Raw genomic sequence first — 54,740 nt, forward strand, 5'->3', positions numbered from 1 at the left:
GCCACGAAGTACAGGCTGTCGCCCGGCGCCGGGTTGGTGGCGGCACGCAGCGCGTCGCGGCCGGGCATGGCGATCGGGGTCGGGGTCAGGCCGGTGCGGGTGTAGGTGTTGTACGGCGTATCGGTCTCCAGGTCGCGCTTGCGGATGTTGCCGTCGTAGGCGCTGCCGATGCCGTAGATCACGCTCGGGTCGGTCTGCAGTTTCATGCCCAGTTGCAGGCGGCGCACGAACACGCCGGCGATCTGCGGGCGTTCGGCGGCCAGGCCGGTTTCCTTCTCCACGATCGAGGCCAGGATCAGCGCCTGCTCCGGCGACTGCAGCGACAGGTCCTTGGCGCGCGCGTCCCAGGCCTCGGCCAGCGCCTTGTCCATCGCCGCATGCGCGCGGCGCAGTACCTGCAGGTCGGTGTCGCCGCGCTGGTAGAGGTAGGTCTCGGGCAGGAAGCGGCCTTCCGGGTGCTGGCCAGGCTGGCCGAGCTTGGCCATCAGTTCGCTGTCGCTGAGGTCGGTGGTGGTGTGCACCAGCGGCGTGGCCGCGTTCAAGGCGCTGCGCAGTTGGCGCACGTTCCAGCCTTCGACGATGGTGAAGCGGTACTGGATCACCTGGCCCTTGCGCATGCGCAGCAGCAGCTCGCGCGGGCTCAGTGCCGGCTGCAACGCGTATTCGCCGAACTTGAGCTTGCCGGCCACGCCCAGTTCGCGCGCCAGCACCTGCCATTGCAGGTCGCTGCCCTGGTTCACGCCGGCGGCGCGCAGCTTGCGCAGCACGCCGTTGAGCGAGGCGCCGCGCGCCACTTCCACGCTGGGCTGGGTCGCCTGCAGCGGTTGCTCGGCGAAGGCGCGATAGCCGTGCCACCACCAGGCGCCGGCCGCGGCCACCAGCAGCGCCAGCACCAGCAATGTCCCCAGCAGGGTCAGACACCCGCGTTTAGCCCAAGCCACGACCACCTCGGAGCGAATTCAATGACGTGCAGGATACCGCGCGGCCGGCATGGCCCGGTATCGCGCGGCCCCGCTCATGGTTCCAGCGCGCGCAGCAGGCCGCGTGCCTTTGCGCGGGTCTCGTCGAGCTCGCGCTCCGGGTCGGAGTCGAACACGATGCCGGCGCCGGTGCGGAACTGCACCTGCGCGCCGTCCACCTCGGCGGTGCGGATGAGGATGTTCAGGTCCATGTCGCCGTCGCGGTTGAGCCAGCCGAACGCGCCGGTGTAGGCGCCGCGCGGGGTCTGCTCCAGTTCGGCGATGATCTGCATGCAGCGCACCTTGGGGCAGCCGGTGATGGTGCCGCCCGGGAAGGTGGCGCGGATCGTCTCGCCCGGCGTGGTGCCCGCACGCAGCCGGCCGCGCACGTTGCTGACGATGTGGTGCACGTGGGCGTAGCTCTCCACGGTCATCAGTTCGTCGACCTCGACGCTGCCCGGCGCGCAGATCCGCCCCAGGTCGTTGCGCTCCAGGTCGATCAGCATCACGTGCTCGGCGCGCTCCTTGGGATGCCCGACCAGTTCGCGGATGCGCGCGGCCTCGTCGTCGCCCGGCGCGCGTGCGCGGGTGCCGGCGATCGGCCGGGTCTCGACCACGTCGCCGCGCACCGACACCAGCCGTTCCGGCGAGGAACTGACCACGGCGCGGCCGTGGCCGACGAACAGGCCGGCGAACGGTGCCGGGTTGGCGCGACGCAGTTGCGCGTACAGCGCCGCCGGCGCCAGCGGCGCGGCGAAGCGCGCCGACCAGCGCCGCGACAGATTGACCTGGAACACGTCGCCGGCGCGCAGGTAATCGAGGATGCGGCGCACGCCGTCGACAAAGCGCTGCGGCGGGTCTTCCTCGATCGCCAGCGGCGTCTGCCACGCAGGCGCCGGTGCGGCCGCGGTCAGCGCCTGCAGATCGGCGAGCACGCTGTCCAGCACTGCCGCATGCGCGGGCTCGGCCAACGCCACGCAGTCGCCGGTGACGTGATCGCGCAGCAGCGCGGCGGGACAGCGCAGGGCCAGCGCCGCGGGCGTGGTCGCAGCGGAAGGCGGCAGTTGCAGCACCGGCTCCACCTGCGCAGCGAGTTCGTAGTCCAGCAGCAACGCCCAGCCGCCACGAAACGGCCAGCGCGGCTCGTCGCGTTCGCAGCGTTCGGCCTGCCAGTGCGCGTCCAGTGCGCTCAGGAAATCCCCGGCCACCGCGGCGCCATCGAGCGTGCGGGTGCCCCCATCGCGATCCAGCCGCAGGCCCTGCCCGTCGGCGACCAGCAATAGATCCCAGCGCCCCTGCGCCGTGCCCGACGCCGCCGATTCCAGCAACACCGGATACCGCTGCGGCGCCAGGCGATGCAGCGCCAGCAGATCGACCTCGGCCGGCAAGGGAACGGTACGCAGCATCGAAGATCCGCTGGAAGAATGAAAGAAACGTCAGGAAACGGAAGGCATCGCCAGACAAGCGCTAAGCGACACCGCAGCAACGCACGCGGACCTCACGCGCGCCGCTCGATGGATAGACGAGCGCGACGGGAGTGAGGCGCCGGCTGTGACGATTCCCGATTCCCTATTCCCGAATCCCGGCTCCTAGACCCGCTTGAACACCAACGTCCCGTTGGTCCCGCCGAAGCCGAACCCATTGGACATCGCCACGTCGATCTGCTTCTCGCGCGCCACGTTCGGCACGTAGTCCAGATCGCAGCCTTCTCCCGGCTCGTGCAGGTTGATGGTCGGCGGGATGATGCCGGCATGGATCGCCATCACCGAGAAGATCGCTTCGGCACCGCCGGCGGCGCCGAGCAGGTGGCCGGTCATCGACTTGGTGGAGCTGACCATGGTCTTGTAGGCGTGATCGCCCAGCGCACGCTTCATCGCCAGGGTCTCGGCCAGGTCGCCCAGCGGCGTGGAGGTGCCGTGCGCGTTGAGGTAGTGGATCTGGTCCGGATTGAGCTTGGCGTCCTTCATCGCCGCCACCATGCTGCGCGCGGCGCCTTCGCCGTCCTCGCTCGGGGCGGTCATGTGGAAGGCGTCGGAGCTGGCGCCGAAACCGACCAGCTCGGCGTAGATGCGCGCGCCGCGCGCCTTGGCGTGTTCGTACTCTTCCAGCACCAGCACGCCGGCGCCGTCGCCGAGCACGAAGCCGTCGCGCTCCTTGTCCCACGGCCGCGAGGCCGCGGCAGGATCGTCGTTGCGGGTGGACATCGCCTTCATCGAGCAGAAGCCGCCCACCGAGGTCGGCGAGGAGCCGCGCTCGGCGCCGCCGGCCAGCATCACGTCGGCGTCGCCGTGCTGGATCATGCGCATCGCGGTGCCGATGGAATGGTTGGAGGTGGCGCAGGCCGAGACCGCGGAGAAGGTCGGCCCCTTCAATCCTTTGATCAGGCTCACCTGGCCCGGCAGCATGTTGATGATGGTGCTGGGCACATAGAACGGCGAGATCTTGCGGGCGCCGCCCTCGTGGAATTTGACGGTCTGTTCCTCGATGCCGAGCAGGCCACCGATGCCGGAGCCGAGGATCGCGCCAATGCGCTCGGCATTGGCCTCGGTGATCTCCAGGCCGGAATCGTCCAGCGCCATGAACGAGGCGCCGACGCCGTAATGGATGAACGAGTCCATCTTGCGCGCGTCCTTGGACGAGATGAACTTGGTCGGATCGAAATCCTTGATCTCGCCGGCGATCTTGGTGGTGAACTGAGATGCATCGATCTGGGTGATCGGGCCGATGCCGGAGCGTCCGTTGACGATCCCTTCCCAACTGCTGGCCAGGTCATTGCCCAACGGCGACACCAGGCCCATGCCGGTTACGACGACACGACGGCTCATTGCGAAATCTCCTCACCGCGATACGCGCGGCCTTGACGCTGTAAAAACACAGGGCCGCATGCGCGGCCCCATGGGATTGTCACGCGCATCGGGCCCACGCAGGCGCCGATGGCGATCGCGAACGCAGCCTCAGCTCTTGACGTGCGCCTTGACGTAGTCGATGGCCTGCTGCACCGAGGTGATCTTCTCGGCTTCTTCGTCCGGGATCTCGCACTCGAACTCTTCTTCCAGGGCCATCACCAGCTCGACGGTGTCCAGCGAGTCGGCACCCAGGTCATCGACGAACGATGCGTTGTTGGTGACTTCTTCTTCCTTGACGCCGAGCTGTTCGACGACGATTTTCTTGACGCGTTCTTCGATGGTGCTCATTGGGATATCGCTCCAGATGGAGTAGTGGTGGTTCGAGTTTTAGGATCCCCGCACACGGATGTGCGGTGCTCCTGTGAGGGACTCACAAAACGCCATCGGGCTGCGATGGCCGCGTTGGGTAGTGTAGTGGAAACCGACTGGCCCTTGCAGCACTGCACAAATGCCGGCCGATCAGCCACTTAGGCGCGTCCGCTGCGCCGCAGGCTCACGGCATGTACATCCCGCCGTTCACGTGCAGGGTTTCGCCGGTGATGTAGCCGGCGCCGGGACCGGCCAGGAACGCCACCGCATTGGCGATGTCGGATGGCTGGCCGAGCTGGCCGAGCGCGATCTGCTCCAGCAGCGCGGTGCGCTGCGCTTCCGGCAGCGCCTTGGTCATGTCGGTGTCGATGAAGCCCGGCGCGACCACGTTGACGGTGATGCCGCGCGAGCCGATTTCCTTGGCCATCGACTTGGAGAAGGCGATGATGCCGGCCTTGGCCGCGGCGTAGTTGGCCTGGCCCGGATTGCCGGTCACGCCGACCACCGAAGCGATGTTGACGATGCGGCCCTTGCGCGCCTTCATCATGCCGCGCAGCACCGCCTTGGAGGTGCGGAACACGCTGGTCAGGTTGGTGTCGAGGATCGCCTGCCAGTCGTCGTCCTTCATCCGCATCAGCAGGTTGTCGCGGGTGATGCCGGCGTTGTTGACCAGGATCGAGACCGGGCCGAATTCCTTGGCGATCGCCTCGATCAGCGCATCGACCGCGGCGCCGTCGGTGACGTCCAGCGCGCGGCCATGACCGCCATGGGCGGCCAGGCGCGCGCCGATCGCTTGCGCGCCGGCGTCGGAGGTGGCGGTGCCGATGACGGTGGCGCCCTGCGCGGCCAGTTCGTCGGCGATGGCGGCACCGATGCCGCGGCTGGCGCCGGTGACCAGCGCGATCTCGCCCTGCAATGGCTTGCTCATCTGCGTTTCCTTGGAGACGGACGGCGCATCGCGCCGGGGGAAAGGAGGGAAACCAGCGCGGGCGAACGGCGCACCGCGCGGCGACCGGCGATCAGGAGGCCCAGGCCTCGCGCGCGCCGGCGAACTCGGCGGGCGTGCCCAGGGCGCGGCCGTCGAGCGACTTGTCGATGCGCTTGACCAACCCGGTCAGCACCTTGCCCGGGCCGCACTCGGCCAGGCGGGTGGCGCCGCCGGCGGCCAGCGCCTGCACGCAGCCGGTCCAGCGCACCGGCAGATACAACTGCTCGACCAGCGCCTGGCGGATCGCCTCGACGCCCTCGTGCACCTGCGCATCGGCGTTCTGCACCACCGGCAGCTGCGGCGCCTGCCAGGCCAGCCCGCGCATCGCTTCGGCCAGGCGGTTGGCCGCCTCGCGCATCAGCGGGGTGTGCGAGGGCACGCTGACCGCCAGCTTCACTGCCTTGCGCACGCCGCGCTCGGCCAGCAGCGCCAGGGCGCGGTCGATCGCCGCGGCATCGCCGCCGATCACCACCTGCCCCGGCGAGTTGTAGTTGGCCGGCACCACCACCTGGCTGCCGGCGGCCTGCGCGCAGACCTCTTCGACCAGCGCGTCCTCGGCGCCGAGCACGGCGGCCATGGCGCCCACGCCGGCCGGCGCAGCGTCCTGCATCAGTTGCCCGCGCAGCCGCACCAGGTGCGCGCCGTCGTGCAACGACAGGGCGCCGGCGGCGACCAGCGCGCTGTATTCGCCCAGGCTGTGCCCGGCCAACTGCGCCGGACGCGCCCCACCCTCGGCCAGCCACAGCCGCCACAGCGCCACACTGGCGGCCAGCAGCGCCGGCTGGGTGTACTCGGTGCGGTTGAGCATCTCTTCCGGGCCGCCCTGGCTCAGCGCCCACAGGTCCACGCCGGCGCCCTCGGAGGCTTCGGCGAAGCTGTCGCGCAGTTGCGGATGCAATTCGGCCAGTTCGGCCAGCATGCCCAGCGATTGCGAACCCTGGCCGGGGAAGACGAAGGCGAGTGTGGAATCGGTCACGCGGTCGGCCCTGCGAAAATCGAGCGGCGATGATACGGGCGAAACCGGCCGGGCGTCTGTACCCGGGCGTATGTGAAATGGCGGCAGGCCCATCGCGTCCCGCCGGTCGCGCCTCGCTCGGCGGCGCCCGGTGTCAGGCCGACAGCACACGTGAAGCGCGGGACGCACGCCAGCGCAAGGCGTTGCGATCGTGCGCGCAGGCCAGGGTGCTGGCAGCGCGTCACCGCGGAGAGGCGGAACGCGGGGCATGTCCGATGGGCGCGGCTGGACGCCCAGGCGACAACGCAAAAAGCGCGCACCCACAGGCGCCCACGCTGGGCGAATCGCGCTTTTCGCGCGCGGCGTGATGTCGCGAAAGGAAGGCAGGCGCGGACGCATCGCGGCACAGGCCGCGCGCGACCACGCACCGCGATGCACGCGCCGGACGCGCTGACGTCATGAGAATTGGGTTCGGCCAGCGCATCACCGCGCGTCGTGGCGACGACGCACGGCGCCCGGCATCGGATCGCGATCGCGCGCCGCGACGCCGCCAACGGCGCCGGGCGCGGAAACAGGCTCAGTAGCGCAGCAGCGCCGAGCCCCAGGTGAAGCCGCCGCCGAAGGCTTCCAGCAGCAGCAACTGGCCGCGCTGCACGCGGCCCGAACGCACCGCCACGTCCAGCGCCATCGGCACCGAGGCGGAGGAGGTGTTGCCGTGGATGTCCACCGTCACCACCACCTGCTCCATCGGCAGCTCCAGGCGCTTGGCGGTGGCTTCGATGATGCGCAGGTTGGCCTGGTGCGGGATCAGCCAGTCCAGGTCATGCTTGTCCAGGCCGTTGGCCTCGAGGGTCTCGTCGACCACGGCGTCCAGCGCCTTGACCGCGTACTTGAACACCTCGCTGCCCTTCATCTGGATGCCGCCGGCGGCGGGGTCGCCGGTGCCGTCGCCCAGGCCGGTGGCGATGCCGACCGGATTCCACAGCAGTTCCTTCTTGCTGCCGTCGGCATGCAGATGGGTGCTGAGGATGCCGGTGTCTTCGTCGGCGCGCAGGACCACCGCGCCGGCGCCGTCGCCGAACAGCACGCAGGTGGTGCGCTCGGTCCAGTCGACGATGCGGCTGAGGGTTTCGGTGCCGATGACCAGCACGGTCTTGGCGTCGCCACTGCGGATGAACTTGTCGGCCACGCTGAGCGCGTAGACGAAGCCGGAACAGGCGGCGTTGACGTCCAGCGCCGGGCAGCCGACCACGCCGAGGCGGGCCTGGATCAGGCAGGCGGTGGACGGGAATATCAGGTCCGGCGTGGTGGTGCCGACCACGATCATGTCGAGTTCGGCGGCATCGATGCCGGCGGCTTCGATCGCCTTCAGCGCGGCCTCGTAGCCCAGGTCGCCGGCGGTCTGGCCGGGGGCGGCGATGTGCCGCTCGCGGATGCCGGTACGGCTGCGGATCCATTCGTCGCTGGTGTCGACCATGTGCGACAGATCGTCGTTGGTCAACACTTTTTCAGGCAAATAGCTGCCGGTGCCCGCGATCCTGGAATAGATCCGCTTGCTCATGCTGGTTCCTGTTGCCTGTTACGCAGGCCGCCCCGGTGCGGCGCGGCCTGTGAAGATGGGTGACTCCGTCCGCCGCAGCGCGGTGGACGGGCACGGATCAATCTTCTTCGACCTGCGCGGTCTTGGTGGCGATCACCTTCTTGCCACGGTAGTAACCGTCGGCGGTGACGTGGTGGCGCAGGTGGATCTCGCCGCTGGTCGGATCGGTCGACAGCTGCTTGGCGCTGAGGGCGTCGTGCGAACGGCGCTGGCCGCGGCGGGACGGGGTGACACGGGATTTCTGCACAGCCATGGGATTGCTCCAAACTCGGTTCGTTTACATCTGTCGTCATTACGTCGCGCAGGACGCGCGCGTCCGGCAACAACCTCAGGCAGCGGCAGGCGGACCGACCGCTACTGTTTCTTCAGCGCCGCCAACGCCGCGAACGGGTTGACCTTGCTCGTTTCTTCCTCGGTCGCCGGCCAGTCGCGATCGACCGCCTCGCTTCCGGGCGCCACCGGCACCAACGGTACCGCCAGCACCAACTCGTCCTCGACCAGATCGGCCGGCCGCAGCATGCCGTCTTCCGGCACCAGCAAGGCCTCGTGATCCGGCGGCAGCGCGGCTTCTTCTTCCTCGCTGCGGATCAGCCCCAGCCGCTGCACGCTCGACACCGGCAGCAGGAAGCGCTGCAGGCTGCGCTGACAGATCAGCGGCAGCTCGGTTTCGATCTTCAGTTCGACATAGGACACTTGCAGTACAGCGTCGCGGCCGAATTCCAGCGTGTAGCGGCATTCGCCTTCGGTGTCGGCCAGGCTGCCTTGCAGACGGGTCATCGCCGAGAGCGGCAGGCGGTCTTCGAAGACCCTGCGCGCTGCGACCATCCGCCAGGCATCCAACAGTTCGGGCACGTTCGCGGACATAAGCCGCAGAATGTTAAGGACTGCCGGGGCCGCTGTCAAACCGCCCCCTGGGCCGCTGCCAGCCCGGCACCGAACCGCCTTGCCGGTCCGCGCCGGCCGCCGCAGACTGCCGACCCCGGCCCGCCGCCCTGCCCACCGCCGATGCCACCGCCGATGCCGCCGCTGATCCTGGCTTCCACTTCCGCCTACCGCCGCGAACTGCTGCAGCGGCTGCGCCTGCCCTTCGAGTGCGCGCGCCCGCAGGTCGACGAGACCCCGCTGCCCGGCGAAGCGCCGCTGGCGCTGGCGCAGCGACTGGCGGCAGCCAAGGCGGCGGCGGTCGCGGCCACTGCCGGGGAGGCCTGGGTGATCGGCTCGGACCAGGTCGCCGAACTGGACGGCCAGCCGCTGGGCAAGCCCGGCGAGGTGGCCGCGGCGCACGCGCAACTGGCGGCCATGTCCGGGCGCAGCGTGCGCTTCCACACGGCGGTGTGCCTGCAGCGCGGCGCGCGCACCCTGCACGCCTGCGATCTCACCGAAGTACAGTTCCGCGACCTGCAGGCCGACGCCATCGCCCGCTACGTCGCTGCCGAACAGCCGCTGGACTGCGCCGGCAGCTTCAAGTGCGAAGGCCTGGGGATCAGCCTGTTCCGCGCGATCCGGACCCAGGACCCCACCGCGCTGATCGGCCTGCCGTTGATCGCGCTGTCCGAGTTGCTGCGCGAGGCGGGCTTCGTGCTGCCCTAACTCACTGCAGCCGGCACCACTGGTACGGGAAGCGCGCCTGCCCGACCCAGGATTGGTAGATCCGACAGGACCCCGGCTGCAGCGCCAGGCTGTAGCGCGCCAGTTGCTGCGCCGCCAGCGCCTGGGTCTGGCGATCCGCGGCGGCGACATCCACGGCGCGCTCCGGCAGCAGCACCCAGCGGCAGCGACCGGCATCCACCTCCACGCCCGCGCGCACCGGGCGATGCGCCAGCCGCCGCATCAACGCGCAGTCGGGGCCGCGGTCCAGACCCAGGCGCGCAGCCACGGCATTGAGCCGCTGCAGGCGTTCGACATTGCGATCCACTTCCGCCGGCAGCATCGCGTAGCCCTGCCCGCGCGCCGCCAGCATCTCGCGCACCCGCGTGGCGTAGGCCGGCGTTTCCGGGAAATTGGAGGCGACCGACGCGTACGCCGCCTGCCCGGGCAGGAACGGAATGCGCCAGGACTCCGGCGCATCGCCGACCAGCAGCACCAGGCTGCGCTCGGGTTGCGGCATCGGCGGCGCCTGCACCCGGAACGCCTCGCGCGCCCAGCGCTCGTGCCCCCATTCGCCCCAGCCGTACAGCGCAAAGGCCGCACAGGCGATCAGCGTCCAGCGCGCCGCCGGGGCAGCGATGCGCGCCGGCAGCAGCCGCCGCAGCCCCACCCACAGCAGCAACGGCGCCAGCAGCTCCGGCACCACCAGGTAGCGCTGGATGCTGAAGGCCGCCTGCCAGGCAAGGAAGGCGACCACCACGAACACCAGCACCGCGCGCCACGCCGGCGCGACCACCTGCGCCGGCGCGGAGCCGCGCAAACGCCGCAGCATCCAGCGCAGCAGCGCGACCAGGCCCAGCAGATACAGCAGCGGCCATACCAGTTGCCGCAGGCGCACCTCGCTGACCCGGTTCGGCGCCAGCGAGAACTGCAGCGGCCAGGTCAGCCACTCCCACAGCGTCTTCGGCAACCAACGCGTGTCGCTGACCGCCACCGGCTGCGCCAGCGGCGCCAGGAAGTGACTGTTGAACTGCGGGAACAGCGGATTGCCGAAGGTCTGCCACACCCGCAGCAGCCACGGCCCGGCCAGCAGCGCGAAACTGAGCACCGTCACCGTAGTCAGCACTGCGGCGCCGCCGATCCGTTGCCGCGGGCGACCGCCGGCGACCAGCGCGGCCACGCCCAGGGCCAGCGCGAACAGGGCGTTGGTCAGCTTGCAGGCCATCGCCAGCCCGAGCAGGGCGCCGGCCAGCGCCCACCAGCCCAGCGCCACGCCCTGCCCCGCGGCCTGCTGGCGGCGTTGCGCGTGCAGCGCGGCGAGCAGCGCGCCCAACACCGGCAGCGCGCTGGTGTTGTCGCCCATGGTGCCGGCGAACTCGGACAGGAACGCGGCGCTGCACAGCCCGGCCAGCGCCAGCCACGGCACCAGCCGCGCACGGTCCAGCCGCGGGTCCAGCACCTGCCAGACGATGCCGGCCAGCAGCAGGAACGCCAGTGCGTGCAGCACGCCCATCGCGAACCCGGCCAGCGGGGCAGGCAAGCCGACGAACAGCGCGTAATGCAGCACGTCCAGCAGCGGATTGAAGTAGCTCTGCATCTGCGCCGGCGCCAGGTCGATGCCGAGGCGGCCGTGCAGGACGGCGTAGCCGTTGTACAGGTGGTAGTTGCGCAGATCCCAGTTGGCGTCCTGGCCCAGCCATAGCGACAGCAGTCCGCCCAGCAGCGCGACCGCCACGCCCGCCGCGATCACGTTGCCGCGGCTGTGGAAGGCGAAGCGGCGGTCCAGTGCGGCCAGCAGGCGCTGGCGGCGGGTCGGACGCGGCAGTGCCGCCGCAGCAACGGTCGTGCTCATGCGGCGTCGCTCCGCTGCGCGCCCTGCGCATCCACCGGCCAGGCCGGGATCGCCAGGTAGGCCAGGCGCTTGGCCTCGATGCGGCCCCGCGTGACCGTGTCCAGGATCAGCCCGCAGGCCAGCAGCAGCACACCCAGCAACACCAGCGCCGAACACAGGATCGCGGTGGGAAACCGCGGCACCAGGCCGGTCTGCGCATAGGTCAGCAACAGCGGCACCGCCAGCGCCAGCGCCAGCAGCACGCAGGCGCCGAAACCCAGCGAGAAGAACAGCAAGGGCCGCTCGGCCTTGAACAGGCGCAGGATGGTCAACAGGATGCGGGTGCCGTCGTGCCAGGTGCGCAGCTTGCTCTGCGATCCCTCCGGACGCGCGCCATAGGCGGTGTCCACTTCCGCCACCGGCATGCGCAGCTGCAGCGCGTGCACCGCCAGTTCGGTCTCGGTCTCGAAGCCGGCGGCATGCGCGGGAAACGACTTCACGTAGCGTCGCGAGAACACCCGGTAGCCGGACAGCATGTCGTCGAAGCTGCGACCGAACAGGAAACCCACGCAGCGGGTCAGCAGCACGTTGCCGGTGCGATGGCCAGCGCGATAGGCGGCCGCCGCATCGCTGCGGCGCGCACCCACCACCATGTCCAGCCCGTCGCGCAGCAGGCGCTCGACCAGCGCCGGCGCCATCGCCGCGTCGTAGGTCGCATCGCCGTCGACCAGCACGTAGACGTCGGCCTCGATGTCGGCGAACAGGCGCCGCACCACGTTGCCCTTGCCCTGCAGCGCGACCTCGCGCACCACCGCACCGGCCGCACGCGCACGGGCGATGGTGGCGTCGCTGGAATTGTTGTCGAACACATGGACCTGCGCGCCCGGCAGATGCGTGGCGAAATCGGCCACGACCCGGCCGATGGTGGCCGCTTCGTTGTGGCAGGGCACCAGCACCGCGATCCGCGGCGCGGCCGCGGGGCGATCGGAGGGGAAACTGGACATGGGCGGCGTGCGGTCCTGCGCGTCGGCGGAAAGGCGCGCCATCCTAGCTCAGTGCGGGCGCAGCACGATCGGTTGTTCCCACCAATCCTCGACGCTGCCGTCGCGGCCGTGCAGGCGCAGGCCCAGCCAGTGCGTGCCCGGTGCCAGGCCACTGGCATCGACGGTGGCGCGGAAGCCGATGTTCGGATGGTTGGGATCGGTGGAGATCTTCCAGAACCTGGTGACGTCGTAGACGTCGCCATAGTGCGCCTGCGCCGCGACCTTGCCGTCGAGCAGTATCTCGACCCGGTCGATTCCCACGCCGTCCTTGAACGCCCAGCCGGACACGTCGAAGTGGCGGCCGACGGTGGCGTCCACGTCCGGGGTGTTGAACCAGGCCATCGCCGGCGTGGTGCAGGGGCCGGCCGCACGCTGCGCCGGCAGCGCGAACAGCAGGAAACGCTGGCTGCCGTGGTCGCTGGACACCACCCGCGGCGGCGGCAGCGGACCGACCAGGTCGCAGACCGCGTGGTAGCGCTGCAGCAGCAGCCGGTACTTCATGTCGCTGGGCGAGAGCACCAGCAGCCGTGGACCGTCGCGGTGGCCGTCGCTGAGCAGACCCCACTGCTGCAACTGTGCGCTGCGCCCGTGCTTGTCGTTCAACGGATGCGGCAGCACTTGGATATCCGGGTCGCGAAGTTCGAAGCCGAGTTCGGCGCCGACCTTGAAGTTGTCCGCCAGCACCTGGGTGCCGGGCGGCATGCTCGCCAGTTCGCGCCGCACCGCGCCGGCCAGCGGCCGCCAGCCGGCGAAGTTGCGCGGGTAGTACTTGTCGCCGGCGGTGTGCTCGCGCACCGCCGGCACCGACACCGCCAGGTAGTAGCCGAACGCACCGACCAGCCCCAGCCCGGCCAGCAGCCAGGTGGCGCGGCGCAGCGGCTTGCTCCAGCCGTTGAGGATCACCGGCGTGGCGATCAGCAGCGCCAGATAGCCCGGCAGCGGCCAGTGGAAACTGACCCGCTCGGCGTCGGTGAAGAACCCGAGCAGGAAGATGCCCAGCGTGGACACCCCGCCGAGCAGCCCGAAATACCGCCACTGCACGCGCGTGCCGCTGCTGCCGCCGCGCGTGGCCATCAGCGCCACCTTGGTCATCGCCACCGCCAGCAACGGCGTGACCAGCAGCAACTGGATCAGCAGGAAGGCGATGCCGGCGGGCTGGAAACTCCAGGGATGACGGTCGACCAGCTGGAACTTGAGACCGGCTTCGCCGTTGTCCGCGTTCCAGGCCAGCAGCGGCAGCCAGGCGACCATGCCCAGCGCCAGCGCGACCCACACCTGCGGATCGCGCAGCATGCGCCGGCCCTGCGGGATCAGCAGCAGCGCGATCGCGCCGACGCCGATCACGCCGACGAAGCGGTAATGGCTCAGCGCGCCGATGACCAGGCCCAGCGCCAGCTCCACCGCGCTCATCGCCTCGGTCTGGCGCAGCAGCCGCGCGCTGGCGTCGATGCACAGGATCGTCGCCAGCGCCATCGGCACGTCCGGCAGCGCCAGGATGCCCAGGGTGCCGGACAACGGCATCAGCAAGGCCAGGCTGCCGGCGCGCCAACCCGCCACCGCACCGAACCAGCGCGTGGCGATGCGTGCGATCAACCACGGCACGGCCGCACCCAGCAGCAGGAATGGCGCGCGCAACGCGAGCAGGTGGTCGCCGCCGAGCGCCACGCCCAACCGCGCCAGCCACGCGGTCAGCCCGGGCAGATCCGAGTAGGCCAGCGCCAGATGCTGGCCTTCCTGCCAATAGAATGCCTCGTCCACGAACAACGGCAGGCGCGCGGCGACCAGCAGTTTGGCGGCGGTGACGAGCGTCCACAGCACGATGAAGACGCTGCGTGCACGTTGTTCCCCTTGCATTGCCCGTACACTCCCTGAAACCGTTGCGAGACTGCGATGCCTACTCCGCTCCGCTTGCCGGAAATGCTAACCGATACGTTGCGCGAGGCGCTCACGCGCGCCCAGCAGCAGGTCAATGCGCTGGTCCTGGGCAAGCCGCAACAGGTGCGCATGGCGTTTGTCGCCCTGCTGTCCGGCGGACATCTGCTGATCGAGGATCTACCCGGCCTGGGCAAGACCACGCTGGCGCATGCGCTGGCGGCGAGCCTGGGGCTTGGCTTCCAGCGCGTGCAGTTCACCTCCGATCTGTTGCCGGCCGATGTGCTCGGCGTGTCGGTGTACGACGCGCAGTCGCGCCAGTTCCAGTTCCACCCCGGCCCGGTGTTCACCCACGTGCTGCTCGCCGACGAGATCAACCGCGCGCCGCCGCGCACGCAGAGCGCGCTGCTGGAAGCGATGGCCGAACAGCAGGTCACCCTCGACGGCACCACCCATCCGCTGCCCTCGCCGTTCTTCGTGATCGCCACGCAGAACCCGGTGGACCTGTCCGGCACGTTCCCGCTGCCCGACTCGCAACTGGACCGCTTCCTGCTGCGGCTGGCGCTGGGCTATCCCAACGCCGAGGCCGAACGCGCGCTGCTCAGCGGCAGCGACCGCCGCGACCTGATCGCGCAGGCGCAGCCGCTGCTCGGCGAGGCCGACATGGCCACCCTGCGCCAGGGCGTGGAGCAGATCCATGCCAGCGAGGCGCTGGTCGGCTACGTGCAGGCGCTGCTGGCGCGCAGCCGCCAGCATCCGGGCGTACGCGTCGGCCTGTCGCCGCGCGCCGGCATCGCCCTGCTGCGCGCGGCCAAGGCGCATGCGCTGCTGCTCGGCCGCGGGCATGTGCTGCCGGAGGACGTGCAGGCGCTGTTCGTGGCCGTGGCCGAGCATCGCCTGGTGGCCGAACAGGAATCGGCCTCCGGCCAGGCCCTGGCCAAGGCGATCCTGCACAGCGTCGCGGTGGACTGACACCGATGCCGGGCGGGCGGCGCGACTGGCGGCAGCGACTGGCGCAGTTGGCCGCGCCGCGCGCGCCGGAAGCGCTGCCGGTGCATCTGGACCGGCAGCGCATCTACATCCTGCCGACGCCGTTCGGCGGCTTCCTGGCACTGCTGCTGGCGGCGATGCTGCTCGGCGCGCTGAACTACAACAACAACCCGGCGCTGCTGCTGGCGATGCTGCTCGGCGCGGCGGCAATGGCCAGCGCCATCGTCGCCCATCTGCAGTTGTCCGGACTGCGCCTGGAGGCACTGTCGGCCGAGCCGGTGGCGGCCGGGCAGCCGCTGCGTCTGCGGTTGGCGCTGGCAACGGCCGACGGCCGCCGCCGGCGCGGCCTGCGCGTGCGCCACGGCGCCGCGCATACCTACCTGGACCTGCACCGCGACGACCGCAACGAGGCCGACCTGGAGGTGCCCACCGAACGCCGTGGCTGGCTGGACCTGCAGCGCATCCAGGTCTCCACCACCCAGCCGCTGGGCCTGCTGCGCGCCTGGGCCTGGTTCTGGCCGGACGCCCCGCTGCTGGTCTACCCGCAACCGGAGGCCGACGGCCCGCCGCTGCCGGCCGGCGCCGGCACCCCGACCCAGACCCGCCTGCACGCGCTCGGCGAGGAGCTGCACCAGCTGCGCCCGTATCGCGCCGGCGACGCGCCGCGGGCGATCGCCTGGAAGCACTCGGCGCGCCGCGACACCCTGCTGGTGCGCGAGTACGAACGCCCGATCGGCGTGGACGTGGTACTGGACTGGCGCACGCTGCCGGCCTTGCCGCACGAACGTCGCATCGCGCGGCTGGCGCGCTGGGTCGAGGAAGCCGAACGCGACGGCCGCCGCTACCGTTTGCTGCTGCCCGGGCAGCCGGCGCTGGGGCCGGGCCGCGGCCCGCAGCACCGGCATCTGTGCCTGCGCGCGCTGGCGCTGCTGCCGCATGGCTGAGCCACGCTCGCCCGCACTGCACGCCGCCAGCCGCGCCTGGGCGCTGGGCGCGGCGCTGCTGGCCTTGCTGCCGCTGCTGCTGCAATTACCCGGCACCCTAGCCTGGCTGATCGCGCTGTCCGCCCTGCTGATCGGCGCCAGTTCGGCGTGGCGGCCGCTGCCGGCGCTGCTGCGCCTGGCCCTGGTCGCGGTCATGCTCGCGGCGCTGTACTGGCAGGTCGGCCTGCGCTTCGGCCGCGATACCGGCTGCGCACTGCTGGCGGCGATGCTGGCGATCAAGCCCTCGGAACTGAAGAGCCTGCGCGACGCGCGCAGCCTGCTCGGCTTCGCCCTGTTCGCGCCGTTCGCCGCCTTCCTGCTCGACCAGGGGCCGGTGACGATGGCGCTGGGGCTGGCCGCGGTGATCGCGGCCCTGCTGTGCATGCAGCGCCTGGCCGACCAGGAAGGGCACAGCGCGCGGCGGCCGCTGCGCGGGCAACTGCGCGGCGTCGGCCGTCTGCTGGCGCTGGGCCTGCCGCTGGCGCTCGCCGCGTTCTGGCTATTCCCGCGCCTGGGTTCGCCGTTGTGGGGCGTGCCGGAACGTGCGCTGGGCCGTCCCGGCCTGTCGGACTCGATGAGTCCGGGGCAGTGGCTGGACCTGCTGGCCGACGACACCCCCGCATTGCGTGTGCAGTTCTTCGGCCCGGTGCCGGCACCGGCGCAGCGCTACTGGCGCGGGCCGGTGCTGTGGGACTTCGATGGCCAGACCTGGCGTGCGCCGCGCGACAACGCCTTCGCGCCGGCACCCACGATCCAGCTCGCACCCGGCGGCTGGGACTACCAGCTCGAGGTGGAACCGACCGACCGCCGGCAGTTGGTCGCCCTGGACCTGCCGCGGCAGGCACCGCCCGGCACCCGGCTGACGGCCGACGCCGTGCTGCAGACCGAGCGCCCGCTCAGCGCGCTGACCCGCTGGCGGCTGCGGTCGGCGCTGCCGCAACGGGTGGAGGCCGATCTCGCGCCGGCGCAACGGCAGCGCGCGCTGGCGTTGCCGCCCGGCTACAACCCGCGCACCCTGGCGCTGGCCCGGCAGTGGCGGCAGCAGGCCGGCGCCGACGATGCGGCGATCGTCGCCCGCGCCCTGCAATGGATCCGCCGCGACTTCGCCTACACCCTGGAGACGCCGCTGCCCGGCCGCGACGGCGTGGACGAGTTCCTGTTCCAGCAGAAGGCCGGGTTCTGCCAGCACTTCAGTTCGGCGTTCGTGGTGCTGATGCGCGGCGCCGGCATTCCTGCACGCGTGGTCACCGGCTATGCCGGCGGCACCCGCAATGCGTTCGGCGACTACTGGGTGGTGCGGCGCATGGACGCGCACGCCTGGGCCGAGGTGTGGCTGCCGCAACGCGGCTGGGTGCGGGTGGACCCGACCGCGGCGGTGGCGCCGGAACGCATCTACGACACCCTGGAGGACCGCCTGGGCAGCGATGCCGGCGCGCAGGGCGGCGGCGCAGACTGGCGCTGGCGCGACCTCGCCGACTGGGCACGACGCGGCTGGAACGACCTGGTGCTGTCCTTCGACGCCAACCGCCAGCAGCGCCTGCTCAGTCAGTTCGGCGTACCGAAGTTGGATCCCGGCCAACTGGTGGCCCTGTTCGCCGGGTTCGCGGCGCTGCTGCTGGGTGCGATGGCCTGGTGGCTGGCCCGCGGCGAGCGCGAACGCGATCCGCTGCTGCGGGCATGGCGGGCGCTGGGCCGGCGCTACGCCCGGCGCGGGCTGGGCCGCGACCCGCACGAACCGGCCCTGGCGTGGGCGGCGCGCGTACAGCGGGAAACCGGCGATGCGAGCCTGATTCCGCTCAGCCGGCGTTTCGCCGATGCGCGCTACGCTGGCGCTGATTCGGACAGCGCTTCATTGTTGCGCGACCTGCGCAGGCACCGTCCGCCCACTGGAGCATCCCGATGAAGATTCGCCTGCTGTTCCCCGTGATCGCTGCGTTGGCGCTCGGCGCCTGCGCCACCGCCCCCAAGCCGCTGCAGGGCCAGTTCGCGCCCGTCAGCCCGCGCGACTCGGTCGCCGGCCAGCAGGCCGGCGCGCCGGTGCGCTGGGGCGGCAAGATCATCAAGACCACGCCCGGCCAGGGCCAGACCTGCTTCCAGATGCTGTCGCGCCCGCTCAATGCCAGCGGCCGTCCGGACAGCGATGCCGCCGACGCCAGCGATGGCCGCTTCATCGCCTGCCGCGCCGGCTTCTACGACCCGGCGGTGTTCGAACCCGGCCGCGAAGTGACCTTCATCGGCCATGTGTCAGGCTACGACAACACCCGCATCGGCGAGTACGACTACCGCCTGCCGAAGATGGACGCGGACGTGGTCTACCTGTGGCCGGTGGTGCGCCAGGTCGAAGTGGTGCCCGCCTATCCGTACGGCCCCTGGGGCGGCCCGTGGGGCCCGTGGGGTCCGCGCTGGGGCTGGTGGTAAGCCCTGCGTTTCTGCCGCAACGAAAAAACGCCGCTGATCCAGCGGCGTTTTTTTATGCCTGCTCGTTCGCGCCAGCCGCTGCTCAGGGCGTACCGAAGCGCCCCAGCGGCGCACCGGCGAGCAGATGCAGGTGCAGATGGAACACGGTCTGCCCGGCGTGCTCGCGGCAGTTGATCACCACCCGGTAGCCGTCCTGGGCCAGGCCCTGCTCGCGCGCATAGCTGGCCGCGGCCAGCACCAGCCGACCGACCAGGGTCGCCTGCTCCGGCGCCAGGTCGTCCAGGGTCGGAATCTCCACCTGCTTGGGAATGAAGAGCACATGCACCGGCGCCTGCGGCGCGATGTCCTTGAAGCCGAGCACGGCGTCATCCTCGTAGACGATGCTGGCCGGAATTTCGCGACGGATGATCTTGCCGAAGATGGTGTCCATGGAGCGCGCCCGGAACGAAAGAAGGGGCCGCCGTTATAGCCCAATTCGGCGTCGTACCGCAGCCGCGTGCGGCGCTTACTCGCCGGTGCCGGTGCGCGGCACTTCGCTGCGGCTGCCGAAGGCGTGCGACAGCGTGCCGCGATCCACGTACTCCAGCTCGCCGCCGAGCGGCAGGCCCTGCGCCAACCGGCTCGGCCGCACGCCATGCTGACGCGCCAGTTGCGCCAGGTAATGCGCGGTGGCCTCGCCCTCGACCGTGGAATTGGTGGCGATGATCAGCTCGGCCACCTCGCCCTGCGCCAGCCGCGCGCCCAGCCGGTCCAGGCCCAACTCGCGCGGGCCGATGCCGTCCAGCGGCGACAGCCGGCCCTGCAGGATGAAGTACAGCCCGCGGTAGCCGGTGGCGTGCTCGATCGCCAGCCGGTCGGCCGGCGACTCCACCGCGCACAGCTGCTGGCGGTCGCGCGCGGGACTGGCGCAGATCGCGCAGAGCTCGGTCTCGCTGAAATCGCGGCATTGCGCGCAATGGCCGATGCGCTCGATCGCCTCGTGCAACCGCTCGGCCAGCCGCTGCCCACCCTCGCGCTCGCGCTCGAGCACGTGATACGCCATGCGCTGCGCAGTCTTCTGGCCGACGCCAGGCAACACGCGGAACGCATCGATCAGTTGTTCGAGCAGCGGCGAGCTCATTGTGGTTGGGGATTCGGGAGTGGGGATTAGGGATTCGTAAAAGAAACATCGCTGTGCCGCGATGTTTTCGTAGGAGCGGCTTCAGCCGCGACGGCTTGATCTGACCGGTCGCGACTGAAGCCGCTCCTGCAAGAGGAATTCACCGAAGCAGGAAGGGCAGCGCACTCGCGAAAAACCGCGAATCCCCACTCCCGAATCCCGAATCCCGGCCCCTCAGAACGGCAGCTTCATGCCCGGCGGGATCGGCATGCCGGCGGTGGCCGCGCCCATGCGCGCCTTGGATTCGGCATCGATCTTGTTGGAGGCGTCGTTGAAGGCGGCGGCGATCAGGTCCTCGGCCATTTCCTGGTCGGCCAGGATGCTCGGATCGATCCGCACCTTGCGGCACTCCTTGGCGCCGGTCAGGGTCACGTTGACCATGCCGCCGCCGGCGCTGCCGGTGACTTCCAGCTTGGCCAGTTCTTCCTGGGCGCGCTGCAGGTTTTCCTGCATCTTCTGCGCCTGTTGCATCAGTTGGGCGATATTGCCGCGCATCGTGGTTCACTCATCGTAGGGACGGATGGAATCGGGAACGACCCGCGCGCCTTGCTGCTGGATCAGCGCCTGCACCGCCGGGTCGTTCATGAACGCGGTCTCGGCCGCGTTCTGGCGCTCGCCGCGTTGCCGGTGCGAGCGCTCATGCAGGGTTTCGGCATCGACCGCGATGCCGCTTTCGATGACGATCTTCGGCCGCTGGCCCAGCGCATCGGCCAACGCCGCGGCCAGTTCGCCCAGCGAGCGTTCCGACTGCAGGTACTCGAAGCCCGGCGACAGCGACAGCCGCAGCACGCCCTCGGCATGGCTGACGAAGGCGGCGTTGGCGGCGAGTTGCCGCGAGGGGCCGCTCAGGCCGCAATCGGCGACCAGTTCCAGCCAGTCCTCGGCGCTGTGCAGCGCGCGCGGCGTATCGGACACGGCGGCGTGGGTGCGCGGCGGCGGCGCCAGCGGCGGCACCATCGCCATTTCCGGCTCGGCGGCCGCAGCCGGAACGACCGCTGGCGCCGGCGTTGCGACGGGCGCGGACGGCGCCGGGCGTGCTACTGGCGGATCCCAGGGCGGATCCAGTGGGGCCGCTGCGACGCTGGGCGCAGCCTTCACAGGCGCAGCGGGAACCGGCGCCGCCGGGGCAGCGGCAGCCGCCGGTGCCGCCGTCGCCGCAGCAGGCGCACTGGCCGCAGCGGCCGGCGCAGTGCCGTGTCCTTGCGCCGCCGCGCCGGTCGCGGTGCCGGCCGGCAGCGCCGCGGCGCCCATCGGCCGGAACGCCAGCATGCGCAGCAGCGCCATCTCGAACCCGGCGCGCGGGCTCGGCGCCAGGTACAGGTCGCGGCGCCCGTTCAGCGCCATCTGGTACCACAGCTGCACGATCTCCGGCCGCAGGCGCTCGGCCAGCGGTGCGGGGTCCAGTCCGTCCAGCGCGGGCATGGCCGCGCCCGGCACCAGTTGCCGGACCTGGATGCGGTGCAAGGCCTCGGCCAGCGCCTCCAGCACCCCGCCCCAGTCGGGCGAGAACTCGGCCAGCCCGGCCACCACCTGCAGCAGCCGCTGCCCGTCGGCATCGGCCAGCGCGTCCAGCATCGCCCCGACCTGGGTGCGATCGACCGTGCCCAGCATCGTCCGCACCACGTCGTCGCGCAGCGCACCGCCGGCATAGGCGATGGCCTGGTCGAGCAGCGACAGGCCGTCGCGCAGGCTGCCGTCGGCGGCCTTGGCCAGTTGCACGATCGCCGAGGCATCCACCTCGATCTGCTCGGCGGCCAGGATCTTGGTCATCTGCCCCTGGATCTGCTCCTCGTCCAGGCGTTTGAGGTTGAACTGCAGGCAACGCGACAGCACCGTCACCGGCAGCTTCTGCGGGTCGGTGGTGGCGAGCAGGAACTTCACGTGCTCCGGCGGCTCTTCCAGGGTCTTCAGCAGCGCGTTGAACGCCGCCTTGGAGAGCATGTGCACTTCGTCGATCAGGTAGACCTTGAACTTGCCGCGCGAGGGCATGTACTGCGCGTTCTCGATCACCTCGCGCACGTCGTCCACGCCGGTGTTGGACGCGGCGTCGATCTCCAGCAGGTCGATGTAGCGGCCGGCGTCGATGTCCAGGCAAGCCGCGCACTGGCCGCACGGGTCGGCGCTGGTGCCCTGCTCGCAGTTCAGCGACTTGGCGAAGATGCGCGCGATGGTGGTCTTGCCGACGCCGCGGGTACCGGTGAACAGGAACGCGTGGTGCACCCGGCCGCTGTCCAGCGCGTTGGTGAGCGCGCGGACCACATGCTCCTGCCCCACCAGCTCGGCGAAACGCTTGGGGCGCCACTTGCGGGCGAGAACGAGATAGGACATCAGGCGACCGTCTTCATCTGAACCACCATTGTGCCACGCCGGGCCACCGCGATCGTTCAGTCGCCCGGTCAGCCGCCGTCCCGACGCGCGCCGCCTCGGGCGCAGGGCTGCGTGCGACGATGAACAGGGCAAAGGTGACGCCGGTCAGCGCAGCCGCGGCGGCTCGCCTTGTGAATGGCGGCCATGACGGCTAGAATTCCCGCCCTTGCCCGGACCGCATGGCCCGCGCAAGACCCGGAGAGGTGTCCGAGTGGTTGAAGGAGCACGCCTGGAAAGTGTGTAAGCGTCTAAACCGCGCTTCGGGGGTTCGAATCCCCCTCTCTCCGCCAGATTGAAAGTGTTGAGATGGCTCAGTCGCGCGCGTTTTGCGTGCGTCTGGGAGGGGATGAAAGCCCCGGGATTCTAAAGCTGACCTAGTGACCGACACGGCGAAGCCGCGCGCAGCTCAAGGCATCCAAGATGCCGAATGAATCCCCCCTCTCTCCGAAGTAAACAAACCCCTGCGCATGCAGGGGTTTTTTTGCATTACGGCTTGGCATACGCGCAGGCTGTCGGACACCGGCCGCACCGCATCTGCCCCTCCTCTCGACTGATGCGGCTCCCCATGGGCTTTAGACGCACATCCAATCGCCGGCCGCCGGCGAGGTCGAACGCGGGCTGACACCGCCCTGCCCCGCATCAAGCAGAAGCGTATCGGACGCCCGCACCGCGCAGACATTCGCTGGCAGATTCTGCTCTTCGATAGTTCCTTCTAGACCAGAGTGCTTGGCCCCAGTCCGAACGCGCAGCACGGCGGCCATCACCGTCTCAATCCGTGAGAGACGGGAGTGCCAAGATGGAAACTCCAAGTCCACCAAGCAATGCACCACAGGCGACAAGCCGCCATTCACGCAATTGCAAAGCGGCGAGCCGAGCCTAGAAGACAACACCTCACCAACCCTACCCAAAAAAGAAAACGCAAAAAAGAAGCTGATAGGCATTCAATCATTCAGCCGTCCTCCCATCGAAGGAAAATCCCATGGCAGACATCGACGCATCCAACATCACGTTCAATCAGGCAGGTGCGGGCTCGGTTACGCGCAGCGTCATGAACAAGCTCACCGAATTCGTCAGCGTAAGAGACTTCGGTGCAGTTGGAGACAGCACCACCGATGACACTGCCGCGTTTCAACGCGCTCTGGATGCATCCAACAAGGTATATCTCCCGGATGGCGTTTATAAAGTCAGCGCCACCCTCGTCGCGCGACCGGGTCTCCACTTGATCGGATCGACGCCAGAGAACTGCAGGATCCTCAGGACGGACACGTACGGCGACACCCTGCAAGTCGGGAGCACTTCCGCGAGCGCCGGCAATGTCACGGTATCGGGAGTATTTTTCTGGCATTACTACTCGTTCAACAACGGCGATACGTATGTACCTGGCACGTCGACCAGCGTCACCAACAGGAACACCACGGGATCGCACCTGCAAATCCTCAGCGGCCAAAATGTACGCATAACAGACTGCTGGTTCGAAGGAAACCGCAACAACATCTACATGCGCGACAGCTACAACATCTGGATCGATCGCTGCAACTTCAATGGGATATGGGATGCCAACCGCGAAGGATTGCAGGATACCGAGTGCGGCATCTACATGGATACCACCTCCAACTCCACCCGCAACGACAATATCAACATTTCGCACTGCAGGATCGGAGGCTACGGACCCAGCGCACCCACCGACGTCACCACGAATGGCGTAACGGTATCCAAGGTATTAAATGCCGGCATTCGCTTCGGCATCAGGATCAGGAGCGCGGAGCGTTTCACCATCTCGGATAACTATATCGGCGGACAAGCCGAAAACAGCATCCTGATTGAATCCAAGTCCATCGTGGCCCATGGAGAAATCCATGACAACATGCTCGATGGCGCATTTAATTACAGCATCCTCATCAGAGCACTGAACGCATCCAGCGTTCCAAATTTCATCAGCATTCACCATAACACAGGCGTAGGTTATGGCTTCGATCTTGGATTCGTGAAGGTACAGCAATTCGAAGGCGTTGCCGGCGGATGGCAAATCTCCATCAATAGCAACATCCTCCAGTACTACAGGGGATGCCCAATCTATATCGACAATGCCGTTGGCGTTTCGATATTCGGCAACCATGTATCCGCTTATAATTCGGATGGCAGCACGAACCGAGACTTGACAACCCAATCGGGGTGCTTTGTCGGCTCCGCTTCGTCCATGGTGCATTCTCATGGGAATCTATGGGGTGGCGGGATCAACAACCCATCGAGCGCCAATTACTGTCGATGGGGCATTGCATTCCAAGACAGTTCGCTAGGCACCGCATCCAACGAGCGCAGCCTGGGACTGGGCTTGGAAGGTGGAACCTTGGTTGGCGGCACGAACCAGAGCTACCCGGCCTGAAAGGTCCAGCTATCCGAGATCGTACATAGGTAGGCCGCGGAATGAAGGGCAGGCGCCAATCAGGCGCCTGCCTCTTTGATCGAACACCCGCGTTCGAACAGGGTAGGAGAACCGGGTAGGAGGCGAGTTCTGCCCCTCGTCGCCCCATCCCACTGCGCGGCCGGTCAACCGCAGCGCAGACTAGCCTGGAGCTAGACCAACCAGCTACAATGCGCGCGGCAGTGCGGGACAAAGAACGCTCTGCCGCGTCTGGAATTGAGGGACTGGGCAGCGTGCCTACTTCTTCGGCAACTCCGAATGCACCTCCCCGCTGAAACGCTCTGCCGCAAGTAGCGCGTTTCGATGAGGAGAAGACCGCGCCACGGCGCGGTTTCGTCTCTATGGTGGCCCCGTCGGCCCCTCGCGACGCTAGGTCGAAAACCCCGCCAGGGCCGGAAGGCAGCAACGGTATCGATCGACGCGGGCGCCGAGGTCAGCCGGCGGGGTTACCACCCTCCTCTACGAAGACACGATCGACGCCTGGTCGCGCGCGCCGCTACTCGGGTTGCGACACCTGCGTCTCCGGATGCAGCCACCCCGCGTCGCCCTCGCGATAGCGTTCGCGCTTCCAGATCGGCACGCGCGCCTTGACCTCGTCGATGACGTAACGGCAGGCGTCGAACGCCGCGCCGCGGTGCGCGGCGACCACACCGACCCACACCGCTAGGTCGCCGATCGCCAGTTCGCCGACGCGGTGCACGCAGCGCAGGTCGAGGATGGCGAAGCGGGCCAGGGCCTCGTCGACGATGCGTTGGCCTTCGGCCTCGGCCAGTGCGGCGTAGGCCTCGTAGTGCAGGCCGTCGACCGCGCGGCCGTCGTTGTGGTCGCGCACCCAGCCTTCGAAGCTGGCATAGGCGCCTGCCTGGGCGTGCGCCAGCGGGGCGCGCAGCGTGGCGATGTCGAGCGGGTGGTCGGCCAGCCGGAAACGCGGTTCGGTGGACATGGCTCAGCCTCCCGAAACCGGCGGGATGAACACCACTTCGCTGCCGTCGCGCACCGCCTCGTCCCAGCCGACGAAGGCGCTGTCCACCGCCACCCGCAAGCGATCCAGCGGCCAGCGCAGGCCATGGCGCGCGTCGAGTTCGGCATACAGCGCGCGCAGGTTCGGCGCATCGGTATGCACCTGTTCGCGTTCCAGGCCCGCGGCCTCGCGCAGGCTGGCGAAGTACAGCACGCTCACCTGGACGCTCATGCCACGCTCCCGACGTCGCGCTTGCCGCCACGCTTGCCGACCAGCCGCACCGGGCCGATGGTCATCGCGTGGGTCAGCGCCTTGCACATGTCGTAGACGGTCAGCGCGGCGACGCTGGCGCCGGTCAGTGCCTCCATCTCCACGCCGGTGCGGTGCACGGTGCGCACCGTGCATTCGATGCCCAGCACCTGCGGCGAGCGCCAGTCGATGGCGAAGCGGCAGCCGTCGATCGGCAACGGATGGCAGAACGGAATCAGTTCGTGGGTGCGCTTGACCGCCATCGTGCCGGCGATCACCGCGGTGTCGACGATGCCGCCCTTGGCGCTGCGCAACGCGTCGGCGCGCAACTGCGCGGCCACGGCCGCGGGAAAGCGCACCTGCGCCTCCGCCACCGCCACACGCGCGGTGGCGGCCTTGGCGGAGACGTCGACCATGGTCGGCAATCCCTGCGGATCCAGATGGGTCAGCGTCGGCGCGGCGGCGCGCGCGGACGTGGCGGAGGTCTTCTTGGTCATGGATTGCGCTGCCGCTCCCACGGCGCGATCTTCAAGCGCCGCCGGGGATCGGCGTGCCTTGGTGGAACAGCATGCGCCATTGGCCGTCGCGATACCGCCAAAGCGAACTGCGCAGCACCTGTCGCAGCGGTTCGCCACCGCCGCTGCGCTCGCTGCGATAGCGCAGGTGCGCCAACTCCGGTTCCAGCAGCTGCACATCGATGTCGAATGCACGGTAGCGAAATGCGCCCGACTCAGCCGGTAACGCCTGCAGCACCGCCGGCTTGTCGAAGCAGCGGCCGGAGGCACCGAACTCGACGAAGGCGTCGTCGAGCAGTTCCGCCACGCGCGCCGCTGAGGCACGCACCGCCGGTTCCAGCAATTCCAGTTCCAGCGCGACCAGCGCGCGTTGCATGGCGGCGTCCATCGCTCAACCGCCGATCAGGAACATTTCGACGTGCTTGCCGCGCGTGGCGGTCGCCGCGCCGCGCAGTTCGCTGTAGCGATCGTCGCGGCGTTCCCACAGCGCACGCACGCGTTCGGCCAGCGCCTCCTCGCCCCCCGCCAGCGCCGGCCGCAAATCGGTGCCCTCGCCCGCGAACAGGCAGGTGTAGAGATGGCCGTCGGCCGAGACCCGGGCGCGGTGGCAATCGCCGCAGAACGGCGCACTGACCGAGGTCACGAAGCCAATCTCGCCGCCGCCATCGGCGAACGCATAGCGCGCGGCGACCTCGCCCGGGTAGTGCGGCGCCAGCGCCTGCAGCGGCCAGCGCGCGGCGATGCGGTCGCGCAGTTCGGCAGCAGGCACCACCCGCTCGCGGCGCCAGGCGTTGCAGGTGCCGACGTCCATGTATTCGATGAAGCGCAGCACGTGGCCACTGCCGCGGAAATGCGCCAGCAACGGCAGCACCTGGTCGTCGTTGATGCCGCGCTGGACCACGCAATTGAGCTTGACCGGCCCCAGCCCGGCCGCGACCGCCGCGTCGATGCCCTCCAGCACCTGCGCGATCTCGCCACGGTCGCCGGACAACTTCCGGAACACCGCCGGCTCGATCGCATCCAGGCTGACCGTGACCCGGCGCAGGCCGGCCTCGCGCAAGGCCTGCGCATGCCGCGCCAGCAGCGCGCCGTTGGTGGTCATGGCCAGATCGTCCACGCCGGGGATGCGCGCCAGCCGCCGCACCAACTCGGGCAGATCGCGGCGCAGCAGCGGTTCGCCGCCGGTCAGGCGCAGCTTGTTGACGCCGTTGCGGACGAAGGCACGGGCCACCGTCTCCAATTGCGCGAACGACAGCCGCGAAGCGGCGTCGAAGCCGTAATCGTCCGGCACCTTGTCGGCAGGCATGCAGTAGCCGCAGCGGAAGTTGCAGGCCTCGATCACCGACAGGCGCAGGTCGCGCAACGGCCGCCCGCGCCGGTCCGCCGGCGTCGCCGACGCGAACGGCGGGCGCGGCAGCGCGCTCATCCCGCCGGTACCTGCGGCGCGCGCGGCGCGGCCAGCGCCACGCATTCGCCCGGGCGCGCCACGCGGTGGCCGCGGGCGCGCAGGGCCTCGGCATCGTCGTCGCTGGCGTAGTGGTAGAGCATGGTCCGTTGCAGCAGCTCGGCGGGGTATTCCCGCTCCAGGTCGTCGACCCCAGTATGCGACGGGTTGCCGTGAAGACCGCAGTCGTGGGCGACCAGTTCGCCGTCGTCGGCATACCGGTTCAGCATTTCCGGGATCGGCCGGGTGTCCCCGCTCCACACCAGCGCGCCCTGCAGGCGCAGGCCGTAGGCGGTCTCCGGCCAGTGGTGGCGCACCGGGAACACCTCCAGGCGCACGCCCTCGTGCCAGAACGCATCGCCCACTGCGATCAGCTGGAACGCATCCCAGAAGTTGGCGCCGCCCTCGGCCAGCACGTTCGGATAGTCGGCCACGCGGCGGTGCAGCAGCGGCACCACCGTGGCCGGCACATACAGCCGCACCTTGCCGCGGCGCGCGGAGAAATAGCTGTCCACGAACAGCCGCTCGAAGCCGGCGACGTGGTCCAGATGCACGTGGGTGACGAACAAGGCCTGCGGCATCGCGCCGTAGTGCGCCTGATAGGCGGTCAGCCCCTCCCCGCCGCAGTCGATGCTCAGCCACGGCCGGCCATCACGCTCGATGGTGGCCATCGGCGAGCCCAGCGCCACCGCCGAGGCATTGCCCACGCCCTGGAAACGCAGTGCCCAGTCCGTCATCAGCAGCCGCGCTCCCAGGCCAGGTCGTAGGCGCGGCGCAGGCGCGCGTAGTCCTTCTCCACCGCATCGACGCTGCGCTCGCCGCGCAGTTTCAGCAGCGAACGACGCAGCCGCTTGAGGTTGCGCTCGCGCCAGCGGGTGGCAGGAATGCGCAGCACGCCGCGGTCGAAGTCGATCAGCCAGCCGCGGCCGTTGCCGTCGAACAGGATGTTCTGCGCGTTGAGGTCGGCGTGATCGAGGCCGGCGCGATGGAAGCGCGCGATCAGCCGCCCCGCCTCCTCCCACGGCGCGCCGCGGCCGGCCAGATGCGCGCGCTCGGCCAGCGAGCGCACACCCTCCAGCCGCTCCATCAGAATCGCCGCACGGTAACGCAGCCCCTGGCGCAGATAACAGGCCGCCAATGGCCGCGGTACCGGCAGCTTGCGCGCGATCAGCGCACGCATCAGCCGGAACTCGGCGAAGCTGCGGGTGCGGTCGGCACCGGTCCACAGGTAGCGGTCGCGGACCAGCTTGGCGACCAGCCCGCCGCGGCGGTACTGGCGCAACACGCAGCTGCCGAACGGGGCATCGACGAACCAGGCGCCGCCGCGGCCGCCGGCATCCACCGGGCGCGCACGTTCGCCCCAGGCGGCGGCGGAGAACAGCGCCGGTTCGGCTTGCCGCAGTCGTTCGCGGTCGAACAGAATGGCCCCGTAGCCGCGGCCCTCGCGGTACGGCGTCAGCGCTTCGGTGGCGTCGAATGCAACCATCCAGCGAGTCTAACAACACCATGCCGGCAACGCTCCCTTCGCTGTGCCTGTTGCGCCTGTCGGCGCTGGGGGACGTGACCCACGTGGTGCCGCTGGTACGGACCCTGCAACGCGCCTGGCCGCAGGCGCCGGCGTTGCACTGGATCATCGACAAGGCCGGGCACAAGCTGCTCGACGGCCTGCCGGGCGTGGTCTTCCACCCGTACGACAAGCGCAGCGGCCTGGCCGGCATGCGCGCCTTGCGCCGCGCCCTGCCGGCGCAAGGCTTCGACGCGCTGCTGCAGATGCAGGTGGCGTTGCGCGCCAACGTGCTGTCGGCGTTCGTGCCGGCGCGCCGCCGCATCGGCTACGACCGCAGCCGCTCCAAGGACCTGCACGGCCTGTTCGTCAACGAACGCATCCCCGACCGCCCCGGCATCCACGTGCTGGAGGCGATCGGCAGCTTCTGCGAGCCGCTAGGGCTGCGCCAGACCGAAGTGCGCTGGGACCTGCCGGTGCCGGAGGACGCCCACGCCTGGGCACGCGCGCAATGGCCCGAGGACGGCCGTCCGGCGCTGCTGATCTCACCTTGCTCCAGCCATCAGCGTCGCAACTGGTATGCCGAGCGCTACGCCGCGGTGGCCGACCATGCCGCCGCGCAGGGCTGGCGGGTGGTGCTGTGCGGCGGCCGCAGCGACCTGGAGCGCAGCACCGCCGACGCCATCGTCGCGGCGGCGCGCACGCCGGTGCTCGACCTGGTCGGCCGCGACACGCTCAAGCAACTGCCGGCGCTGCTGCAGCGCGCCGCATTGGTGATGACACCCGACTCCGGCCCCATGCACATCGCCAACGCGATGGGGACCAAGGTGCTGGGCCTGCACGCGGCCAGCAACCCGCGCCGCAGCGGCCCGTATTCGGACATCCGCTACTGCGTGGACAAGTACGACGACGCCGCGCGCAAGTACCTGGGCAAGCCGGCCGCGCAGTTGAAGTGGGGCAGCAAGATCGAGTTCGACGGGGTGATGGAACTCATCGCGGTGGACGATGCGATCGCCGCATTCGAGCGCTATCGCGCCGACCACGGTCACTGAGCCCGGTTGCGGCGCCCGCGGCGCCGCTCTACCATCGCTGCGCGTCCTGCCGCCGACCCGGCCCGCAGGAGCCGCCGTAAGCGTTTACGTCAATCAACGCGCCAACTGCGCCGGATCCGTCCGGGGCTGTTTCCCGCCCAGGCCTGGCAGGCCGTTGGCGGGTGGCGCCTTCGATCGACCGGCTTACGGAGAGTCCGCAATGTCACGTTCCCCGCTGTTTTCCCGCAAGCTGTCCCCGCGCCATGCCGCCTGGGTGACCCCGCTGCTGCTGTCGGTGCTGATGACCTGCATCGTCTCGATGATCAGCACCCTGCGCAGCGTCGGGCTGGCGCCCGGCGTCGGCACGCTCTGGCTCGGCGCCTGGGCGCTGTCCTGGCTGGTGGCCTTCCCCACCCTGCTGCTGGTGCTGCCGCTGGTGCGGCGCCTGATCGGACTGGTGGTCGCACGCAACTGAGGTGCGGCGCGTTCCGGGAGGCGGCAACGCCTCCCGGAACTCTGCCCTCACGCCGAGGCGTTGCGGTAGTCCTGGTAGGACTTCTCTTCCACGTAGCTGGACCCCAGAGCCAGGTTGATTTCCTTCTTGAGCCGCGCGCGTTCGTCGTTTTCGTAGTACACGCTGCGCGCCAGCTTGATGAACTCCTCGTCGAAGGCCTGCGCCTTCTCCTTGATCCGGATCTCGTCCTCGATCACCCACAGGCGCTCGTTGACCGCCTTCAGTTCCGCGCGCAGGCGCGCCACGTCGCCGCCGGCCGCCGGATGCGCCATCCAGGTCTTTTCCAGTGCCGACAGTTCGGCACGCACATTGGCCAGCTTGCCCGGATCTTCGATGCGCTCGGACTTGATCTGCAGGATGGCGATCTTGTCGAGCAATTCGCCGAAGGACACGGGCACCAGGATTTCGGACATGGCAGACACCAAAAACAGGAGAAGGAAGAGTGTAACGGCGACGCCTTAAGCCAGCGTCGGCACACTGTCGCGAGCGCCAAAAAGCAAAAGGCCCCTGACGGGGCCTCATGCGAAACTGGCGGGAAGGGGGGATGCACTCGGTGCATGCTGCACCTCGCCCTGCGGGCGGCTGCGCCGTGCGCATCGGCTGTCGCCGATGGGTCGAACCCGCGGGGCTTCTCACCCCCCACTCCTGCACCGATCACACTCTGCGACCGCTGGAGGGTGCGCGCGCGATGAAACTGGCGGGAAGGGGGGGATTCGAACCCCCGAGGCGCTATAAACGCCTGCCTGATTTCGAGTCAGGTACATTCAACCACTCTGCCACCTTCCCGGGTGGTCCCCGGCGGACCGGGGGCGTGCATCATACGGTCCCCGCCGCGCGCGGACAAGCGGCCAGGCGCCGAGCCCCCGCAAGCGCCCCGGCGCCGCGGGGCGATGAACCCCGCCTGCTGCGTGCCGCGCGCGGCGATTGCCTGATCCGCGCGCGACCGCGATGATGCCCGTCGACCCCAGAAAACACCGGCCGGCCGCAGGCGCGCAATGATCGAATTCGGACATCTCACCCACGTCGGCCTGCGCCGCGACCTCAACGAGGACACCTACTACGGCGACCACGAACTGGGGTTGTGGCTGGTGGCCGACGGCATGGGCGGCCACGCCTGCGGCGAGGTCGCCAGCGCCCTGGCGCGCGAGGCCATCGTGCGCGAAGTGCGCGGCGGCACCGCCCTGGCGCAGGCCATCCGCATCGCCGACGAGGAGATCATCCGCGCCTCGCAGCGCCGCAACGACACCCTGCCGATGGGCACCACGGTGGTGGCGGCGCGGGTCCAGGGCAACCGCTTCGAGGTCGCCTGGGTCGGCGACAGCCGCGCCTACCTGTGGCGCGACGGCAAGCTGGCCCAGCTCAGCCAGGACCACAGCTACGTGCAGGAACTGATCGCGCAGGGCGCGCTCACCGCCGAACAGGCGCGCGCGCATCCGCACCGCAACGTGGTCACCCAGGCACTGGGCGTCACCGATCCGCAGCACCTGAACGTGGCGACGATGACTGGCGAGCTGCGCCCGGGCATGCGCCTGCTGCTGTGCAGCGACGGGCTCACCGAGGAAGTGGACGATGCCGGCCTGGCCAACGCGCTGGGCCACGACGACTGCAGCGCGCAGGAGTGCGTGGACATGCTGGTCGCCGCCGCGCTCGACGAAGGCGGCTCGGACAACATCACCGCGATCCTGGTGCGCTGTCACTGAATTCGGTGCGGCGCGGCCGCCGCTCCGGCCGCGCAAGCCACGTCGGGGCACCGCTGGATACTGCATTCTTCACGCTCAAGCCGGCCAGGCTGCCCTGCAGGAGCAGTTGCAGCCGCGACCGGGCTTTACCGGGAACGCCCCGTCGCGGCTGACGCCGCTCCTACAACAGACGTCTCATCGCCATTCGAGCGCCCTTCAGCCGGCCACCGCGTCCGCCACGACCGGTTCGGCGTCGTCCCACAGCGCGCGGCCGGCCTTCTTGCGCAGCTTTTCCAGCCGCGCCTGGTGCGCTTCCAGTTCCGAGGCCGTCGGCAACACCCGCGGCCGCGGCAGCAGCATGGTCATGTCGAATGCCGGCCCCTGCGCCGCCGCATGCGCGGCGCCGTCCTCGGCCAGGGCGAAACCGATCTCCTCCTGACCGGAGGTCAGCGCGATGTACACGTCGCTGAGGATCTGCGCATCGAGCAGCGCGCCGTGCAGTTGCCGGTGCGAGTTGTCCACGCCCAGCCGCTTGCACAGCGCGTCCAGCGAATTGCGCTGACCCGGAAAGCGCTCGCGCGCCAGCAGCAGGGTGTCGATCACCGTGGCGCGATCGAGGATGCGGCCGTAGGACTCGCCCAGCCGCGACAGTTCGTAGTCCAGAAAGCCCAGGTCGAACGAGGCGTTGTGGATGATCAGCTCGGCGCCATCGATGAACTCCAGGAATTCGTCGACCACCTCGTGGAATTCCGGCTTGTCGGCAAGGAAATCCAGGGTCAGGCCGGTGACTTCCTGCGCGCCGGGTTCGAAATCGCAGTCCGGGCGCAGGTAGCGATGGAAGTTGCGCCCGCTGGGGCGGCGTTCGAGCAGTTCCACCGCGCCGATTTCGACGACACGGTTGCCCTTCTTCCATTCCAGGCCGGTGGTTTCGGTATCGAGGATGATCTGACGCATGGGACTCGCAGCGGAAAAGGAGGACAAGATCAGGTCGCGACGGCGGCGCCGCCGGCGCGCACGTGCAGGGCCTGGTTGCGCGCCAGCTGGTCGACCCGCTCGTTGTCCGGATCGCCGTTGTGGCCCTTGACCCAGCGCCAGTCGATCGTATGCCGCTGCGCGGCCGCATGCAGCCGCTCCCACAGATCGCGGTTCTTGACCGGATCGCCGCCGGCGGTCTTCCACTGCCGGCGCACCCAGCCCGGCATCCATTCGGTGATGCCCTGGCGCACGTACTGCGAGTCGGTGTGCAGCACGATCTGGCACGGCTCGTTGAGCGTCTCCAGCGCCATGATCGCGGCCATCAGCTCCATGCGGTTGTTGGTGGTGTGCGCCTCTGCGCCGGCCACCTCGCGCTCCAGTCCCTTGTAGCGCAGCAGCGCGGCCCAGCCGCCGGGGCCGGGATTGCCGAGGCAGGCGCCATCGGTATGGATGTCGACAGTCTTCATGAAACTCCGTGTTCAGATGGAAGCGACCGAGCCGCGCCAGCGGACCGGCGTGCGCAACGGAATGGGGCCGATGCCGGCGGCGGTGCGTTTTTCCGCCTGCAGCAGGCAGACCGCGCGCAGCGGCGCGGTGGAGGTGGCCGGGCCGACGCCGCCGCGGGTCGGCCACACCGGCCCGAGATAGCGCAGTTGCTCCACGCACGGCAGGCCGACCTGTTCGAGCAGGCCGCGCCAGCTACCTGGCGGACGCGCCACCAGGCCCTGGCGGCGCCAGCGCAGCCGGTACGGGCTCACCGCATTGAGCGCGAACAGCCACACGCGGCCGCCCGGCATCAGGATGCGCTCGCATTCCTCCAGCAGCGCCGCCGCGTCGGCGGCGAGCACGTGCTGCAGGACGATGGCGTTGACGCTTTCCGACGGCAGCGGCAGTGGCAGCGTGCACACCAGGTCGCCGGCGTAGCCGCAGGCGCTGCGGTGCAGGCGCACGCCCCGCCCCGGCAGCTCGCGCGCGGGGGGCGGTAGCGGCACCGGGGCCAGCCACAGCCAGGGTTGCGCGGGGCGCTTGAGCAAGGCGTCGAGGATCAGCGGCTGCTCGGCCTGCAGCAACGCCTGCGCCCCGGCAGTATCAAACCAGGATGAGACGTTGGCTTGACGAGGGAGCGACACGGCAGGCATGGTGCCAATTCTATGCGACTGATCGCCCTGCCCGCATTCCAGGATAACTACATCTGGGCGATCGCCACGGACGACGGGCGTGCGTTGCTGGTCGATCCAGGCCAGGCCGAGCCGGTGCTGGAGGCCGCGGCCCAAGGGCTGCAACCCGCCGCCATCCTGCTCACCCATCACCACGACGACCATATCGGTGGCGTCGTCGCCTTGCGCGAACGCTGGCCGGATCTGCCGGTGTACGCGCCGGACGACCCCCGCATTGCCGGATTTTCGTGCGAGCGGGTCGGAGATGGCGACGTCGTGAAGGTGCTGGACTGGCAGTTCGATACCCTGGCCGTCCCCGGCCATACCCGCTCGCATTTGGCCTACGTCGGCGAGGGTCATCTGTTCAGCGGCGATACGCTGTTCAGCCTGGGCTGTGGGCGCATGTTCGAAGGTACGCCCTCCCAGATGTTGGGTTCGCTGCAGCGCCTGTCCGCCCTCCCGGGGCAGACGCTGGTCTGCTGCGGACACGAATACACCTTGGCCAATGCGGCATTCGCCGTCACGGTCGATCCCACCAACGCTGCCCTGCGGCAGCGCCATCAGGAAGCCCAGGCCATGCGTCACGCTGCCCGCCCCACCGTTCCCGTCACGCTCGCCAGCGAACTGGCGACCAATCCGTTCCTGCGCACCGCTTCGGCGGCGATCCAGCAGGCGATCGGCGCCCGGCTCGGCCGGGGGGTGTCCGACGAAGTGGAAGTCTTCGCCGAATTGAGGCGCTGGAAAGACGATTTCCGCGCATGAGGGCGCTGGCGTTGACGGCGGCGCTGACGCTGGCGATAGCGTCGGCGGCGCCCCCCGCGGCGGCCGCGACCCCGCTTGCGGCGGCACTCGAGCAGACCGTGGCGGGCCTGAACGGCCTGCCGACGGACGCGGCGGCACTGCCGCCGCCGACCACCCGTAACGGGCACGACATCCTCGCCCGCTTCCGCGACGGCCTGGCCGACGCGCGCTGCGACGCCGGCGCCACCGACGCGCGCTGGCAGCAGCAATTCTCTCGCGCGCCGTCGCGGCTGGCCGACGAGGACGAGGACGTGCTGCCGCTGTTCGGCTACGTGGTCGACGAACTGCGTGCGGCCAACCTGCCGACCGAATTCGCGCTGATCCCGTTCGTGGAGAGCGGCTACCGCCCGGCCGCGCGCAACAGCAGCGGCCCCGCCGGCCTGTGGCAGTTCATCCCCGGTACCGCGCGCAACCACGATGTCCCGCTGGAGAACGGCTACGACGGCCGCCTGTCCGCGGTGGACTCCACCCGCGCCGCAGTGCGCTATCTGAAGACCCTGCACGGCATGTTCGGCGGCGACTGGCGCCTGGCGATCATGGCCTACAACGCCGGCGAATACCGCGTGCTGCAGTCGATGCGCCGCGCCGGCATGAACGCGCAGAACGCGCAGCCGGACAAGCTGCCCGGGCTGTCCTCGGTCACCTACGCCTACGTCGAGAAACTGCATGCGTTGGCCTGCGTGCTCGAACAGGCGCAGACCCGCGACGAATGGATGGCCTCGCTGGACCGCGACGTGCCGATCCTGCAGGCGCAGACCCTGCCCGCCGGCATGGCACTGGACGAATGGGCACGGCGCCAGGCGCTGCAGGGCAATCAGCTCGCCCGGCTGAACCCGGCCCTGGGCAGTGGCCGCAGCACCAAGCGCGCGCTGCCGGTGCTGGCGCCGCGCAGTCTGGGCGGCCCCGTGCTGGCCCAGGACACCGCGCCGCCGGCGCAGGACGACACCCCGGTCGCCGCCACCGTGGCCAGCGCCGACGACACTCCCGCGCCGGACCGTGCCAAGCGCGCCGGCGCACGCTCCCGCCACACGCACACCGTGCGCGACGGCGACACCGCCTGGAACATCGCCAAGCGCTACGGCATCACCGTGCAGGCGCTGCTGATGAAGAACGGCCTGTCCGCGCGCAGCGTGCTGCGTCCCGGCATGGTGCTGAGCTACGAGGACTGATCGCGCTCCCGCTGCGGCGGGACGAGCTCCGGCCCATGCTGCAACGTCCGCGGATGTGCACTCCGCGGGGATGACCACCCGTTTCCCCGGCCCGATGGGCACCTACGATCAGCATGAGCGCCTGGAAGGCAGGCGTATCGCCACGTCCAGCAGCTAGCGCAACTGCGCGCACGCGCCATCGGCAACAGGCGCTGTTTCGATGGCCGCCAGCAGGGACAGCGCATCGCGCCGGCCAAGGTAGCGACGTAACGCGCTTGCCGCCCATTCGCGCCACTGAAGGCATGCCGGCCATCGGCAGGCGCACATCCACACTTGCATCAACGTTGCGCGCCTCCTCCCCCACAGCAAATCGCACATGCCGATAAACCACGCCCCTGAAACGCAACAGGCCCGGCAATGCCGGGCCTGTTGCATGCCGATTTGCGCTGTCGAAGCAGCGGTTACAGCTGCGATTCCTGCACGCTGATCTTGAAGTGCTTGCGCATAGCATCGACGTAGGCCTTGGCATCGGCCTCGCCTTCGATCCGCGCCAGTTGCTGCTGGAACATGGTCTGCTGCTCGGCCGGCACCTTGCTCAGGTCGCCCGGCGTCACCTTGGTGACCGCAAACAGCGCATAGCGCTTGCCCACGGCGCCCGGCACGGCAGGCAGCTCGACCTTGCCCACCGAGGGCTTGCCGTCGGCCGGCTGCGGCGCGCTGAAGATCGCCTGGCTGGCCTGCGCGCTCGGCATCGGCACGTTGCGCGGCAGACCCGGCATCGGGTTGATCTGCAGCTTCTCCGCGCCGGCCAGGGCCTGCAGGGTCTCGCCCTTGCGCAAACGCTCCAGCAGCGCATCGGCCTTGGCAGCGGCCGCCTTGGCGGTGCGGTCGGCATGCACGGCGGCCACGACCTGCTCATGCACCTTGGCCAGCGGCTGGATCTGTTCCGGCTGGTGCTGGGTCACGCGGATCAGCACGCTGTGGTTCGGCCCCAGGTTGATCGGGTCGCTGACCGTGCCGTCCTGCACCAGGGTGTCGGAGAACGCGGCGCGCAGCACCGCCGGCTGTGCGGCGATGCCGCTGGCGGTGGCGCGCGAGAACGGCCCCAGCGTCTGCACCGGCAGGCCCACTTCCTTCGCCGCCGAAGCCAGCGCGGTCGGGTTCTTGTAGACCAGGTCCACCAGCTTGCCGCTCAGGTCGCTGAAGGCCTTCTCGCTGTCGGCCTTCAACTGCTCGCTGGCGAGCTGGTCGCGCACCTGCTCGAACGACTTGCCTTCGCCGCCCTTGACCTGGCGCAGCTGGATCACGTGATAGCCGAATTCGCTCTTGATCGGGCCGACGATCTCGCCGGGCTTCATCGCGAACAGCGCGTCCTCGAACGGCTTCACCATCACGCCCTTCTCCACCCAGCCCAGATCGCCGCCGGCGTTCTTGGAACCGGGATCGTCGGAGTTGGCGCGGGCCAGCGCGGCGAAATCGGCGCCAGGCTGCTTGGCTTCGGCCGCCAGCTTGGCCGCCTTGGCCTCGGCCGCCTTCTGCGAGGCCGCGTCCTTGCCGGCGCTGATCAGGATGTGCGAAGCCAGCCGCTGATCGGGCTCGACGAAGCGCGCCTTCTCGTCGTCGTAGCGCTTGCGCAGCGTCGCCTCGTCGGCCGGCTTGACCGGCGGCAGGCTGGCCGCGTTGAGGTCGACGTACTCGATCGTCACGGTTTCCGGCTGCTTGAAGTCCGACTTGTGCGAGTCGTACCACTGCTGCACCTGCGCGTCGCTGACCGGCGCGGTGTCGGCCGGCATCTCCGGCAACAGCGCCATCTCCACGTCGCGGGTCTCGCCCAGCATCTTCAGCAGGCGCTCGGTTTCCGGCTTGGTGGCGAACGCCGATTCGGCGATGCCGGAAGGAATCACCGACTGCTGCAGCGCGTCGCGCACCAGTTGCTGGAACATGGTCGGCGTACGCGGCGGCGTACCCGAGGCCAGGGCCAGGCGGTAGCGCTCCGGATCGAACTTGCCGTCGTTCTGGAACGCAGGCATGGAGCTGATGTAATCGCGCACCGCGGCATCGCCGATGACCACACCGGCGCGCTCTGCCGACAACTTCGCCACCTGCTCGTCGATCAGCTGATCGAGCAGCTTGCGCTTGTTGTCGATGCTTTCGAACGCGCGCGGATCGAAGTTCTCGCCCTGCTGTTCGCGCGCCTGGATGCGCGCCTGCTCGAAGCGGGTACGGAACTGCTCCGTGCTCACTTCGTGGTGCTGCCACAGCAGCGACACCGGCCACCACGACGGCGCCGACGACCACCACGACGGCGGCGCCTGCACCTTGGCGACATTGTTGGCACCGACGCCACCGAGGTAGCTGTTGTCGATGACGAACAGGAACGGAATCATCAACAGACCGATGATCGCGGTGGCGATCCAGCCCGAGGTCTTTTCGCGAAGTTTCTGCAGCATTGGGAACCGACGGCCTATTGGCGAGCCGCGCAGTTTAACCCGCTTCACGCCTTGCGGCAGAATCGGCGGCCCGGCAACCCGCGCCGCTCATGCGTCAAGGCGGCGAATCCGGAGCGCATCGAGGACCAAAAGCAGCGCACTGCGGAAAAAAGAAACCCCCGATCGCTCGGGGGTTTCGCGTACAAATGGCGGAGTGGACGGGACTCGAACCCGCGACCTCCGGCGTGACAGGCCAGCATTCTAACCGACTGAACTACCACTCCGCGTTTGAACGGAGGCGGGCGCGAGGCCCGCTTTCCCGCAGCGGCCGGGCCAACGCTGGCGCGTGGCGGCGACTGCGAGAAACGAAATCCCCGATCGCTCGGGGGCTTCGGTACAACTGGCGGAGTGGACGGGACTCGAACCCGCGACCTCCGGCGTGACAGGCCAGCATTCTAACCGACTGAACTACCACTCCGCTTTTGAAACCTGTCGCTTGGTGCTCTGGTGGGTGCTGAGGGTTTCGAACCCCCGACCCTCTCCGTGTAAAGGAGACGCTCTACCGCTGAGCTAAGCACCCTAGCGAGTCGATTAGTTTACGGCATCCTTCAGCGCTTTACCAGCCTTGAACGTCGGATTCTTCGACGCCGCGATCTTGATGGAGTCGCCGGTCTTCGGGTTGCGGCCGGTGCGCTCGGCACGGTCGCGCACCTGGAAGGTGCCGAAGCCCACGAGCGTGACGCTGTCGCCCTTCTTCAGGGCCTTGGTCACTTCCGACACGAAGGCGTCGATGGCACGACCGGCTTCGGCCTTGGAGATATCGGCGGCAGCGGCGATCGCGTCGTTCAGTTCGGCTTTATTCATTTCTTGATGACTCCATGTGCGGCAGAAGACCGCGGATTGAGGATCGGGTGTCGGCGTGGCCTGCCTCGCCTGGGCGAGACCCCGATGGATATGTTTTGCACTACCAAGCACGCCCGTTCGCGGTGCTCGCAAGCGCTGCATTTATACCAGCGGGCCCATACCCGCGCAAGCCGAAAAGCCAACAACGGCGCGGGTTTGAGCCGTTTGCGCGGGTGCGGTTCAGCGCGCGTCAGTGCTTGACGCGCGGGTTCGAGGATGCTTTCTGCTTGCGCCGCGACGGCGCCTGTTCGGCGTCGGCGGCGGGCTTGGGCGCGAGCGGACGCTCCAGTGCCAGATCCAGCACTTCGTCGATCCACTTCACCGGCACGATCTTCAGATCGCGGGTGACGTTCTCCGGAATGTCGGCCAGATCCTTGCGGTTCTCCTCGGGGATCAGCACGGTGCGGATGCCGCCGCGCAATGCGGCCAGCAGCTTCTCCTTGAGCCCGCCGATCGCCGAGACGCGGCCACGCAGGGTGATCTCGCCGGTCATCGCCACCTCCGACTTGACCGGCACCTTGGTCAGCATCGACACCAGCGAGGTCACCATCGCGATGCCGGCGCTGGGGCCGTCCTTCGGCGTGGCGCCGTCCGGCACGTGCAGGTGCACGTCGTGCTTCTGCAGGAAGTCCGCCTCGATGCCGAGCCGCTCGGCGCGCGAACGCACCACCGACAACGCGGCCGACGCCGATTCCTTCATCACGTCGCCGAGCTGGCCGGTCAGGATCACCGCGCCCTTGCCCGGGACCAGGGTCGATTCGATCTGCAGCAGATCGCCGCCGACCTCGGTCCAGGCCAGGCCGGTCACCAGGCCGATCTCGTTCTGCTCCTCGGCGCGACCGAAGTCGTAGCGGCGCACGCCCAGGTACTTGTCCAGGTTCTTCGAGCCGACGCTGACGCGCGCCTTGTCCTTGCGCGCGGCGCCCTTCTTCGCTGCGGCCTTCTTCGCCGGGGCGGCCGGCTGCGGACCGGCCAGGGCGATCTCCTTGACCACCTTGCGGCAGATCTTGGCCACTTCGCGCTCGAGGTTGCGCACGCCGGATTCGCGCGTGTAGTAGCGCACGATGTCGCGGATCGCGTCGGCACCGATCTCCAGCTCGTCCTGCTTCAGGCCATTGGCCTTGAGCTGCTTGGGCACCAGGTAGCGTGCGGCGATGTTGAGCTTCTCGTCCTCGGTGTAGCCGGGGATGCGGATCACTTCCATGCGGTCCAGCAACGGGCCGGGGATGTTCAGCGAATTGGAGGTCGCCACGAACATCACTTCGGACAGGTCCAGGTCCACTTCCAGGTAGTGGTCGTTGAAGGCGTTGTTCTGCTCGGGGTCGAGCACTTCCAGCAGCGCCGAGGACGGATCGCCGCGGAAATCCATCGACATCTTGTCGATCTCGTCGAGCACGAACAGCGGGTTCTTGCTGCCGACCTTGTTGAGGTTCTGCACGATGCGACCCGGCATCGAACCGACGTAGGTCCGGCGATGGCCGCGGATCTCCGCCTCGTCGCGCACGCCGCCCAGCGACATGCGCACGAACTTGCGGTTGGTCGCCTTGGCGATGGACTGGCCCAGCGAGGTCTTGCCCACGCCCGGCGGCCCGACCAGGCACAGGATCGGCCCCTTCATCTGCTTCACCCGCGACTGCACCGCCAGGTACTCGAGGATGCGGTCCTTGACCTTCTCCAGGCCGTAGTGATCGGCGTCGAGGGTTTCCTGCGCGACCTTCAGGTCCTTGCGCACCTTGCTGCGCTTCTTCCACGGCACGCCCAGCAGCCAGTCGAGGTAGTTGCGCACCACCGCGGCTTCGGCCGACATCGGCGACATCTGCTTGAGCTTGTTGAGTTCGGCCTTGGCCTTGGTCTCGACCGGCTTGGGCATGCCGGCCTCGGCGATCTTGCGCGCCAGTTCCTCCAGCTCGCCCGGCGCGTCGTCGAGGTCGCCCAGTTCCTTCTGGATCGCCTTCATCTGCTCGTTGAGGTAGTACTCGCGCTGGCTCTTCTCCATCTGCGACTTGACCCGGCCGCGGATGCGCTTCTCCAGCTGCTGCACGTCGATCTCGCCATCGACCAGGCCGACCAGCATCTCCAGGCGCTCGCCCACTTCCAGGGTTTCCAGCAGGCGCTGCTTGTCGGCCAGGCGCACGCCGATGTGCGCGGCGATGGTATCGGCCAGGCGGCCGGGCTCGTCGATGCCGGACAGGGTCTGCAGCAGCTCCGGCGGCAGCTTGCGGTTGGTCTTGACGTACTGCTCGAACAGCGACATCAGCGAGCGCGCGATCGCCTCGACTTCGCGCTCCTCGCGCGATTCGGCGGCGTCGATCTCGCGGCCTTCGCCCTGGAGCGCGCCGTCGCGCTCGGCGACCTTGTCGACGCTGACCCGCGACAGGCCCTCGACCAGCACCTTGATGGTGCCGTCGGGCAGCTTCAGCAGTTGCAGCACCTGCGCCAGCGTGCCGACGTTGTACAGGTCGGCCGCCGCCGGGTCGTCGGTCTCGGCGGACTTCTGCGCGACCAGCAGGATGCGCTTGTCGGCCTCCATCGCGTGCTCGAGCGCGCGCATGGATTTGTCGCGACCGACGAACAGCGGGATGACCATGTGCGGGAAGACCACGACGTCGCGCAACGGCAGGACCGGCAGGTCGAGGACTTCGGATTGGGACTGGGCCATGAGGATTCCGATTTGGGAGGCGGGAACGCGATGCGGGCGGCCATAAAAACGCCGATGGCCCCGTTATGGGGCCATCGGCTGGACGATGCAAGGGGAGCGCATAACCCCTTTATGTTTCAGCGACTTACCGGCAGGCACGGGGCGCGCGACGGGGTCGCCGCGCACCGCCCGCCCGGGTCACTCCGCGGAGGCAACCTTCGGCGCCGCCGGCGGGGTCTGGTAGATCAGGTACGGCTCGGACTTGTGCTCGATCACCGACTCGTCCACCACCACCTTGCTGACGTTCTCCTGCGACGGCAGCTCGTACATCGTGTCCAGCAGCACCGACTCGACGATGGTGCGCAGGCCGCGCGCGCCGGTCTTGCGCTTGAGCGCCTTCTTGGCGATGGCCAGCAGCGCGTCCTGGCGGAACTCCAGCTCCACGCCTTCCATCTCGAACAGCTTCTTGAACTGCTTGGTGATGGCGTTCTTCGGCTCGGTCAGGATCTTGATCAGCGCCGGCTCGTCCAGTTCCTCGAGCGTGGCGACCACCGGCAGGCGGCCGACGAACTCGGGGATCAGGCCGAACTTGATCAGGTCTTCCGGCTCGACATCGGCCAGGATCTTGCCGACCTCGCGCTTGCGCTCGGAGCTCTTCACCTTGGCACCGAAGCCGATGCCGCCGGCGTCGTTGGAGCGCTGCTGGATCACCTTGTCCAGGCCGGCGAACGCGCCGCCGCAGATGAACAGGATGTTCTTGGTGTCCACCTGCAGGAATTCCTGCTGCGGATGCTTGCGCCCGCCCTGCGGCGGCACCGAGGCGACCGTGCCTTCAATCAGCTTCAGCAGCGCCTGCTGCACGCCTTCGCCGGACACGTCGCGGGTGATGGACGGGTTCTCGCTCTTGCGCGAGATCTTGTCGATCTCGTCGATGTAGACGATGCCCTGCTGCGCCTTGTCGACGTCGTAGTCGCACTTCTGCAGCAGCTTCTGGATGATGTTTTCCACGTCTTCGCCGACGTAGCCGGCCTCGGTCAGCGTGGTCGCATCGGCGATGGTGAACGGCACGTTGAGCAGGCGCGCCAGCGTTTCGGCCAGCAGCGTCTTGCCCGAACCGGTCGGACCGACCAGCAGGATGTTGGACTTGGCCAGTTCGACCTCGTCGTTCTTCTGCCGGCTCTCGATGCGCTTGTAGTGGTTGTACACGGCCACGGCGAGCGTGCGCTTGGCGCGCTGCTGGCCGATCACGTACTGGTCGAGCACTTCCAGGATCTCGCGCGGCTTGGGCAGGCTGCTGCGTGCCGACTGCGCCTTCTCCTCGAGCTCCTCGCGGATGATGTCGTTGCACAACTCGACGCATTCGTCGCAGATGAACACGCTGGGCCCGGCGATCAGCTTACGGACCTCGTGTTGACTCTTGCCGCAGAACGAGCAGTACAGGATCTTGTTGCTGTCGCCGGAACGGCCTTGCCGGTCTTCGCTCATTGCTTCGCTTACCCAGTTACCCCACCCGATGAACGGGGGTTCGATTTCGAGAATAGCACAGGGCCGGGAGGACGCTAGCCCGACCCCGGCCCTGCGGAATACGCTGCGTTTTGCAGTACATGCAAGCCTTATGCCGGCTGGATGGACTCATCCGGACGACGCTCCAGCACCTGGTCGACGAGGCCGTAGGCCTGCGCGTCGACGGCGCTCTTGAAGTTGTCGCGCTCGGTGTCGCGGGCGATAGTCTCCAGCGACTGGCCGGTGTGCTTGGCCAGGATTTCGTTCAGCCGCGCGCGCAGCGTCAGGATCTCGCGGGCGTGGATGTCGATGTCGGTGGCCTGGCCCTGGAAGCCGCCCAGCGGCTGGTGGATCATCACCCGCGAGTTCGGCAGCGCATAGCGCTTGCCAGCCGCGCCCGACGCCAGCAGCAGCGCGCCCATCGAGGCGGCCTGGCCGACGCAGATGGTGCTCACGTCCGGCTTGATGTACTGCATGGTGTCGTAGATCGCCATGCCGGCGGTGACCACGCCACCCGGCGAATTGATGTAGATGCTGATGTCCTTCTCCGGATTGTCCGCTTCCAGGAACAGCAGCTGAGCCACGATCACATTGGCCATGTGGTCGTCGATCGGGCCGACCAGGAAGATCAGGCGCTCCTTCAGCAGGCGCGAATAGATGTCGTAGGCGCGCTCGCCGCGGCTGGTCTGTTCGACCACCATCGGAACCAGATTCAAGGCCTTGGTCACATTGTCCACGCGGTGATCTCCTGCTGCTCGGGGTCCGTCCCTGCACGGGGGTGTGCAGGGCTTCGCATCGTGTTGCGCCCCGCCGCCGCGGGGATGAAACGAGGATCCGCCTCGCGCATGCCGGGATGCGCGCGGCGGCGGAGCGTCGTCTTATTGACGGATCGCGTCCTGGAATGACATCGCCTGCTCGGTGTGCTGGGCGCGCTCGGCGATCCAGTCGATCACCTGCTCTTCCATCACACGGCTCTGCAGTCCCCCCATCAACTGGGGATCGTTGCGGTACATCTCAATGACCTGCTCGGGCTCTTCGTAGGTCGAGGCGATCAGGCGCAGCGTCTCCGAGACCCGCTTCGGGTCCAGGCGCAGCTCGTTGCGGCGGGCGACCTCGCCGACCAGCAGGCCGACCAGCACGCGCTTGCGCGCGGCGTCCATGAAGCCCTGGTGGGCGTCGTCCGGCACCTGGCCCGGGTCGCGGCCGGAACGGCGCATCTGCTCGACCTGCTGCGCCAGCATGGCGCGCGCTTCGTTCTCGACCAGGCGCGGCGGCATTTCGACCGAGGCGTAGGCGGCGATCAGCTGCTCGCCGACTTCGCGACGCAGGCGGTTCATCAGCGCGCCCTTGAGCTCGCGCTCGAGGTTGATGCGGATGTCCTTGCGGAACTGCTCGGCATCGCCGCTCTTCACGCCGAAGCTCTTGATGAACTCCTTGTCCACCTCCGGCAGCACCGGCGCGGCGACGTCGACCGCCTTCACATGGACCTGGACCTGCTTGCCGGCGAACTGCGGCACGCGCCAGTCGGCCGGGAAGTCGACGGTCAGGGTCTTCTCTTCGTCCTTGGACAGGCCGACCAGGCCCTGCTCGATCGCCGGGAACATGACGCCCGAGCCGATCACGCTGCTGCCCTTCTCCACGCCCTCGGCCGGCAGACGTTCGTCACCGACCTGCGACCAGGTCTCCAGGGTCACCAGGTCGCCGTCCTGCGCCGGACGCGCGGCCGGCTGCCAGGTGCGGCGCTGCAGGCGCAGGTTCTCGATCATCTGCTCGATGTCGGCGTCGGTGACCTCGGCGGTGTGGCGGATCACCTGCAGCTTGGACACGTCGATATCGCCGAAGTCCGGCACCACTTCGAAGGTGGCCACGAACTGCAGTTCGTTGTCGCCGGCACGGTCGATGCGCGGGTTGCCGGCCAGGCGCAGTTCGTGCTCGCGCACGGCCGAGTCGAAGGTCTCGCGCAGCAGGCCGTCCAGCGCCTCGGCGCGGATCTGCGGCCCGAACCGCTGCTCGATCACCTTGGCCGGAATCTTGCCCGGACGGAAGCCCTTGATCCGCGCGGTGCGCGCGACTTCGCGCAGGCGGCCGCCGACATGAGTTTCCAGGCGATCCTCCGGCAGGGTGAAGGTCAGACGCCGTTCCAGGGTACCGGTGGTTTCGATCGAAGCTTGCATGTGGACTCCTGCCACCGGGAGCCCACGGCTCTCGGCACGATGTAGAAAAGTACGGGTTGGCGCGGGCACGGGACAGCCGCCGCAGCCGGATAGTTTCGCCTATTCCCGCGGCGCCTGCCAGCGCAGGGCCGGGAGGCCGCCGTGGCGACGCCGAACCCGCCATCGCCACAAGGGGCCATCGGGGGCTGGATGGTGCGAAAGAGGGGACTCGAACCCCTACGCCTTGCGGCACTGGTACCTAAAACCAGGGCGTCTACCAATTCCGCCACTTTCGCGCTGCGGCGCCCGAAGGCGCCTGCCGGCACATTGTTGCAGGCCGGCCGGCAAAGAAAAAGGCACCTGCCGGAGCAGGTGCCTTCTGTTTTGGTGGGCCGTCAAGGATTCGAACCTTGGACCTATTGATTAAGAGTCAACTGCTCTACCAACTGAGCTAACGGCCCTGAAACTGAGTCGCACATTCTATGTGCTTTTTTGCTTCATTGCAACACCCGCGAAGCATCGGGTCACGCGATCAATGGGGTGGCTGAGGGGACTCGAACCCCCGACATCTGGAATCACAATCCAGTACTCTAACCAACTGAGCTACAGCCACCATTGAAACCTTGCATCTCCTGCCCGGCGCCATGTGGCGCGCCCGACAGGAATCGAACCTGTAACCGCCGGCTTAGAAGGCCGGTGCTCTATCCAGTTGAGCTACGGGCGCCCTGGCTGGATTGTCGCATTCCTTTCCGCCGTTGGACATCGGATTGGTCGGGGTAGAGGGATTCGAACCCCCGACATCCTGCTCCCAAAGCAGGCGCGCTACCAGACTGCGCTATACCCCGGCGGAACATCCCTCGCGGCCAAGGCCGGAAAGGTCGGCTATTGTGGGAAGCTTGCGGCCCGCTGTCAACGTCGCATGCACGCAACATCGCCTGCGCTATGCTCACGGCTTGCCATCGGCATCGGCCGAGAGCCATTTTTGAAGGAGAAAACAGCATGCTTCGCAGCGGCAACCCCGCCCTGAAGGAATCCACCTTCCTCGATCTGCACAGCGGCAACGTGGTCTCGCCCGGCAACGGCACGGTCGTCGCGCGCGACAGCGGTGCGATGACCCTGAACGGCACCGCCAACAAGACCGGCATCCTGTTGATGCTGACAGCGCTCACCGCCGTATTCGCCTGGAGCCAGTCGGTTTCGATCGATGCCGCGGGCAACGCGATGATCGCTCCTGGCGTGGCCGGCTACGCGCTGGGCGGCCTGATCGGCGGCTTCATCCTGGCCCTGATCACGATCTTCAAGAAGGAATGGTCGCCCATCACCGCGCCGCTGTACGCGCTGGTGGAAGGCTTCTTCCTGGGATCGATCTCGGCGATGTACGAAGTGCGCTTCAACGGCATCGTGCTGCAGGCCGTGCTGCTGACCTTCGGCACCCTGTTCGCGATGCTGTTCGCCTACCGCAGCGGCATGATCAAGGCCACCGAGAACTTCAAGCTGGGCGTGGTCGCGGCCACCGGCGGCATCGCGCTGGTGTACCTGGCGACCATGGTGCTGGGCTTCTTCAACATCCAGATCCCCTACATCCACGCCTCCGGCACGGTCGGCATCCTGTTCAGTCTGTTCGTGGTGGTGGTGGCGGCACTGAACCTGGTGCTGGACTTCGACTTCATCGAGAGCGGCGTCGAACAGGGCGCACCCAAGTACATGGAGTGGTACGGCGCGTTCGGCCTGATGGTGACCCTGGTGTGGCTGTATGTGGAGTTCCTGCGCCTGCTGTCGAAGTTGCAGTCGCGGAATTGAGGCCGGGAGTCGGGAATCGGGATTGGGGAATCGTAAAAGCGCACTCCCCTTGATCGATGAGCTGGCTTGGCTTCAGACAAGTTTTCGAGCAAAAGAAAGGGCGCCCTGGGGCGCCCTTTCTTTTTTCTGCGATCTTCCGGCGCGCTCAGAGTCGGCTGGCGATGGCCTTGGCGAAGCCCATGGTGTTGCCGCTGCCACCCAGGTCCGGGGTCAGCCCGTCCTTGGCTTCCAGCGTGGCGACGATGGCGTTGCGCAGGCGCTCGGCGTTCTGCGGCTGGCCGATGTGGTCCAGCAACTGCGCCGCGCCCAGCAGCAGCGCGCACGGGTTGGCCTTGCCCTGCCCGGCGATGTCCGGGGCCGAGCCGTGCACGGCTTCGAAGATCGCCGCGTCCACGCCGATGTTGGCGCCCGGGGCCAGGCCCAGGCCGCCGACCAGGCCGGCGCACAGGTCCGACAGGATGTCGCCGAACAGGTTGGTGGTGACGATGATGTCGAACTGCTCCGGGCGCATCACCAACTGCATGCACGCGTTGTCGACGATCATTTCCTGGAATTCGATCTCCGGGTAGTTCGCCGCCACGTCGCGCGCCACCTTCAGGAACAGGCCCGAGGTGGACTTGATGATGTTGGCCTTGTGCACCGCGGTGACCTTCTTGCGGCCGGTCGCGCGGGCCAGGTCGAAGGCGTAGCGGACGATGCGCTCGGAGCCCTTGCGGGTCACCTTGGCCATCGACAGCGCGGTCTCGCCGTCGGCGGACACTTCCTGGCCTTCGCTCAGGTAGGCGCCTTCGGTGTTCTCGCGCACGGTGATCAGGTCCACGCCGGCGCCGAAGCGCGACTTGGTATTCGGGAACGACTTGGCCGGACGCACGTTGGCGTACAGGTCGAACTGGCGGCGCATGGCCACGTTGATCGAGCTGAAGCCCTCGCCCACCGGCGTGGTCAGCGGGCTCTTCAGCGCCACCTTGTTCTTGCGGATCGACTCCAGCGTGGCGGCCGGCAGCAGGTCGCCGTGCTTCTCCAGCGCCACCAGGCCCGCGTCGGCGTATTCGTAGGTGAGGCCGGCGTTCAGCGCGTCGAGCACGAATAGCGTGGCGTCCATGATCTCCGGGCCGATGCCATCGCCACGGATGACCGTGATTGTCTGCGTCATAGGGTTGCGGTTTCCGTACAAGAGGGGGGAGCGCCGCCCGGGAACCGGGGCTGCAGGCGCAAGGAGGTTTCAGCGGTAATTATGCCCGAAGCCGGTGAAGGCGCCCAAAACCGGACGGCCGCCGGCGCGGGCGCCGGTGGCCATCGGGGCAGCCCGAAGCGGGCTCAGTCGTGCGCGTGCTGCGCCGGGGCGGCGGCCTCGCCGGCCTCCAGCGTGTCGAGGAAGTCCACGGCGCGGCGCAGGTGCGGGATCACGATGGACCCGCCGACCACCAGGCCCACCGAGAAGGTCTCGAAGAACTCCTCGCGGCTGACCCCGGCCTCCTTGCACTGGGCCACGTGGTAGCTGATGCAGTCGTCGCAGCGCAGCACCAGCGAGGCGACCAGGCCGAGCAGTTCCTTGGTCTTCACGTCCAGCGCGCCGGCCTGGTAGGTCTGGGTGTCCAGCGCGAAGAAGCGCCGCACCACCTGGTTCGGCTCGGCCAGGATGCGCTGGTTCATGCGCTGGCGGAACTCGGTGAACGCGCGGACCCGGTCCTCCCCGGATGCGCCGCCCTCGCCCGTCGCAGCGCCGCTCATGCCTGCGCCTCGGGGGCCTGGCCGTCGAGCAGCGGCTCCAGCTTGCCGGCGCGGTGCAGCGCCATCATGTCGTCGTAGCCGCCGACGTGGACGTCGCCGACGAAGATCTGCGGCACGCTGGTGCGCCGCGCCAGCGCGACCATCTTCTCGCGCTCGGCCGGGTCCAGGTCGATCCGCACCTCGTTCCAGGTACGGCCCTTGCTCTTGAGGAAGTTCTTGGCCGCCACGCAGTACGGGCAGATCGCGGTGGAATAGAGGGTGATCGGCGGGCCGCCGGCGTGGCCGGTGTCGGCAGTTGGGTTGTCCACGGGAAACTCCGGGCGGTCTAGAAGGTCCAAGCCACTATGGTAGCGGCCGGGTGGATTTTCGAGGCCGCTGCCGCAACACTGCGAATCATCCCGGATTCACCGTCGTCCCGGCCGCCACCCGGCGTCCGCCTGCCCCCTGGAGCCTGTCTTGCGCCTGCTGCCGCTCGCCTTCGCGATCACCCTGGCCACCGCCTGCGCCGTGGCGCCGGCCCAGGAGAACAAGCTGCCGGACATCGGCTCCTCGGCCGGCGAGCTGCTGACCCCGGCGCGCCAGGCCGAGTACGGCAAGATGATGCTGGCCGAGCTGCGCAGCTACGGCTACGTGCTGGAGGACCCGCTGATCGACGACTGGCTGCAGACCATGGGCACCCGGCTCGGCGCCAACAGCGACCAGCCGCAGCAGAAGTTCACCTTCTTCATGCTGCGCGACCGCCAGATCAACGCCTTCGCCACCCTCGGCGGCTACGTGGCGGTCAACGCCGGGCTGGTGCTGACCGCCGAGCGCGAGGACGAGGTGGCCGCGGTGCTGTCGCACGAGATCGCCCACGTCACCCAGCAGCACGTGCTGCGCGGGGTCGAGCGGGCGCAGCGCGACCAGATCCCGATCCTGCTCGGCATGCTCGCCGCGGTGGTCGCGGCGCAGCAGGCCGGCGGGCGCTCCAGCGGCGACGCCACCCAGGCGGCGATCGCCAGCGGCCTGGGGCTGATGCAGCAGCGGCAGATCGACTACACCCGCTCCAACGAATCGGAGGCAGACCGTCTGGGCATCCGCACCCTGGCGCGCAGCGGCTACGACGTCGACGCGATGGCCGGCTTCTTCGAGCGCATGTCGCTGGCGATGCGCGGCAACCAGGGCGGCTACAGCACCCCGGACTTCCTGATGACCCACCCGGTCACCACCACCCGCATCAGCGAGGCCCGCGAGCGCGCCGAGCAGATGAAGAAGAACACCCTGACCCTGACCACCAGCGTGCCCGGCGGGACCCTGAAGGAGCGGGTCGATCCGAACGACGTGTCGCTGATCCAGCCGCTGGGCGCGCCCAGCAACCCGCTGCTGCCCGGCGGCCTGCAACTGCCGTTCGCCAACTACGCGCGCGGCCCCAGCGGCCAGTTCGAATGGGCCCGCGAGCGACTGCGGGTGTTCAGCGCCAACACCCCGGCCGATGCGATCCGCGAGTACGAAGGCCTGCGCCAGGGCAGCAAACAGGGCCTGAGCGATGCCCAGCGCTATGGCCTGGCACTGGCCCGGCTGCGTGCCGGCGGCAGTGCGCAGGAGGTCGCGCAGACGCTGGAAAGCCTGCTGCAGGCGCACCCCGACAACTGGTGGCTGACCGTGGCGGTGGCCGAGGCCGAGGCCAAGGCCGGCCGCAACCAGGCCGCCGACCAGCGCTTCGAGGCGCTGGTCAAGCGCATGCCCAGCAACCGGGCAGTGGCGCTGAGCTATGCGACTGCCCTCAACGAGCAGGGCGGCCGCCAGGCCGGCCAGCGCGCCCAGGCGGTGCTGCGGCCGCTGCTCGGGGCCGCCGCGGAGGATCCGGTGTTCCAGCGCACCTTCGCCCGTGCCTGCGAACTGGCCGGCGACGACACCCGGGCCGGCGAGGCGTATGCCGAGGCGGCGTACCTGAACGGGCATCCGGAGCAGGCCCTGATCCAGCTGAGCAACCTGAAGAAGCGCAGCGACCTGGACTACGTGGCGCGCGCGCGCATCGACGCCCGCATCGCCGCGATCACCCCGACGGTGCTGGAACTGCGCCGCCAGGGCGTGCAGGACCCGGACATGCAACGGCGCTGAAACGCGCCCGTGTCAGGCGTCACTCAAACGTAATAAAACCGTAGTCTACTGGCGACCTTCCTCCCCAGTTCCACGGTGCCGTTGTGCAGAAACGCATCCTGATCGTCGACGACGAGCCGGCCATCCGCGACATGGTCGCGTTCGCCCTGCGCAAGGGCGACTTCGAGCCGGTGCACGCCGGCGATGCCCGCGAAGCGCAGACCTCGATCGCCGACCGGGTCCCGGACCTGATCCTGCTGGACTGGATGCTGCCCGGCACCAGCGGCCTGGAACTGGCCCGGCGCTGGCGCAAGGATGCGATGACCCGCGAAGTGCCGATCATCATGCTCACCGCCCGCGGCGAGGAGAACGACCGCGTCGGCGGCCTGGAGGCCGGCGTCGACGACTATGTGGTCAAACCGTTCTCGGCACGCGAGCTGCTGGCGCGGATCCGCGCGGTGATGCGTCGCACCCGCGAGGACGACGAGGACGGCAGCGTCTCGGTCGGCAGCCTGCGCATCGACGGCGCCGCGCACCGGGTGTTCGCCGGCGAGGCGCCGGTGCCGATCGGCCCGACCGAGTACCGCCTGCTGCACTTCTTCATGACCCATCCCGAACGCGTCTACAGCCGCGCGCAATTGCTCGATCACGTCTGGGGCGGCAGCGTCTACGTGGAAGAGCGCACCATCGACGTGCACATCCGCCGCCTGCGCAAGACGCTGGAGCCGTTCTCGGTGGAAAACATGGTGCAGACCGTCCGCGGTTCCGGCTATCGCTTCTCTGCGTCCATCTGACCGCCGCCTTCGCCTGCTATAACGGCGGACGGATCACGATCCTTTGCGACAGAGTGCGTTCCCGATGCCCCGCCACATCCGCTCCGCCTGGTTGAAGACCCTCGGCACGCTCGCCGGCCTGCTGTTGCTGGCGTTGCTGATCGGCTGGATCGGCGGCCATGTGTGGATGGCGCTGACCCTGATGTCGCTGGGGGTGATGGGCTGGCACTACTGGCGGCTGCGGCGGGTGCTGCGGCGGCTGACCGCGCGCCAGCGCTGGGAGCCGCCGGCCGGCACCGGCGTGTGGAACGAACTGGACCGGCTGCTGTACCGCAGCCAGGCGGAAATGCGCGTGCGCAAGCGGCGCCTGCTGGACATGCTGCGCGCCTACCGCGCCGCCGCCGCGGCACTGCCGGATGCGGTGGTGGTGGTGGACCGCAACAGCCAGCGCATCCAATGGTTCAACGAAGCAGCCGGCACCCTGCTCGGCCTGCGCCACCCCGGCGACCTCGGCGCGCCGGTGGTGGAGCGGCTGCAGCCGATGCCGCTGGCGCACTGGCTCAGCGGCGGCCGCAACGCCGAGCCGATGCTGGACATGCCCTCGCCGGTCGACGACCGCCTGCGCCTGAACCTGCGCCTGATTCCCTATTCCGACGACCACTGGCTGCTGGTCGCGCGCGACGTCAGCAAGCTGCTGCAACTGGAGCAGGTGCGCCGCGATTTCGTCGCCAACGTCTCGCACGAGTTGCGCACGCCGCTGACCGTGGTCCACGGCTACCTGGACATGCTCGACCCGGAGGACTTTCCGGATTCGGGGCCGATGATCGCCGAGATGCGCAAGCAGTCGCAGCGCATGACCCAGCTGGTCGAGGACCTGCTGACCCTGTCGCGGCTGGAATCGCAGGAGCACGCCAACGAGGAGTCGATCGCGATGGCGCCGATGCTGGCCACGCTGCGCCGCGAGGCCGAGGCGCACAGCCAGGGCCGGCACCGCATCGAGGTCCACGACGAAGCCGATTGCGATCTGGTCGGCTCCAACAAGGAACTGCACAGCGCCTTCTCCAACCTGGTCACCAACGCGGTGCGCTACACCGCGGCCGGCGGCACCATCCGCATCACCTTCGCCCGCGAGGGCGATGGCGCGGTGCTGGCGGTGCGCGACAGCGGCTACGGCATTCCCGCGCATCACCTGCCGCGGATCACCGAGCGCTTCTACCGCGTCTCCAGCAGCCGCTCGCGCGAGAGCGGCGGCACCGGCCTGGGCCTGTCGATCGTCAAGCACGTGCTCGGCCTGCACCAGGCGCGGCTGGAGATCGAGAGCGAAGTCGGCAAGGGCAGCACCTTCTCCTGCCACTTCGGCGCCGGGCGCGTGCATCCGCGGCACGACCATGCCACCCTGACCTCCGCCTAACGAGAGACACCATGCCCCGCCGCGCCCCTGCCCTGCCGCCCACGCCGCCCCCGGACATTCCCAGCGACCCGCTGCGCGACCCCGCGCTGTACATCAACCGCGAGCTGTCGCAACTGGACTTCAACTTCCGGGTGCTGGCGCAGGCGCAGGATCCGCAGGTGCCGTTGCTGGAGCGGCTGCGTTTCCTGTGCATCTCCTGCACCAACCTCGACGAGTTCTTCGAGATCCGCGCCGCCACCGTGCGCCACGCGCAGGAATTCGGGCTGCCGCCGGCACCGGACGGGATGAGCCCCAACGCCATCCTCACCTCGATCCACGACCGCGCCGCGCAACTGGTCGACCAGCAGTACCGCTGCTGGAACGAAGTGCTGCGCCCGGCGCTGAAGGACGCCGGCATCGGCGTGCTCGGCCGGCATTCCTGGAACGCGCGGCAGAAGCGCTGGCTGCGCGCCTACTTCCGCAACGAGATCATGCCGGTGCTGTCGCCGCTGGGCCTGGACCCGGCGCACCCGTTCCCGAAGATCCTCAACAAGTCACTGAACATCGTGGTGGTGCTCAAGGGCACCGACGCATTCGGCCGCGTCGGCCACCTGGCGATCGTGCGCGCGCCGCGCTCGCTGCCGCGCATCATCCAGTTGCCGGAAAGCCTGGCCGAGGGCGGCCAGAGCTTCGTGTTCCTGTCCTCGGTGCTGTCCACCTTCGTCGACGAGCTGTTCCCGGGCATGGAGGTGATGGGCTCCTACCAGTTCCGCGTCACCCGCAACTCGGAACTGGTGGTGGACGAGGAGGAAGTGGAGAACCTGGCGCTGGCGCTGCGCGACGAACTGGTCAACCGCGGCTACCGGCCGGCGGTGCGGCTGGAGATCGCCGAGGACTGCCCGAAATCGATCGTGCGCACCCTGCTGCAGAACTTCGAACTGCCGGAGAACGCGGTCTACCGGATCAACGGCCCG

General features: G+C 68.8%; 52 protein-coding genes, 10 tRNA genes and 1 other RNA gene (2 of these 63 cut by a window edge). 18 read left to right on the forward strand and 45 right to left on the reverse strand.

Translation table 11 applies throughout. The annotated features are described in order from the left end of the window. The 9 genes from mltG to CEK69_RS00285 all read right to left on the reverse strand — a co-directional run. Nucleotides 1–941, reverse strand: partial view of an endolytic transglycosylase MltG gene (gene mltG, locus CEK69_RS00245; protein WP_152243108.1) — the 5' portion only. The gene continues 121 nt to the left of window position 1, outside the view; only the first 941 of its 1,062 coding nucleotides appear in the window; the start codon lies at nucleotides 939–941; the stop codon falls past the left edge of the window. Between the two features lie 74 nt (nucleotides 942–1,015). After that, nucleotides 1,016–2,365, reverse strand: a complete 1,350-nt coding sequence (locus CEK69_RS00250) for an aminodeoxychorismate synthase component I (RefSeq protein ID WP_152243110.1) — start codon at nucleotides 2,363–2,365, stop codon at nucleotides 1,016–1,018. 183 nt (nucleotides 2,366–2,548) lie between these two features. Continuing rightward, on the reverse strand, nucleotides 2,549–3,784 hold the full coding sequence (fabF, locus tag CEK69_RS00255; RefSeq protein WP_150410537.1) for a beta-ketoacyl-ACP synthase II: 1,236 nt from the start codon (nucleotides 3,782–3,784) through the stop codon (nucleotides 2,549–2,551). A 129-nt stretch (nucleotides 3,785–3,913) separates the two neighbouring features. Further along, nucleotides 3,914–4,153, reverse strand: coding sequence for an acyl carrier protein (gene acpP / locus CEK69_RS00260; protein ID WP_010342475.1), 240 nt, complete (start codon nucleotides 4,151–4,153; stop codon nucleotides 3,914–3,916). Between the two features lie 205 nt (nucleotides 4,154–4,358). Then, nucleotides 4,359–5,102, reverse strand: a complete 744-nt coding sequence (gene fabG, locus CEK69_RS00265; RefSeq protein ID WP_152243112.1) for a 3-oxoacyl-ACP reductase FabG — start codon at nucleotides 5,100–5,102, stop codon at nucleotides 4,359–4,361. Between the two features lie 91 nt (nucleotides 5,103–5,193). Then, entirely contained in the window at nucleotides 5,194–6,138 is a 945-nt protein-coding gene (gene fabD / locus CEK69_RS00270; RefSeq protein ID WP_152243114.1) for an ACP S-malonyltransferase, read from the reverse strand. Between the two features lie 556 nt (nucleotides 6,139–6,694). After that, nucleotides 6,695–7,678 carry a beta-ketoacyl-ACP synthase III gene (locus CEK69_RS00275; protein ID WP_010342478.1) on the reverse strand — a complete coding sequence of 328 codons (984 nt, stop codon included), beginning with the start codon at nucleotides 7,676–7,678 and terminating at the stop codon, nucleotides 6,695–6,697. 97 nt (nucleotides 7,679–7,775) lie between these two features. After that, nucleotides 7,776–7,970: a 50S ribosomal protein L32 gene (gene rpmF, locus CEK69_RS00280; RefSeq protein WP_010342479.1), complete on the reverse strand. Its 195-nt coding sequence runs from the start codon at nucleotides 7,968–7,970 to the stop codon at nucleotides 7,776–7,778. Nucleotides 7,971–8,071: 101 nt separating this feature from the next. After that, nucleotides 8,072–8,581 carry a YceD family protein gene (locus CEK69_RS00285; RefSeq protein ID WP_010342480.1) on the reverse strand — a complete coding sequence of 170 codons (510 nt, stop codon included), beginning with the start codon at nucleotides 8,579–8,581 and terminating at the stop codon, nucleotides 8,072–8,074. 153 nt (nucleotides 8,582–8,734) lie between these two features. On the opposite strand from CEK69_RS00285, the gene CEK69_RS00290 reads away from it, so the two are divergent. After that, a complete protein-coding gene (locus CEK69_RS00290; RefSeq protein ID WP_152243116.1) occupies nucleotides 8,735–9,307 on the forward strand; it encodes a Maf family nucleotide pyrophosphatase in 573 nt (190 codons plus the stop codon). 1 nt (nucleotide 9,308) lies between these two features. Here the strand turns inward: CEK69_RS00290 and CEK69_RS00295 are convergent, their stop codons facing one another. The 3 genes from CEK69_RS00295 to CEK69_RS00305 are packed head-to-tail and all read right to left on the reverse strand — an operon-like array spanning nucleotide 9,309 to nucleotide 14,032. Next, entirely contained in the window at nucleotides 9,309–11,156 is a 1,848-nt protein-coding gene (locus CEK69_RS00295) for a glycosyltransferase 87 family protein (protein ID WP_152243118.1), read from the reverse strand. Continuing rightward, nucleotides 11,153–12,139, reverse strand: a complete 987-nt coding sequence (locus CEK69_RS00300) for a glycosyltransferase family 2 protein (protein WP_152243120.1) — start codon at nucleotides 12,137–12,139, stop codon at nucleotides 11,153–11,155. Before CEK69_RS00300 ends, CEK69_RS00295 begins: the two co-directional genes overlap by 4 nt. A gap of 48 nt (nucleotides 12,140–12,187) precedes the next feature. Then, complete coding sequence (locus tag CEK69_RS00305; RefSeq protein WP_152243122.1) at nucleotides 12,188–14,032, reverse strand: glycosyltransferase family 39 protein; 1,845 nt, start codon at nucleotides 14,030–14,032, stop codon at nucleotides 12,188–12,190. A gap of 36 nt (nucleotides 14,033–14,068) precedes the next feature. Here CEK69_RS00305 and CEK69_RS00310 point away from each other — a divergent pair, with 36 nt between their 5' ends. The 4 genes from CEK69_RS00310 to CEK69_RS00325 are packed head-to-tail and all read left to right on the forward strand — an operon-like array spanning nucleotide 14,069 to nucleotide 18,441. Next, entirely contained in the window at nucleotides 14,069–15,022 is a 954-nt protein-coding gene (locus CEK69_RS00310; RefSeq protein ID WP_152243124.1) for a MoxR family ATPase, read from the forward strand. Nucleotides 15,023–15,027: 5 nt separating this feature from the next. Continuing rightward, nucleotides 15,028–15,984 carry a DUF58 domain-containing protein gene (locus CEK69_RS00315; protein WP_152243126.1) on the forward strand — a complete coding sequence of 319 codons (957 nt, stop codon included), beginning with the start codon at nucleotides 15,028–15,030 and terminating at the stop codon, nucleotides 15,982–15,984. Further along, entirely contained in the window at nucleotides 15,977–17,926 is a 1,950-nt protein-coding gene (locus tag CEK69_RS00320; protein WP_152243128.1) for a DUF3488 and transglutaminase-like domain-containing protein, read from the forward strand. Before CEK69_RS00315 ends, CEK69_RS00320 begins: the two co-directional genes overlap by 8 nt. Next, nucleotides 17,923–18,441: a Slp family lipoprotein gene (locus tag CEK69_RS00325; RefSeq protein WP_017914772.1), complete on the forward strand. Its 519-nt coding sequence runs from the start codon at nucleotides 17,923–17,925 to the stop codon at nucleotides 18,439–18,441. Before CEK69_RS00320 ends, CEK69_RS00325 begins: the two co-directional genes overlap by 4 nt. Nucleotides 18,442–18,523: 82 nt before the next feature. Here CEK69_RS00325 and CEK69_RS00330 read toward each other — a convergent pair whose 3' ends face one another. The 4 genes from CEK69_RS00330 to dnaX form a co-directional block, all read right to left on the reverse strand. Continuing rightward, nucleotides 18,524–18,871, reverse strand: coding sequence for a histidine triad nucleotide-binding protein (locus CEK69_RS00330; protein WP_010342491.1), 348 nt, complete (start codon nucleotides 18,869–18,871; stop codon nucleotides 18,524–18,526). Between the two features lie 75 nt (nucleotides 18,872–18,946). Next, the gene (gene recR / locus CEK69_RS00335; RefSeq protein WP_148828575.1) at nucleotides 18,947–19,561 is read right to left on the reverse strand and encodes a recombination mediator RecR; all 615 of its coding nucleotides are present in this window, start codon (nucleotides 19,559–19,561) and stop codon (nucleotides 18,947–18,949) included. Between the two features lie 213 nt (nucleotides 19,562–19,774). Further along, nucleotides 19,775–20,095 carry a YbaB/EbfC family nucleoid-associated protein gene (locus CEK69_RS00340; RefSeq protein WP_017909282.1) on the reverse strand — a complete coding sequence of 107 codons (321 nt, stop codon included), beginning with the start codon at nucleotides 20,093–20,095 and terminating at the stop codon, nucleotides 19,775–19,777. A 6-nt stretch (nucleotides 20,096–20,101) separates the two neighbouring features. Beyond that, complete coding sequence (gene dnaX, locus CEK69_RS00345) at nucleotides 20,102–21,928, reverse strand: DNA polymerase III subunit gamma/tau (protein WP_152243130.1); 1,827 nt, start codon at nucleotides 21,926–21,928, stop codon at nucleotides 20,102–20,104. A gap of 236 nt (nucleotides 21,929–22,164) precedes the next feature. Here dnaX and CEK69_RS00350 point away from each other — a divergent pair. From CEK69_RS00350 to ffs, 3 genes are all read left to right on the forward strand, one after another. Continuing rightward, nucleotides 22,165–22,257 (forward strand) — tRNA-Ser (locus CEK69_RS00350). Nucleotides 22,258–22,946: 689 nt separating this feature from the next. Then, on the forward strand, nucleotides 22,947–24,350 hold the full coding sequence (locus tag CEK69_RS00355) for a glycosyl hydrolase family 28-related protein (RefSeq protein WP_152243132.1): 1,404 nt from the start codon (nucleotides 22,947–22,949) through the stop codon (nucleotides 24,348–24,350). Between the two features lie 389 nt (nucleotides 24,351–24,739). Then, an RNA gene (ffs, locus tag CEK69_RS00360) (signal recognition particle sRNA small type) lies at nucleotides 24,740–24,836 on the forward strand. Between the two features lie 49 nt (nucleotides 24,837–24,885). On the opposite strand, the gene CEK69_RS00365 is transcribed toward ffs, so the two are convergent. The 7 genes from CEK69_RS00365 to CEK69_RS00395 are packed head-to-tail and all read right to left on the reverse strand — an operon-like array spanning nucleotide 24,886 to nucleotide 29,044. Then, nucleotides 24,886–25,332 (reverse strand): molybdenum cofactor biosynthesis protein MoaE, encoded by a 447-nt coding sequence (locus CEK69_RS00365; protein ID WP_152243134.1) that lies wholly within the window; start codon nucleotides 25,330–25,332, stop codon nucleotides 24,886–24,888. A 3-nt stretch (nucleotides 25,333–25,335) separates the two neighbouring features. Further along, nucleotides 25,336–25,581 carry a MoaD/ThiS family protein gene (locus tag CEK69_RS00370; protein ID WP_017908887.1) on the reverse strand — a complete coding sequence of 82 codons (246 nt, stop codon included), beginning with the start codon at nucleotides 25,579–25,581 and terminating at the stop codon, nucleotides 25,336–25,338. Further along, nucleotides 25,578–26,096, reverse strand: a complete 519-nt coding sequence (gene moaC / locus CEK69_RS00375; RefSeq protein ID WP_152243136.1) for a cyclic pyranopterin monophosphate synthase MoaC — start codon at nucleotides 26,094–26,096, stop codon at nucleotides 25,578–25,580. Before moaC ends, CEK69_RS00370 begins: the two co-directional genes overlap by 4 nt. A 31-nt stretch (nucleotides 26,097–26,127) precedes the next feature. Next, nucleotides 26,128–26,502, reverse strand: coding sequence for a nuclear transport factor 2 family protein (locus CEK69_RS00380; protein ID WP_152243138.1), 375 nt, complete (start codon nucleotides 26,500–26,502; stop codon nucleotides 26,128–26,130). Nucleotides 26,503–26,505: 3 nt separating this feature from the next. Next, a complete protein-coding gene (gene moaA / locus CEK69_RS00385) occupies nucleotides 26,506–27,540 on the reverse strand; it encodes a GTP 3',8-cyclase MoaA (RefSeq protein ID WP_152243140.1) in 1,035 nt (344 codons plus the stop codon). Continuing rightward, nucleotides 27,537–28,295 carry an MBL fold metallo-hydrolase gene (locus CEK69_RS00390; RefSeq protein WP_152243142.1) on the reverse strand — a complete coding sequence of 253 codons (759 nt, stop codon included), beginning with the start codon at nucleotides 28,293–28,295 and terminating at the stop codon, nucleotides 27,537–27,539. Before CEK69_RS00390 ends, moaA begins: the two co-directional genes overlap by 4 nt. Further along, on the reverse strand, nucleotides 28,295–29,044 hold the full coding sequence (locus CEK69_RS00395; protein ID WP_017914809.1) for a 3-deoxy-D-manno-octulosonic acid kinase: 750 nt from the start codon (nucleotides 29,042–29,044) through the stop codon (nucleotides 28,295–28,297). The genes CEK69_RS00390 and CEK69_RS00395 overlap by 1 nt, the downstream gene beginning before the upstream one ends. 20 nt (nucleotides 29,045–29,064) lie before the next feature. On the opposite strand from CEK69_RS00395, the gene CEK69_RS00400 reads away from it, so the two are divergent. Continuing rightward, entirely contained in the window at nucleotides 29,065–30,114 is a 1,050-nt protein-coding gene (locus CEK69_RS00400) for a glycosyltransferase family 9 protein (protein ID WP_152243144.1), read from the forward strand. Between the two features lie 199 nt (nucleotides 30,115–30,313). After that, the gene (locus tag CEK69_RS00405) at nucleotides 30,314–30,568 is read left to right on the forward strand and encodes a DUF2798 domain-containing protein (RefSeq protein ID WP_152243146.1); all 255 of its coding nucleotides are present in this window, start codon (nucleotides 30,314–30,316) and stop codon (nucleotides 30,566–30,568) included. Nucleotides 30,569–30,615: 47 nt separating this feature from the next. On the opposite strand, the gene CEK69_RS00410 is transcribed toward CEK69_RS00405, so the two are convergent. Together CEK69_RS00410 and CEK69_RS00415 are read right to left on the reverse strand one after the other, a co-directional pair. Continuing rightward, nucleotides 30,616–31,020: a DUF6165 family protein gene (locus CEK69_RS00410; RefSeq protein ID WP_017907820.1), complete on the reverse strand. Its 405-nt coding sequence runs from the start codon at nucleotides 31,018–31,020 to the stop codon at nucleotides 30,616–30,618. Nucleotides 31,021–31,302: 282 nt separating this feature from the next. Continuing rightward, a tRNA-Ser gene (locus CEK69_RS00415) sits at nucleotides 31,303–31,393 on the reverse strand. A 209-nt stretch (nucleotides 31,394–31,602) separates the two neighbouring features. Between CEK69_RS00415 and CEK69_RS00420 the strand changes: the two genes are divergently transcribed. Then, complete coding sequence (locus CEK69_RS00420) at nucleotides 31,603–32,307, forward strand: protein phosphatase 2C domain-containing protein (RefSeq protein WP_017907821.1); 705 nt, start codon at nucleotides 31,603–31,605, stop codon at nucleotides 32,305–32,307. Between the two features lie 195 nt (nucleotides 32,308–32,502). Here CEK69_RS00420 and dnaQ read toward each other — a convergent pair whose 3' ends face one another. Genes dnaQ through CEK69_RS00435 form a run of 3 tightly spaced genes read right to left on the reverse strand, consistent with a single transcriptional unit; the run spans nucleotide 32,503 to nucleotide 34,400 of the window. Then, nucleotides 32,503–33,240, reverse strand: a complete 738-nt coding sequence (gene dnaQ / locus CEK69_RS00425) for a DNA polymerase III subunit epsilon (protein ID WP_017907822.1) — start codon at nucleotides 33,238–33,240, stop codon at nucleotides 32,503–32,505. Nucleotides 33,241–33,269: 29 nt separating this feature from the next. After that, complete coding sequence (rnhA, locus tag CEK69_RS00430) at nucleotides 33,270–33,728, reverse strand: ribonuclease HI (protein WP_017907823.1); 459 nt, start codon at nucleotides 33,726–33,728, stop codon at nucleotides 33,270–33,272. A 12-nt stretch (nucleotides 33,729–33,740) separates the two neighbouring features. Continuing rightward, nucleotides 33,741–34,400, reverse strand: coding sequence for a hypothetical protein (locus CEK69_RS00435; RefSeq protein WP_193313845.1), 660 nt, complete (start codon nucleotides 34,398–34,400; stop codon nucleotides 33,741–33,743). Between the two features lie 12 nt (nucleotides 34,401–34,412). Here CEK69_RS00435 and gloB point away from each other — a divergent pair, with 12 nt between their 5' ends. Both gloB and CEK69_RS00445 read left to right on the forward strand, forming a co-directional pair. Further along, nucleotides 34,413–35,180 (forward strand): hydroxyacylglutathione hydrolase, encoded by a 768-nt coding sequence (gloB, locus tag CEK69_RS00440; RefSeq protein ID WP_152243148.1) that lies wholly within the window; start codon nucleotides 34,413–34,415, stop codon nucleotides 35,178–35,180. Continuing rightward, complete coding sequence (locus CEK69_RS00445; protein ID WP_152243150.1) at nucleotides 35,177–36,388, forward strand: lytic transglycosylase domain-containing protein; 1,212 nt, start codon at nucleotides 35,177–35,179, stop codon at nucleotides 36,386–36,388. Before gloB ends, CEK69_RS00445 begins: the two co-directional genes overlap by 4 nt. Before the next feature lie 440 nt (nucleotides 36,389–36,828). Here the strand turns inward: CEK69_RS00445 and CEK69_RS00450 are convergent, their stop codons facing one another. From CEK69_RS00450 to CEK69_RS00515, 14 genes are all read right to left on the reverse strand, one after another. Continuing rightward, entirely contained in the window at nucleotides 36,829–38,817 is a 1,989-nt protein-coding gene (locus CEK69_RS00450; RefSeq protein WP_152243152.1) for a peptidylprolyl isomerase, read from the reverse strand. Nucleotides 38,818–39,003: 186 nt separating this feature from the next. Beyond that, nucleotides 39,004–39,080, reverse strand: a tRNA-Asp gene (locus CEK69_RS00455). A gap of 117 nt (nucleotides 39,081–39,197) precedes the next feature. Next, nucleotides 39,198–39,274: transfer RNA gene (locus tag CEK69_RS00460), tRNA-Asp, on the reverse strand. A 27-nt stretch (nucleotides 39,275–39,301) separates the two neighbouring features. Beyond that, nucleotides 39,302–39,376, reverse strand: a tRNA-Val gene (locus CEK69_RS00465). A gap of 11 nt (nucleotides 39,377–39,387) precedes the next feature. After that, entirely contained in the window at nucleotides 39,388–39,801 is a 414-nt protein-coding gene (locus tag CEK69_RS00470; RefSeq protein WP_157835168.1) for an HU family DNA-binding protein, read from the reverse strand. 88 nt (nucleotides 39,802–39,889) lie between these two features. After that, nucleotides 39,890–42,358: an endopeptidase La gene (lon, locus tag CEK69_RS00475; protein WP_148828566.1), complete on the reverse strand. Its 2,469-nt coding sequence runs from the start codon at nucleotides 42,356–42,358 to the stop codon at nucleotides 39,890–39,892. A gap of 177 nt (nucleotides 42,359–42,535) precedes the next feature. Then, complete coding sequence (gene clpX / locus CEK69_RS00480) at nucleotides 42,536–43,822, reverse strand: ATP-dependent Clp protease ATP-binding subunit ClpX (protein ID WP_017907830.1); 1,287 nt, start codon at nucleotides 43,820–43,822, stop codon at nucleotides 42,536–42,538. Nucleotides 43,823–43,950: 128 nt separating this feature from the next. Then, entirely contained in the window at nucleotides 43,951–44,577 is a 627-nt protein-coding gene (gene clpP, locus CEK69_RS00485) for an ATP-dependent Clp endopeptidase proteolytic subunit ClpP (protein WP_017907831.1), read from the reverse strand. 141 nt (nucleotides 44,578–44,718) lie between these two features. Continuing rightward, nucleotides 44,719–46,014: a trigger factor gene (tig, locus tag CEK69_RS00490; RefSeq protein ID WP_148828565.1), complete on the reverse strand. Its 1,296-nt coding sequence runs from the start codon at nucleotides 46,012–46,014 to the stop codon at nucleotides 44,719–44,721. 190 nt (nucleotides 46,015–46,204) lie between these two features. After that, nucleotides 46,205–46,289 (reverse strand) — tRNA-Leu (locus CEK69_RS00495). Between the two features lie 89 nt (nucleotides 46,290–46,378). Next, nucleotides 46,379–46,454 (reverse strand) — tRNA-Lys (locus CEK69_RS00500). Nucleotides 46,455–46,529: 75 nt separating this feature from the next. Then, nucleotides 46,530–46,606: transfer RNA gene (locus tag CEK69_RS00505), tRNA-His, on the reverse strand. A gap of 34 nt (nucleotides 46,607–46,640) precedes the next feature. Continuing rightward, a tRNA-Arg gene (locus CEK69_RS00510) sits at nucleotides 46,641–46,717 on the reverse strand. 44 nt (nucleotides 46,718–46,761) lie between these two features. Next, nucleotides 46,762–46,838: transfer RNA gene (locus tag CEK69_RS00515), tRNA-Pro, on the reverse strand. Between the two features lie 154 nt (nucleotides 46,839–46,992). On the opposite strand from CEK69_RS00515, the gene CEK69_RS00520 reads away from it, so the two are divergent. Continuing rightward, on the forward strand, nucleotides 46,993–47,793 hold the full coding sequence (locus tag CEK69_RS00520; protein ID WP_152243154.1) for a Bax inhibitor-1/YccA family protein: 801 nt from the start codon (nucleotides 46,993–46,995) through the stop codon (nucleotides 47,791–47,793). Nucleotides 47,794–47,938: 145 nt separating this feature from the next. On the opposite strand, the gene CEK69_RS00525 is transcribed toward CEK69_RS00520, so the two are convergent. The 3 genes from CEK69_RS00525 to grxC all read right to left on the reverse strand — a co-directional run bounded on the left by CEK69_RS00525 (nucleotide 47,939) and on the right by grxC (nucleotide 49,832). Further along, complete coding sequence (locus tag CEK69_RS00525) at nucleotides 47,939–48,946, reverse strand: isocitrate dehydrogenase (protein WP_017907834.1); 1,008 nt, start codon at nucleotides 48,944–48,946, stop codon at nucleotides 47,939–47,941. A gap of 164 nt (nucleotides 48,947–49,110) precedes the next feature. Continuing rightward, nucleotides 49,111–49,524 (reverse strand): carboxymuconolactone decarboxylase family protein, encoded by a 414-nt coding sequence (locus CEK69_RS00530; protein ID WP_017907835.1) that lies wholly within the window; start codon nucleotides 49,522–49,524, stop codon nucleotides 49,111–49,113. Next, complete coding sequence (gene grxC, locus CEK69_RS00535) at nucleotides 49,521–49,832, reverse strand: glutaredoxin 3 (RefSeq protein WP_152243156.1); 312 nt, start codon at nucleotides 49,830–49,832, stop codon at nucleotides 49,521–49,523. The genes CEK69_RS00530 and grxC overlap by 4 nt, the downstream gene beginning before the upstream one ends. 148 nt (nucleotides 49,833–49,980) lie before the next feature. On the opposite strand from grxC, the gene CEK69_RS00540 reads away from it, so the two are divergent. From CEK69_RS00540 to ppk1, 4 genes are all read left to right on the forward strand, one after another. Further along, on the forward strand, nucleotides 49,981–51,624 hold the full coding sequence (locus CEK69_RS00540; RefSeq protein WP_152243158.1) for a M48 family metalloprotease: 1,644 nt from the start codon (nucleotides 49,981–49,983) through the stop codon (nucleotides 51,622–51,624). An 83-nt stretch (nucleotides 51,625–51,707) separates the two neighbouring features. Continuing rightward, the gene (gene phoB, locus CEK69_RS00545) at nucleotides 51,708–52,397 is read left to right on the forward strand and encodes a phosphate regulon transcriptional regulator PhoB (protein ID WP_017907838.1); all 690 of its coding nucleotides are present in this window, start codon (nucleotides 51,708–51,710) and stop codon (nucleotides 52,395–52,397) included. Nucleotides 52,398–52,461: 64 nt separating this feature from the next. Continuing rightward, nucleotides 52,462–53,787 (forward strand): phosphate regulon sensor histidine kinase PhoR, encoded by a 1,326-nt coding sequence (gene phoR, locus CEK69_RS00550; protein WP_017907839.1) that lies wholly within the window; start codon nucleotides 52,462–52,464, stop codon nucleotides 53,785–53,787. An 11-nt stretch (nucleotides 53,788–53,798) separates the two neighbouring features. Further along, on the forward strand, nucleotides 53,799–54,740 hold the 5' end (the start) of the coding sequence (ppk1, locus tag CEK69_RS00555) for a polyphosphate kinase 1 (protein WP_017907840.1). 1,158 nt of this gene lie beyond the right edge of the window; the window shows 942 of its 2,100 coding nt (coding positions 1–942); it begins with the start codon at nucleotides 53,799–53,801; the stop codon falls past the right edge of the window.

Source organism: Xanthomonas sp. LMG 12462, assembly GCF_009192885.1.
GTDB lineage: Bacteria > Pseudomonadota > Gammaproteobacteria > Xanthomonadales > Xanthomonadaceae > Xanthomonas_A > Xanthomonas_A sontii.

Bases quoted from the DNA above. Each gene is read 5' to 3' on its own strand.
- dnaQ (WP_017907822.1), bottom strand. From the start codon at position 33,240: ATGCGTCAGATCATCCTCGATACCGAAACCACCGGCCTGGAATGGAAG.
- CEK69_RS00530 (WP_017907835.1), bottom strand. From the start codon at position 49,524: ATGAGCGGCGCTGCGACGGGCGAGGGCGGCGCATCCGGGGAGGACCGG.
- phoR (WP_017907839.1), top strand. From the start codon at position 52,462: ATGCCCCGCCACATCCGCTCCGCCTGGTTGAAGACCCTCGGCACGCTC.
- moaC (WP_152243136.1), bottom strand. From the start codon at position 26,096: ATGACCAAGAAGACCTCCGCCACGTCCGCGCGCGCCGCCGCGCCGACG.
- CEK69_RS00410 (WP_017907820.1), bottom strand. From the start codon at position 31,020: ATGTCCGAAATCCTGGTGCCCGTGTCCTTCGGCGAATTGCTCGACAAG.
- CEK69_RS00320 (WP_152243128.1), top strand. From the start codon at position 15,977: ATGGCTGAGCCACGCTCGCCCGCACTGCACGCCGCCAGCCGCGCCTGG.
- acpP (WP_010342475.1), bottom strand. From the start codon at position 4,153: ATGAGCACCATCGAAGAACGCGTCAAGAAAATCGTCGTCGAACAGCTC.
- CEK69_RS00250 (WP_152243110.1), bottom strand. From the start codon at position 2,365: ATGCTGCGTACCGTTCCCTTGCCGGCCGAGGTCGATCTGCTGGCGCTG.
- fabF (WP_150410537.1), bottom strand. From the start codon at position 3,784: ATGAGCCGTCGTGTCGTCGTAACCGGCATGGGCCTGGTGTCGCCGTTG.
- CEK69_RS00520 (WP_152243154.1), top strand. From the start codon at position 46,993: ATGCTTCGCAGCGGCAACCCCGCCCTGAAGGAATCCACCTTCCTCGAT.
- CEK69_RS00330 (WP_010342491.1), bottom strand. From the start codon at position 18,871: ATGGACACCATCTTCGGCAAGATCATCCGTCGCGAAATTCCGGCCAGC.
- CEK69_RS00395 (WP_017914809.1), bottom strand. From the start codon at position 29,044: ATGGTTGCATTCGACGCCACCGAAGCGCTGACGCCGTACCGCGAGGGC.
- CEK69_RS00470 (WP_157835168.1), bottom strand. From the start codon at position 39,801: ATGCAGCGCTTGCGAGCACCGCGAACGGGCGTGCTTGGTAGTGCAAAA.
- CEK69_RS00340 (WP_017909282.1), bottom strand. From the start codon at position 20,095: ATGCGCGGCAATATCGCCCAACTGATGCAACAGGCGCAGAAGATGCAG.
- CEK69_RS00315 (WP_152243126.1), top strand. From the start codon at position 15,028: ATGCCGGGCGGGCGGCGCGACTGGCGGCAGCGACTGGCGCAGTTGGCC.
- CEK69_RS00525 (WP_017907834.1), bottom strand. From the start codon at position 48,946: ATGACGCAGACAATCACGGTCATCCGTGGCGATGGCATCGGCCCGGAG.
- CEK69_RS00380 (WP_152243138.1), bottom strand. From the start codon at position 26,502: ATGGACGCCGCCATGCAACGCGCGCTGGTCGCGCTGGAACTGGAATTG.
- CEK69_RS00355 (WP_152243132.1), top strand. From the start codon at position 22,947: ATGGCAGACATCGACGCATCCAACATCACGTTCAATCAGGCAGGTGCG.
- CEK69_RS00275 (WP_010342478.1), bottom strand. From the start codon at position 7,678: ATGAGCAAGCGGATCTATTCCAGGATCGCGGGCACCGGCAGCTATTTG.
- moaA (WP_152243140.1), bottom strand. From the start codon at position 27,540: ATGAGCGCGCTGCCGCGCCCGCCGTTCGCGTCGGCGACGCCGGCGGAC.
- CEK69_RS00390 (WP_152243142.1), bottom strand. From the start codon at position 28,295: ATGACGGACTGGGCACTGCGTTTCCAGGGCGTGGGCAATGCCTCGGCG.
- CEK69_RS00365 (WP_152243134.1), bottom strand. From the start codon at position 25,332: ATGTCCACCGAACCGCGTTTCCGGCTGGCCGACCACCCGCTCGACATC.
- CEK69_RS00310 (WP_152243124.1), top strand. From the start codon at position 14,069: ATGCCTACTCCGCTCCGCTTGCCGGAAATGCTAACCGATACGTTGCGC.
- CEK69_RS00325 (WP_017914772.1), top strand. From the start codon at position 17,923: ATGAAGATTCGCCTGCTGTTCCCCGTGATCGCTGCGTTGGCGCTCGGC.
- CEK69_RS00300 (WP_152243120.1), bottom strand. From the start codon at position 12,139: ATGTCCAGTTTCCCCTCCGATCGCCCCGCGGCCGCGCCGCGGATCGCG.
- rnhA (WP_017907823.1), bottom strand. From the start codon at position 33,728: ATGAAGACTGTCGACATCCATACCGATGGCGCCTGCCTCGGCAATCCC.
- CEK69_RS00435 (WP_193313845.1), bottom strand. From the start codon at position 34,400: ATGCCTGCCGTGTCGCTCCCTCGTCAAGCCAACGTCTCATCCTGGTTT.
- CEK69_RS00450 (WP_152243152.1), bottom strand. From the start codon at position 38,817: ATGCTGCAGAAACTTCGCGAAAAGACCTCGGGCTGGATCGCCACCGCG.
- CEK69_RS00445 (WP_152243150.1), top strand. From the start codon at position 35,177: ATGAGGGCGCTGGCGTTGACGGCGGCGCTGACGCTGGCGATAGCGTCG.
- CEK69_RS00295 (WP_152243118.1), bottom strand. From the start codon at position 11,156: ATGAGCACGACCGTTGCTGCGGCGGCACTGCCGCGTCCGACCCGCCGC.
- dnaX (WP_152243130.1), bottom strand. From the start codon at position 21,928: ATGTCCTATCTCGTTCTCGCCCGCAAGTGGCGCCCCAAGCGTTTCGCC.
- CEK69_RS00400 (WP_152243144.1), top strand. From the start codon at position 29,065: ATGCCGGCAACGCTCCCTTCGCTGTGCCTGTTGCGCCTGTCGGCGCTG.
- recR (WP_148828575.1), bottom strand. From the start codon at position 19,561: ATGAGCTCGCCGCTGCTCGAACAACTGATCGATGCGTTCCGCGTGTTG.
- CEK69_RS00285 (WP_010342480.1), bottom strand. From the start codon at position 8,581: ATGTCCGCGAACGTGCCCGAACTGTTGGATGCCTGGCGGATGGTCGCA.
- tig (WP_148828565.1), bottom strand. From the start codon at position 46,014: ATGCAAGCTTCGATCGAAACCACCGGTACCCTGGAACGGCGTCTGACC.
- CEK69_RS00370 (WP_017908887.1), bottom strand. From the start codon at position 25,581: ATGAGCGTCCAGGTGAGCGTGCTGTACTTCGCCAGCCTGCGCGAGGCC.
- CEK69_RS00290 (WP_152243116.1), top strand. From the start codon at position 8,735: ATGCCGCCGCTGATCCTGGCTTCCACTTCCGCCTACCGCCGCGAACTG.
- rpmF (WP_010342479.1), bottom strand. From the start codon at position 7,970: ATGGCTGTGCAGAAATCCCGTGTCACCCCGTCCCGCCGCGGCCAGCGC.
- CEK69_RS00305 (WP_152243122.1), bottom strand. From the start codon at position 14,032: ATGCAAGGGGAACAACGTGCACGCAGCGTCTTCATCGTGCTGTGGACG.
- CEK69_RS00405 (WP_152243146.1), top strand. From the start codon at position 30,314: ATGTCACGTTCCCCGCTGTTTTCCCGCAAGCTGTCCCCGCGCCATGCC.
- fabG (WP_152243112.1), bottom strand. From the start codon at position 5,102: ATGAGCAAGCCATTGCAGGGCGAGATCGCGCTGGTCACCGGCGCCAGC.
- lon (WP_148828566.1), bottom strand. From the start codon at position 42,358: ATGGCCCAGTCCCAATCCGAAGTCCTCGACCTGCCGGTCCTGCCGTTG.
- gloB (WP_152243148.1), top strand. From the start codon at position 34,413: ATGCGACTGATCGCCCTGCCCGCATTCCAGGATAACTACATCTGGGCG.
- CEK69_RS00420 (WP_017907821.1), top strand. From the start codon at position 31,603: ATGATCGAATTCGGACATCTCACCCACGTCGGCCTGCGCCGCGACCTC.
- clpX (WP_017907830.1), bottom strand. From the start codon at position 43,822: ATGAGCGAAGACCGGCAAGGCCGTTCCGGCGACAGCAACAAGATCCTG.